The following is a 56570-nucleotide window of genomic DNA, read 5'->3' on the forward strand; positions in this document are numbered from 1 at the left end:
GGTTGATAGCGCAGGCGTCGACGTCGACGACCGCCTCGCCGGGGCCGGGTTCAGGGTCGGGTCGGTCGATCACGCTCACGCCGTCTGGACCGATCAACTCGGTGAAAGCTGCGGCACGCATCGGCGGGGGTTCGGGGACGAACGGGAAATCGGTGGTGGTCCTTCGCGGTGACAGGGTCGATACCGCCGCGTGTTCGGGGACGAAAGTCGCGAGGAGGGTCGCTCGTCGGTGACGTCGTCGTCGCCGTCGAGTGCGACTCCCCCCGTCCGTCCTCCAATCCCTCTGTCCGTTCTCGGGGGCTGAGAGCACACACCACACTAAACACACACCGCACCGTACGTGAACGTATGACGACAGATCCGTACGGTCCGTGGACGGGCACGCCGATGGACGATCCGGACGTCGACGCGCTGCTCCGATCGAGCGGGTGGGGCGTCCTCTCGCTCGCGGACGACGACGAGCCGTACAGCGTCCCCATCTCGTTCGGCTACGACGGGGAGGACGTCTACTTCGCGTTCCTGCGGACGGGCGAGACGAGCCGGAAGTCCGCGTTCGTCGCCGACGGGAAGACGGCGCGGCTCCTCGTGACGGGCGTCAGGGCCCGCTTCGACTGGCAGTCGGTGGCCGTGACCGGCCCCGTCCAGGCGGTCGATTCGGACGACGACAGGTGGGAGGTGCTGGTCGACGTCCTCGACGAGAACCCGTGGTTCTCCTCGGCGTTCGTGGACGCCGAGAGCGTCGCGGGCGTCCGGGGATGGCGGCTCGAACCCGACTCGGTTCACGGACTGGAGGTCCGCCCCGGACGGGAGTGACACGCCTCAGGATTCGACCGCGCTCGCCGCACGGATCATCGTCGCCTCGTCGAACTTCGGCGCGATCAGCTGGAGCCCGACGGGGAGCCCCTCGGCCGTCCCCGCGGGCACCGAGATGGCGGGGAGGTTCGCGAGGTTCACCGGCACCGTGTTGGCGTCCATCAGGTACAGCTGCAGGGGGTCGTCGAGGCTCTCGCCGAGTTTCGGAGGCAGCACGGGCATCGTTGGCGACGCCACGAGGTCGACGTCCTCGAAGACGCTCTCGAAGTCCCGTCTGACCCACGCACGGGCGTCCTGGGCCTTCTTGTAGTACTTGTCGTGGTAGCCGGCCGACAGCGCGTACGTCCCGAGGAGGATCCGTCGTTTGACCTCGGCGCCGAACCCCTCCTCCCTGGTCTCGGCGAACGCCTCGTTCCAGTTGCCGTCGCCGCTCGCGTGTCCGTAGCGGACGCCGTCGAAACGCGCGAGGTTCGACGACGCCTCCGACATGGCGATAACGTAGTACGCCGCCAGCGCGTGCTCGATCGACTCGAGCGACACTTCCTCGTACGTTGCTCCGCGCGACTCGAGCGCCGACACGGCATCCCAGAACGTCTCGACGACGGCCTCGTCGGCGCCGTCGACCAGTTCGGTCGGCACGCCCAGTGTGAGGCCGTCGACGTCGCCGTCGGCAGCGGCGGCGTAGTCGGAGCCGTCGCCGGCGTCGACCGTCGTCGAGTCGCGCGGGTCGGAGCCGGCGAGGACGTCGAGGAGCGCCGCGGCCTCCGCGACGGTTGGCGCGATGGGACCGATCTGTTCGAGGGAGTTGGCGTAGGCGACGAGGCCGTATCTGGACACCAGCCCGTACGTCGGCTTGATGCCGACGACGCCGCAGAAGGCGGCAGGACAGCGAATGCTCCCGCCCGTGTCCGAGCCGAGCGCGAGGTCGGCCTCGCCCGCGGCGACCGCCGCGGCCGACCCACCCGACGAGCCGCCGGGGACGCGGTCGGTGTCGACGGGGTTCTTCGCCGGGCCGAACGCCGACGTCTCGGTCGTCGTCCCCATGCCGAACTCGTCCATGTTCGACTTGCCGACGACGGTCGCGCCGGCCTCCTTCAGGCGGCTGACGACCGTCGCGTCGTACGGCGGGACGTAGTCGGCGAGCATCTTCGAACCACACGTGGTCCGGACTCCCTCGGTCGAGATGTTGTCCTTGACCGCGACCCGGGTGTCCGAGAGCGGCCCCTCGTCGGTGCCGGCGACCTCGGTCTCCGTGATGAACGCGTTCAGGTCGCTCATCTCACGACACCCGCGGTCCCTTGAACTGACCCGCTTCGGTCTCGGCGGCGTTCCGAAGCGCCTCCTCCTGGGTGAGTCCCTCGCGGACCTCGTCGGGGCGCATCACGTTCACGAGCTCCTCCTCGCTCTCGACTTCGGGGACCTCGTCCAGCGTGTCGAAGTACGACAGGATGTCGGCGAACTGGGCGGTGAACTCCTCGACTTCCTCGTCGGCGAGGTCGACGCGCGCCAGTTCGGCCACGTGACGCACCTCCTCGCTGTCGACGGGCGAATCGCTCATGTCTCAGCGAAACCGGAGCGCGGGAGTAAGGGTTTCGGTGAGCCGTCCGTCCGCACCGCGAACGTCTCGCGCCGACGCAACGTTCATATACCGACGACCGTTCACCACGCGTAATCGCACCGCATCCGAATCGTGTCGTTCTTTCGGCGACCTAACGGCACCGTGTGGTATTTTTCACGATCGTAACCGAGAGACGAATCCCCTGGTTTTAAGTACGTAGATTCGCTAACTATGGTACGGTAAAGAGCTGCCCCGCAGCCACTTCTTCCCCCAACCAATGACCGAAACCGTGAGAAGCTACGACCGAGACCGAAGTCGCGCACGCGCGCGCACAAAAGAGGACGAATCCACCGACTCCCCGGACGAGTCCCTCCACTGCCCCGAGTGCAACGGCCCGCTCGCGACCGACACCGAACACGGCGAGACCGTCTGTGACCACTGTGGGCTCGTCGTCGAGGAGGACGAGATCGACCACGGTCCCGAGTGGCGCGCGTTCGACTCGAAAGAGAAGGACCAGAAGTCCCGCGTCGGCGCGCCCACGACGAACATGATGCACGACAAGGGGCTGTCGACGAACATCGGCTGGCAGAACAAGGACGCCTACGGCAACTCGCTGTCGTCGCGCCAGCGCGAGAAGATGCAGCGCCTCCGCACCTGGAACGAGCGCTTTCGGACCAGGGACTCGAAGGAGCGCAACCTCAAGCAGGCGCTCGGCGAGATCGACCGCATGGCCTCGGCGCTGGGCCTGCCCGACAGCGTCCGCGAGACCGCCTCCGTCATCTACCGCCGCGCGCTTCAGGACGACCTGCTGCCCGGCCGTTCGATCGAGGGCGTCGCCACCGCGGCGCTGTACGCCGCCGCCCGCCAGGCTGGTACCCCCCGTTCGCTCGACGAGATCGCCGCCGTCTCCCGCGTCGAGAAGGACGAGATCGCCCGTACCTACCGCTACGTCGTCCGCGAGCTCAAGCTCGAGATCAAGCCCGCCGACCCCGAGCAGTACGTCCCGCGCTTCGCCAGCGACCTCGACCTCTCCGACGAGTCCGAGCGCCGTGCCCGCCAGCTGCTCCAGAACGCCAAGGAACAGGGCGTCCACTCGGGCAAGTCCCCGGTCGGCCTCGCCGCGGCCGCGGTGTACGCCGCCTCCCTGCTCACCAACGAGAAGGTGACTCAGTCGGAGGTCTCCGAGGTGGCGAACATCTCCGAAGTGACGATCCGCAACCGGTACCACGAACTGCTCGAGGCCGAAGAGCAGATCCAGCTCACGTAGACGGTTTCGTTTTACCTCCACTCACGTCGAACGCCCCTGGTGGTGCGTACGACATGGCTATCTGCCATCCCGTCTCGGGATCGCTCTGGATCTCTCCGTCGGTCGACGACGGCAGTGTGGCGACGTCGCTGCGGGCCGTGAGTGCGAGCACGAACGCGTCGAGCACGTCGTCGAACGTGACTTCTCGTTCGCTCGCCTCGCCGAGTACCTTCCACAAGTTGGTCGCCGTGTCGCCCTCGAACGACCCGTCGAGCAGGCGGTACCGTTCGAACAGACCAGCGTCCGAGTGAGGAGTCGATTTCGGGTTCGAGAGGGGCCCTCCCCTGTTCAGCGCGGTGAAGCAGAGTTCCGGATGGGTCTCGAAGAGCCGGTTCGACAGGTCGGCCACGGTTCGATCACACGATCGGACGAACTCGTCGACCTCAGCGATCTTCGGGAGCAACGAGAGCGTCTGGCTCGTGAGCCCTTTGCCGGTCGCCGCTTGCTGTGCCCGCCGTGCCGCTTCGCGTTTGTCATCTGTCGCGCCGATCCAGGCCTCCACGGCCTCGCGAACGGGCACCTGGAACACGCTCGATGGCGACGCGATGCGCTGTCGGGCGAGCGTATCACATCGACGTTTGTAGCCGTCCGTTTCACGATCCGTTGCGGAGACAAGACCGATTGGAACGTCCACGAGCACACGGTCACAAGCCTGACAGGCGTTCCACACGTCCTCGAACGTCTTCTTTGTCACCGTGGTGACGTCTGTTCCGTCCAGTTGTACGGCGATCCATCCCTCGTAACACCCATCGACACCGGCGACGATCATGTGACTTCTTCGTAAATAGTGAGCATGAACCTACGCACCGGGCCCCACACGATTTGCCCGACCCGTCCGACCTCGCAGTGTGGCCGCCGAGGCCGGTTCCCCGCCGAAGACGCCGTCTGGGTGCTCGTGCTGGTCGGTCTCTGGACGCTCGCATCGCCGTTCGTCTACAGCGTGAGCGGTCCAGCGTTCGACGACATCCTCGGGATCGGCGTCGTGACGACGGCGCTCGCGCCGTTCGTCGCGGTGGGAATCCGTCGAGACCGCGAGCAGGGGCGTTACTGCGAACGGAACGCCCAAGCGCGTTCGGCCGCACTCCCGTCCATGGAGACGACCCGCCACTTCACCGCCACGCTCTACATCGTCAACGACGGGGCGACGGCGCTCCACGCCCACCCGGGACTGGGCATCCGTCTCCCGCCCGGCGGCCACGTCGACCGCGACGAACTCCCTCACGAGACCGCCCTCCGCGAGGCACGCGAGGAGACCGGACTCGACCCGACGCTCCTCACCGACCACCGCGAGATCGGATCGGAGACGGCGCGGTCGCTCCCCCGACCGCGACACCTGATGCTCGCCGACGTCAACCGGTTCGGCGACCACGTCGGCCACCAGCACATCGACCACGTCTACTTCGCCACGGTCGAGACGCGCCGACTGGAGCCGGCCGACGGCGAGGAGCCGGCCGACGCGTGGGGATGGTACTCGAGAGACGGACTCCGCGCGGCCGACGTCGACGCCGACGTGTGCGAACTGGGGCTCGAGGCGATCGAGGCGGCCGCCGTCGCCGACTGATCGCTCGCCCCGCTCGCCGTCTCTCGACCTCGCACGACGCCGGCCCCGTCTCGCACGTCGCCGTCCCTCCGCCCCGCACGCCGGCGACCGGGTCGACTAAGTACCGGCCGGATGAGCCACGACTCATGTCACTCGTCACCGCCCTGGTCGCCGGTGGGCTGCTCGGGATCCGTCACGCGGTCGAGACCGACCACGTCGCCGCCGTCGCGGCGCTCGTCGACCGCGAGGACGACCGACCCGGGCTCGTCGGTGCCTCGTGGGGCGTCGGCCACTCGCTCCCCGTCGCGGCGGTGGGACTCGCCTTCCTCCTGCTCGGGATCCGCTTCCCGGAGGTGGTGTTCACCGCCGTCGAGGCGGTCGTCGGCGTCGTCCTCGTCGCGCTCGGGGTTCGGCTGCTCGCCGGCGAAGTCGTCCGACTCCGGCACGCGCACGGGGGCACCGACGACCACGGTCACTTCGGCGTCGGTTCGTTCCTGGTCGGCCTCACCCACTCGCACCGTTCGACGGTCGAGCACGAACACACCCACGCTCACACGGAGGATCACGGCGACGGACACACGCACGCACACGGTCACGACCACGGCGACGGACACACGCACCCGGGGCTGCCCGGTCGCGGGCCCGCCGTGCACGCACACGACGACCCGACGCCGGCGGCACGGCCGTTCGACCGGGGCGGCTTCGCCGTCGGGGCTATCCACGGCCTCGCGGGAAGCGGCGCGCTCGTCGTCGCGCTGGTCGCGACGGCCTCCTCCGTCGACAACGCGCTCGCCTTCCTCGGCGGCTTCTCGGTCTGTTCCGTGGCGACGATGGCCGCCGTCTCGGCGGTCTGGGGTCGGGCGCTCGACACGCGCGGGAGACGGCTCCTCGTCACGGTCGCCGGCGTCGTCGGCGCCGTCGTGGGTGCCGGTCTACTGGCCGAGGTCGCCGGAGTCGCGTCGCTGCTGGCGTTCTGATGTCGCCGCTGGCGTTCACGTACCGAGGTGACGCTGGTGCGGCATCGCCCGTCTCCCTGCTCCTCCGCCTTCTCAGCCGTCGTCGTGGCGGGTCTCGGCCGCATCGATCCCGTCGCCGTCAACCAGCGACCGTACGTACTGGCCGACGTGGTCGTCCATCCGCCGCTTGTACCCCGCCCGTCGTGCCAGCCGGTCGAGTTCGCGCGAGACGAGGCTGCCGTACTGGACGGCCTTCTTTTCGGCCGAGACGACCGACTCGGGGAGGACGCCGGCGGCGGCGCGTCTGAGCGCGACCTTCCGCTCGTCGTCTGTCGCGACGAGCGCGCCCGGGAGCGGTAGTGCCGCCCGGACGACGCGGTCGTGCAGGAACGGCGCGACGGGTTCGACGCCGGCCGCACGGAGGGCGAGGACGTCCCGTTCGAGCTGGCGAGGGAGCGTCTCGATCGTCTCGCGCCGCGCCCCCCGGACGGTGTCGGCGTCGACGCGGTCGTCGGCGGCGGGCGAGACCACCTTCGCGTAGCCGCCAAACAGTTCGTCTGCCCCCTGTCCCACGGCCACGCTCGAAAAGCCGTCCGCACGCGCCCGCTCGCCGACGAGGAACAGCGGGAGCGCGATCCCGACGTCCATCGGGTTGGTCCGTCCCGTCGCCGCGACGATCCGTGGGACCGCCCGGACGAGGTCGTCGTGGGTGAGTTCGACGACGCGGAGGTCGCCCTCGCGGTCCATCGCCGCGGCGGCCTCGCGGGCGGCGGCGACGTCGTGCGAGTCGGGGAAGCCGACGACGTAACAGGGCGCGCCGACACCGCTGGCGACGAGCGCCGAGTCGATCCCGCCGGAGAAGGCGACCGCGAGCCCGTCGGTGTCGACGCTCCGAACGGTGCCGAGCACGGCGTCGCGGACGGCCGCGACTGCGGCCTCGTGGTCCGTCTCCGGCGCGGGATCGGGGAGCGACCAGACGCGCTCGCCGGTGCCCGACGCCAGGTCACACACGCATCCCGCCTCGACGGACCGTGGGTCGTCGAGACGCGCGGGATCGACGCTCCAGCGGTCGCCGTCGACGAACACCGGCTGTCTCCCGAGCACGTCGCGGACGACCGTGCCGCCCCGCCCTGCGACGACGACGCCGTCCTCGTCGCGCCGGACGACGTCGGTCGTTCCGAGTGCGCCCGCGAACCCCCCCGTCCCGGGAAGCGGGTCGGCCGCGTCGAGCGCCGCCCGGACCAGCTCCGGCGTGGCGCCGCGGAGCGCGTCGCGTGGCATCAGAAGACGTCGAGAACCGTGTGTTTCACGCGGCGTGGCACGCCAGAGAGCGCCTGTCGGACGGAGACGCGCCACGGCGTCCGGCAGCCGACGACGCTCGTCCGGCCCTCGCTGACGGCGTCGAGGATCGCCGACGACGAGCGGTCGTCGGTGCCGACCTCGGTGACGGCGCGGGCGACCATCTCGGCGATGTGGGCGTCGCTCCCGGCGGTCATCGGGAGGCCGCGCTCCGTGGCGAACGACTCGGCCTTGCGGTTGGCGAGCCCGGTCAGGAGCCGCGAGTTGTACACCTCGATGGCGTCGGCGCTGGCGAGCTGGTCGCGCGAGACGTGGCGGGCGACGCCGTGACGCGACGTCTGGAACGGGTGGGGGACGACGGCGATGCCGCCGGCCTCGCGGATGCGGTCGAGCGTCTCGTCGAACGACAGCCCGGCGGGAACGAGTTCTTCGACCCCGAGCGCGAGCACGTGCCCCGCGGCCGACGAGATCTCCATCCCGGGGATGCCGACGAGATCGTACTCCGGCGCGACCGACGCGGCCTGCAGGCTGGCGTCGATCTCGTCGTGGTCGGTGACTGCGAGGGCGTCGAGTCCGGCCGCCCGGGCCCGTTCGAGGAGGTCCTCGACGGGGTCACGGCCGTCGTACGAGAGCGCGGAGTGTGCGTGCAGCTCGACCGATAACACGGGTACTGGTTGTGGGGGTCGGTAAAAAAGCGCCCCGGTCCGCTCCTGTCCACTCTCGGGTCACTCGCCGGCGACGATGCTCGGGCCGACGACGGCGACCGTCACGACGGCCACGGCGGCGACGCCGAGGGCGTAGAAGACGATCGGTTCTCCGATGTGTCCCTCGCCCAGTGCCGTGAGGAACTTGTGGTCGAGCGCGATCACGACCAGCCCCGCGAGCGCGAGCAGGATACCGAGGATGCCCCAGAGGCGTGACTCTTCCATCAGTCGGTGGTGAGTCGTGCAGCCGATTTATGCGTGTCGAAACCGCGTCGTCCGTCGACGTCCGCGCGCGGTGATCGTCGCCTGTCGGTCGGATACATGGGGTTCGCCGCCGCCGTCGCTGATAAACGCCCTACGCTCGGAGGGGCAAACCGTTTCACCCGGATGGCCGTAGGTGTGACCATGTGTGTCCGTACCACTGTCGTTCCGGGAGGACGATGACCGTCGCCGCCGAGCGGCCCGGTCCGCTCGACGGTCTCCGCGTCGTCGACTTCTCCGGGATGATCAGCGGCGGCTTCGCGACGCTCATGCTCGCGGACTGTGGGGCAGACGTCGTCTTCGCCGAACATCCGGAGCACCCCGACCCCCTGCGGGAGTGGCCGCCGTTCGAGGAGGGCGTCTCGCTGTGGTGGAAAGCCATCGCCCGGAACAAACGGTGTGTGACGCTGAACCTCTCGACCGACCGCGGGCGCGATCTCGCGCTCGACCTCGTGCGCGACGCCGACGTCGTCTTCGAGAACTTCCGCCCCGGCACGATGGAGCGCTGGGGGCTCGGGTACGACGACCTCCGGGAGGTGAACGAGTCGGTGATCATGGTCCGGATCTCGGGCTACGGGCAGACCGGCCCGCGCTCGGAGAAACCCGGCTTCGGCACCGTCGCCGAGGGTATCTCGGGATGGGCGCACGCCAACGGCTTCCCCGACCGCGAGCCGCTGCTCCCGCCGATCTCGCTGGCCGACCTCACCGCGGCACAGTTCGCCGTCATGTCGACGCTCATGGCCGTCTTCGAGCGCGACGTCGGCCGCGGCGGGAGCGGCGAGGGGCAGGTAATCGACGTCTCGCTGTACGAACCCCTCTTCCGACTGTTCGTCGGCGACGTCGAGGCGTTCGACGTACAGGGTGCCGTCCGCGACCGACGGGGGAACCAGCATCCGAACGCGGCCCCGCGGAACGTCTACGAGACCGCCGACGGCTACATCACCCTCTCGGCGTCGAACCAGCGCATCTGGGAGCGGGTGGCGCGCGCCATCGACCGCGAGGACCTGATCGACCAGGACCGGTTCGCCACCAACGAGAAGCGCGTCGAGAACGCCGACGCGCTCGACGCGGAGATCGAGGCGTGGACGCGCGAGCACTCGACCGATGAGGTGATCGAGACCATCGAGGCCGAGGGCGGCATCCTCGGGCCCGTCTACGACATGCGCGACGTCTTCGCCGACGAGCAGTACGCCGCCCGCGACGACGTCGTGACGGTCGACGACGAGGAGGTCGGCACGTTCCGAACCCACGGCGTGATTCCGAAGTTCTCCCGCACGCCGGGCGCGGTGACGCACGCCGGCCCGCCCCACGGCGCGCACAACGTCGAGGTCTACTCGGACCTCGGGCGCTCCGCCGAGGAGATCGCCGACCTCGAGCGCGAGGGGATCATCTGAATGCGACTCCAGGACGTCACGATCCGCGAGGGCGGGCAGATGCCCGGGCGGTCGTACGACGTCGACGACCGTGTGGCCGCGGCGCGCGCGCTCGACCGGCTCGGCCTCGACTTCGTGCAGGTCGGCTTCGCCGTCACGGGCGACCCCGACGCCGCCGCCATCGACCGCGCGGCGAGCGAGTGCGACGCCGACGTGGTCTCCATCGCCCGGGCGGTTCCCCGTGACGTCGAGGCCGCCCTCGACGCCGGCGCGGACGTCGTCGAGGTGTTCGGCCCGCTCTCCGATCTCCACCTCGACCACGCCGTCGGGAAGACGCGCGAGGAGATGCTGGCGGCGATGCGTACGGCCGTCGACCGGGTGCACGACGGTGGTGCCACGCCTACGCTGACGCTCGTCGACGCGTTCCGCACGCCGCCCGGCGTCGTCGCCGATGCGGTCTCGCGGTTCGACGACTGTGCGTTCGTGAGCTTCGCCGACACCGTCGGCAACTCGACGCCCCGGTCGGTTGGGGCGTTCCTCGACGCGGTCGGCGACAGGGTGGACCTCGGTCGCACGGGCGTCCACCTCCACGACGACCTCGGCTGTGCGACGGCGAACGCGCTCGCCGCGTACGAACGCGGCGTCGGGAAGGCCGACGTCTCGGTCGCCTCGCTCGGCGAGCGGGCGGGCAACACCGCGCTCGAGGAGCTGGTCGTCGCGGGCGTCCTCGACTACGACGAGCCGTTCGGCCTCTCGGTCGCGGCGCTCGTGCCGGCCTGCCGCGACGTCCTCGACGCGCTCGGGGAGGACGTCGACCCGCGCAAGGCCGTTCTCGGGGAGGCCGTCCACGAACACGAGTCGGGCATCCACGTCGCTGCCATGCTCGAGGAACCGGGCGCGATGGAGCCGTACGACCCCGCGCGGTTCGGCGGCTCCCGCGTCCTCGTGTTCGGCCCGAAGACCGGCCGCGGCGGGGCTCGTCGGCTGCTCGAACGGGCGGGGCGCGAGGTCACGGACGAACGCGTCGACCGCCTCGTGGCCCGGCTCGAACGGGAGGGACCGATGGAGCTGGCGGACGCGCTGGTAGTCGCGGGGGAGATCTGAGACAGGGTAGGCTGGGACGAACTGACGTGCGTGGATCGGCTCGGTCCGGAATCACTCCTCCACCGAGTCCGTCACGTTACTTGGACGGGTGTAGATGATGATCCCCTCGACGTCGCTATCCTCCATGAGATTGTACGCCCGGGCTTCCAGCTCGACGACCGAGCCGTCGGCGTGCATCGCTCGGTGTCTGATCCCCGTCGGTCGGTCGGGATCCGCCATTCGTTCTTCGAACCGGCGCTCGACCGTCTCGCGGTCGTCGGGGTGGATCAGCTCGAACGGTCCCAGCTCCCGGAGTTCGTCGGGCGTGTAGCCGAGGATCTCCTCGACCGATCCCGAGATGAAGACGATCTGGCCGCTCGCGTCGACCGTGGCGATGATGTCGGTCGCGTGTTCGACCACCTTCTCCAGGAAGCGGCGACTGCGTTCGGCGTCTGCTCGGGCGCGGCGCTGTTCGACGGCGTTCTCGATTCGTTTCACCAGCAGGTCGTACGTCTCCGACCCGCCGCCCTTCTGGAGGTAGTCCGTCACGCCCTTCGAGATGGCCTCGCTGGCGACCTCCTCGCTCCCCTTCCCCGTGAAGAGGATAAACGGCATCTCCGGATGTGCTTCCCGGACACGGTCGAGGAGGGCGAGACCGTTCTCGCCGGGCATGTCGTAGTCGCTGACGACACAGTCGAACGGTTCGGACGAGAGGCGGTCGAGCGCCGACTCGACGGTGGTCACGAACTCGGTCTCGACGCCCGCACGTTCGAGGTACGCGACGGTCAACTCGGTGAACTTCCGGTCGTCGTCGACGTGGAGGACGCGGACCTCTCCGTTCACCCTCTTCCCCGTCCGGCCGTTCCATTCATGTTACTTCTATACAGTAATCAGTTGATATATACCTGCTGGCAGGCCGATATCGCCGTCTGTTCCCGCACTGCGTCGGGCGAACAGTGGACGGATGTACTGACTGGCCGACGACCGGTGAAGGGCCACGGATCGTTCGCCGAGACTCCGTGAGTCGATCACCGAACTCCCGTGAGCCACCCACGGCGACGACCCTCTCCGTGCGGCCTCCCAAGACCGCCCAACATGAGTAGGGGCAACAGTTAGGCTTCCTCCCTCTGTTCGTCCGAGTGGAGTGTTTACAGTTGACACATAACCTCGGTGTGGACGTCGGCGGGACGTTCACCGACGTCATCGTGTTCGACGAGGAGTCCGGTGACCTCACCATCACGAAGGTGCTGTCCACGCCGGAGAACCAGTCCGACGGGGTCGTGACGGGCGTGACGCGGGCGACGGCGAAGGCGGGTACTGCCGTCGGCGACCTCGACCTGGTCTTCCACGGGACGACCGTCGTCACCAACATGCTCTTGGAGGAGACGGGCGCGGACGTCGGCCTCCTCGTGACGGGCGGGCACGAGCACGTCCTCCACCTCGCCCGGGCGTGGACGCCCGGCCCCCTCTACGGGTGGATGGCGATGGAGAAACCCGAACCGCTCGCGGACCTGGTCGACACCCGTGGGATCTCGGGGCGGGTGGCGTCGCCGTCGGGCGAGGTCACGGAGGGGATCGACGAGGAGGAGGTGCGTGCGGCCGTCGACGACCTCGTCGACAACGGCGTCGAGGCGATCACGGTCGCCCTGCTGAACTCGTACCTCAACCCCGATCTCGAACGCCAGGTCAGAGACGTCGTTTCGGCGGCCCATCCCGACGTCCCGGTCTCCATCTCCGCGGAGATCGTCCCCGAGTACGGCGAGTACGAGCGGACCCTCACGACCGTCATCAACGACTACGCCCGCCCGACCGTCATCCGCTACCTCGACACGCTCGACGACGCCCTCGCCGCCGAAGCGTTCGACGGGAAGATGAACCTCGTCCGCTCGGACGGCGGGCTGATGTCGTCGGCGTCGGCCAAGCAGCGCCCCGTCGAACTCGCGCTCTCCGGCCCCTCCGGCGGGGTCGTCGGCGCGGCCACCCTCGCCGGGAAGAAGGGGGTTCCGGACGTCCTCACGCTCGACATGGGTGGCACCTCGACCGACGTCTCGCTGGTCGAGGGCGGATCGCCGTCGACGTCGCGCGAGACGAAGGTGGGCTACCGCGAGTTCAAGTCGCGGTCGGTCGACATCAACACCGTCGGCGCGGGTGGAGGATCGATCGCCCGCGTCCAGATCAACGGTTCGCTCGTCGTCGGCCCCAACTCCGCCGGTGCCGACCCCGGCCCGGCCTGTTACGGACAGGGTGGCGAGGACCCCACGGTGACGGACGCGAACGTCGTCCTCGGGCGCATCCCCGCGGCCGTGAAACTCGGGGGCGACCTCGCACTCGACCGCGACGCCGCGCGGCGGGTGATGGAGCCGATCGCCGACGAGCGCGGGTCGAGCGTCGAGGCGGCCGCCCAGGCCGTCGTCGACCTCGTCAACGAGAACATGTACGGCGCGCTGCGCGTGGTGAGCGTCGAGCGCGGCTACGACCCCCGCGAGTTCGGTCTCGTCGCCTTCGGCGGCGCGGGGCCGATGCACGCCAACGCGCTGGCGGACCTCATCGGATCGTACCCCCTGATAATCCCGCCCGGACCGGGCGTGATGTCGGCGTTCGGCTTCCTCACCAGCGACGTCCAGAACGAGTTCACGGAGACCTACCTGGAGATCGAGACCGACGTCTCCGGCGACGACGTCGCCGCCGCCTACGACGACCTCCGCGAGGAGGCGAGCGAGTGGCTCCGGTCGGAGGGCGTCCCGGCCGAGAAACACGCGTTCGACTACTACGCCGACTGCCGCTACTACCGCCAGGACATCCAGATGTCCATTCCCGTGGCACTCGACGCCCTCACCGGCGAGCGTGGTCTCGCCGAGATCAAGACGGACTTCGAGACCCGCCACGACCGGCAGTTCGGCTTCTCGCTCGACGCCCCGCTCGAGATCGCCAACCTGCGCGTCATCGGGCGGGGCGAGGTGGCGGGCGTCGAACTCACCCCGGAGGCGCTCGGCGACGCGGACCCCGCGGCGGCACGGATCGCCACCGAGTCCGTCTACTTCGCGGGGACGCACCACGACACGCCCGTCTACGACCGCGACGGACTGCGACCCGGCCACCGCCTCGCGGGGCCGGCGGTCGTCATCGAGGACGACGCCACCGTGGTCGTCCAGCCGGACCACGTGGCCGAGATCGATCGGTTCGGCTGCATCGAGATCACCCGAGGTGAAACCCAATGAGCGACCCAGACCCCGAGACAGGGGGCGAACCCGACTTCGTCGGTGCCCACGAACGGATCGACCAGACCACGCTCGACATCGTCGAGTCGACGCTCGCGAACACCCGCTACGAGATGGACCGCGTCGTCGAGACCACGGCCATCTCGCCCGTCATCCGCGAGCAGTCCGACCAGTTCCCGATGATGGCCGACCGCCACGGGCGAATGGTGATGGGTCAGTTCGGCTCCGCCATCGACGAGGTCATCGACCACTCGCCGTTCGGCTGGGACGACCTCGAGGACGGCGACGTCATCGCGACGAACGACCCGTACATGTGCGAGGGGGCGGTCTCACACCTCCCCGACATGATGCTCATCCGGCCGATCTTCTTCGAGGGCGACCTCGTGGGCTTTTCGAGCCAGTGGGGGAACCTGATGGACGTCGGCGGCAAGACGCCCGGTTCTATCCCCATCAACGCCAACACGGTGTTCGAGGAGGGCGTGCGGCTGCCGCCCACGAAGCTGTACAAGCGCGGCGAGTTCGACGAGGAACTGCTGCAGACGTTCAAGCACAACACCCGGCTGCCGGAGCACGCCGAGGCGGACATCAAGGCGCTCGCGGCGGGGACGAAAGCCGCCGAAAAGCGCATCCAGGGCCTCTGCGAGCGGTTTGGGAAGGACACCTACCTTCTCGCCTGCGACGCCATCCTCGATCGGACCCGCGACGGCGTCACCCAGCTCATCCGCGACCTCCTGCCCGAGGGCGAGACGTTCGTCTTCGAGGACTACGCCGACGACGACGGCCAGGGGAACGGCCCCATCAAGCTCCACATGGAGATGCGCCGCGAGGGCGACGACGTCTACGTCGACTGGACCGGCACCGACGAGCAGGTGCCGGGAACGGTGAACTTCCTGCTCAACGAGAACATGTTCAAGATGTTCACCGGGGTGTTCCTCATCATGGCGTTCGACCCGCAGTTGACGTTCAACGACGGGTTCTACGACAGGATCCACGTCACCATCCCCTCGGGGACGGTACTCAAACCGGAGTTCCCCGCCGCCCTCGGGAACAGACTGACGCTCATGGCCCGGCAGTTCGACCTCCTGCAGGAGGTGTTCTCGAAGGCGCTGGGCGAACAGTTCTCGGTCGCGGGCTCGTACGGCACCTCGCCCAACCTCGTCTACGCGGGCACCGACGCCGAGGGGAACGACTTCCAGCTGCTGGAGATCCTCTACGGCGGCATCCCCGCGCGACCGGGCGGTGACGGTCTCGACGGCCACTCGTGGTGGCCGCTGTTCAAGACGGTCCCGACGGAGTACCTGGAGGCGTACTACCCGCTGACGGTCGAGGAGTACACCACCCGCGTCGACACCGGCGGTGCCGGGCAGTTCCGCGGTGGCCACGGGGTGAAGAAGGTGTACACGTTCGAGGCCGAGGGTGCGGTCACGTTCCAGGACGACCGCGCCCACACCTACCCGTACGGCGTCGACGGTGGGAGACACGCCCAGCCGTCGCGGAAGAAGCTCGTGCGGGCCGACGGCACGAGCGAAGACCTCCCCTCGAAGGTCGAGAACGTCCCCGTCTCGCCGGGCGACAGACTCGTCTTCGAGACCGCGGGCGGCGGCGGCCTCGGCGATCCGCTCGATCGCGCCCCCGAGACGGTCGCGCTGGAGGTGCGCCGCGGTCTCGTCTCCGCCGAGAGCGCGTACGAGGAGTACGGCGTCGTCCTCGACGACGGCACCCTCGACGCCGACGCCACGGCCGACAGACGCGACGAACTCCGCGCCGAGCGCGACGACCTCGCGGAGTTCGACTTCGGCCCCGTCCCCGACGAGGAGACGCTCGCGGCCCGCATCGAGGAGGAACGCCGGGCGTTCAACGCACGCTACACCAGCTGAGCCGGCTCGCGATCGCCCGCGTCCGGCTCCTGCGCCCCGTCCCGTTCGCGCAGTCGTCCACTTCGGCCGTTCGATCCACGCTCACCGACACCACTCACCCCATGACAGACGACCCCGACACGGACGCCGCCCACGGCGAGGCGGTCGCCCGCTACTACGCCGACCACGAGTTCGGTGGCGACGTCGGCTTCGGCGACCGGCCCGCACTGCTCGTCATCGACCTCATCAACGCCTTCACCGATCCGGAGACGAACCTCGGCTCGGACGTCTCGGACGTGCTCGACGCCACGGCCGACCTGCTGGCGGCGTTCCGCGAACGCGACCTTCCCCGGTACTTCACCACTGTCGCATACGAGGAGTCGTACGGCGACGCGGGCGTCTTCATCGAGAAGGTGCCCGCGCTGCGCGAACTCCGTCTCGACACCCCTGAGGTAGCAATCGACGACCGCGTCGCGCCCGTCGGCGACGAGCGCGTCCTGTTGAAGAAGTACGCCAGCGCCTTCTTCGGCACCGACCTCTCGACGGAACTCGTCACCGACGGCGTCGACACGCTCGTCCTCGCCGGCGTGACGACGAGCGGCTGTATCCGGGCGACCGCCGTCGACGGGATGCAACACGGCTACCGCGTCGTGGTCCCCGAGGAAGCGGTCGGTGACCGCGCCGCGGGACCGCACCGTGCGAACCTCTTCGACATCGACGCCAAGTACGGCGACGTCCGCTCCCTCGACGCGGTGCTCGGGGCGCTCGAACGGTTCGACTGAGCCGACGGAGCCGACGGAGCCGGACGGATCCGGCGGGATCGAGTCTGACGGACGAGCCGGAAACACCGCCGCCCGATCCCGACGTTGTCAGGCCGTGTTCCGCCAGCCGCGCGCGGAGAGGTCGAACGCGGCCAGTCCCACGAACACGAGGAAGTAGACGACGACGAACGGGTCCCCCACGGAGACGTCGAGCGGGGTCGACAGAGCGAAGGCGAGCCCGAAACAGGCGAGGTAGACGCCGCCGCGGGCCCCCCGGCGGCGGTTCCCCGGAGCGGTCAGATGCGGGAACAGCGCGACGAGGGCGACGGCGGTCACGGCGGCGACGGGAATCGCGGCGAGAACCGAGTCGACGACCAGCGCGACGAGGGCCCCGCCGTACGTCGCGCCGAGGAGCGTCGCGGAGACGTAGACGGCTCGCGTGACGTACGCCTGGTAGCCCTCGCCGGTCCCGAGCCGCGAGCCGTCGAGTCGGGGCCAGGGGCGACCGACCGACACCAGGCCGGACCGGAGCGTCCCGATGGCGATCATGGTCACGGGAGCCGCGACCACGACGCCCGTCTTGACCGCCAGATCGACGTAGGGCGTCTGGAGGACCGTCCAGAGCGCCAGCAGCCCGAGGACGACGACCTGGGTGAAGCCGTAGTAGCACACGTCGTCGATCCACCGGGCGACCGTCGGCTGCGTCTCCCGCGGACGCAGCTGCCGTTCGTCGTGCGAGCCGGGGCCGGAGTCACGCATCGACATCCCGCCCACGTCGATGCTCGTCCGACATATGTCTTGTTTCTATTCGTACACTCTCGGAAATTTTCTCCTCACCGCGTCGACGTCGGCAGGCGCGGCGAGGACGTAAGTAGCTCGCTCGCGGAGAGAACACATGTCCGACACGGACGCGGGGCCGACACCGGCCGAGGCGTTCGCCGCACTCGCCAGCCCGGTCAGAGTCCGTCTCGTCCGGACGCTGGGCGAGACGGCGGCCGACGACCCGGCCGCGATCACGTTCCTCCCGTTCGACCACCCCGACCGCGGGCTCGCGTACAGCGCGCTCCGCGAGCGGGTCGACGTCGCCGACAGCGGTCGGTTCAACTACCACCTCGGCGAGCTCGTCGGGAGTTTCGTCGAGAAGGAGGGCGACCGCTACCGACTCACCTGGCTGGGCGCGCTCGCGTACCGGTTCCTCGTCGCCGGACGGTTCTCGGCCGACCCCGTCCCCCGCCGGTTCGACCTCGACGACCCCTGTCACCGCTGCGGGGGCCGCGTCGAGGCACGATACACCGCCGACCAGCTCCTCTACGTCGACTGCACGGACTGCGGGCTGCGCACCATGATGATCCACGTCCCACAACACGGCGTGGCTGGGCGCTCGCACGAGGCGCTGCTGTCGGCGGGCGCGATGCGCTACCGGACCCACGTGCGGAGCCTCACTGCGGGCATCTGTCCGTGGTGTTCGGGTCGGGTCGAGACGGCCGTCGCCGAGGCCGACGACGAGACGCGCGGCCAGCCGGTCGCGACACATCTCTGTCGGGACTGCGGTGGCGTCTACTTCCCGTCGATCGGGGCGGCGCTCCTCTCACATCCGGCGGTCGTCGCGTTCTGTCACGCCCGCGGCGTCGACCTCCGCGACTACTACCCGTGGACGGTTCCGTTCGCTTTCGCGCCCGACCACGCGGCCGTCACCTCGCGCGACCCACTGCGGGTGCGCGTCGACGTGCGCCTGGCGGGTGACCGCTGTCGGGTGGTCGTCGACGACCGGCTGACCGTCCGCTCCGTCGCCGTCGCCACGGACGTGGCGGACGGGGACGAGAACGGGGGCGAGCAGGGGGACGAGAGCCAGTGTGAATCGAACGCACACGGACCGGGTGGAGACGAGCCGAACGAGGATGGGACGGGAGCCGGGGACGAGAGCGTCGTGTGGGACGGCTGAGCGCGCTCGCGTCGCCCCTCTCACTCGTCTCGTGTCAGGCGTCCCCCCTCGTTTCCACGTGTACTGAGCCCTGTACATGTGAAACGCTTATCATAGTGGCCCGCCACTCTCGGGGGGAGAGACAAAGGGAGAGGGAGATGTTCCAGGCGACACTGTACTTCAAGCAGCGACGTGATTGTATCCTGAACGAGCTGCTCGACGGTACCGACGAGTCGGTCGTCATCGAGATCGAGGAGGTCCAGAACGACACGGTCACGTTCGTCCTCAGGGCAGGTTCCCACGCCGACGAGTTCTACGAGCGACTGGCGGCGGCCGACCACGTCACGGAGGTCGTCCGCCTCAACGACGACAACCTCCTCGTGCGCAAACCGTCCTGCGGGGCGTACTCGGCGATCTACAAGAACCACGGGATGCTCCGCCGGCAGAACACGGTCGCCGGAAGCCAGCGGGTGTACCACGTTCTCTTCTTCCGGCGCGAGGACCTCAAGCGCATCGTGAACGACATGCGCGAGCTGGGGACGGTCTCGCTGGGGCGACTCGAAGAGGTTGGCGACCGACAGGCGGAGCTCACAGAACGACAGCGGACTGTCGTCCTCCACGCACTCCGGGCTGGCTACTACGAGTGGCCCCGCGAGGTGAAGAGCGAAGAACTGGCCGCCGAACTGGGCATCTCCCGGGCGACGCTCCACGAACACCTCCGCAAGGCCGAACAGCGGCTCCTCTCCGAGGCGCTCGGTCTCGCCGACGACCCCGCGGAGGCGTTCGCGGACGCCCGGTCGTAGGTCGTCGGGGCGCGGGCACAGCCAGCGAGACCGCCCGTCGCCGTCAGACCGATCGCACGGAGGAGGCTCCGACGGTGCATCTGGGTAGCGCTGTCGATCGGCTCGCGTATGAGTCTACTGGGACTCCGTGTGAGTCCACTGGCACTCCGTTCGGACGCGCGGGCGCTCGCCGCGCTCGCCACAGGGGGAGGCAGATGTGGAACCCCCGGTCGGACCGTGGGGCCGGCACACGAGGTGTGCGCCCCCCGTCGCGAGGACGGAAGACAGCGGACGCTGTCCGGTCGAGAGTATCCACGGTCGTGCATACAGAAACGCATTAATGGGGTGCGAATCGACAGGGGAGTGAATGAGCCTCCGCGATTCGGACCGCGAGATCGTCGAGCGGGAACTCGGCCGCGAGATCACGAGGGCCGAGGCAGCCCTCTTCGAGAACCTCTGGAGCGAACACTGCGCCTACCGCTCCTCCCGGCCCCTGCTCTCGGCGTTCGAGAGCGTGGGCGAGCAGGTCGTCGTCGGGCCGGGCGACGACGCCGCGGTCGTCGCGCTCTCCCGTGGAGACGACGACGGCGACACGGACGAGCCGATGTACATCACGCTGGGGATCGAGAGCCACAACCACCCGTCGTACGTCGATCCCTTCGACGGCGCCGCGACGGGCGTCGGCGGCATCGTCCGCGACACGCTGTCGATGGGCGCGTACCCGATCGCGCTGACCGACTCGCTGTACTTCGGCGACTTCGACCGCGAACACTCCCGGTACCTCTTCGAGGGCGTCGTCGACGGCATCAGCCACTACGGCAACTGCATCGGGGTCCCCACGGTCGGTGGGAGCGTCTGTTTCCACCCCGACTACGAGGGGAACCCGCTGGTGAACGTCGCCTGCGTCGGCCTGCTCTCGGCCGACCGTCTCCTCACCGCCGAGGCACAGTCGGCGGGTAACGAACTCGTCCTCGTCGGCAACGCGACGGGGAGAGACGGTCTCGGCGGTGCCTCCTTCGCCAGCGAGGACCTCAGCGAGGACGCCGAGACGGAGGACCGCCCGGCGGTGCAGGTGGGCGACCCCTACGCCGAGAAGCTCCTCATCGAGTGCAACGAGGCGCTCGTCGACGAGGGTCTCGTGGTGGCCGCCCGGGACCTCGGTGCTGCCGGCCTCGGCGGTGCCTCCTCGGAGATGGTCGCCAAGGGAGGGCTCGGTGCCCACATCGAACTCGACCGGGTCCACCAGCGCGAGCCGAACATGAACGCGCTGGAGATCCTCCTCGCCGAATCGCAGGAACGGATGTGTTACGAGGTCGCCCCCGGCGACGTCGAGCGCGTCCGCGAACTGGCTGATAGATACGACCTCGGCTGCTCGGTCATCGGCGAGGTCACGGCGGGCAACTACGTCTGTACGTTCCCGGCGAGCGAGGGCGACGGCCGCGAGACGGTCGTCGACGTCCCCGCCGAGTTCCTGGCCGACGGCGCGCCGATGAACGACCTCGCGAGCGAGGCTCCGCCCGAGCCAGCGGTCGACCGTCCGGACGTCGACCTCGTTGCGGCGTTCGAGGCCGTCGTCGGCAGTCCGAACACGGCGTCGAAGCGGTGGGTCTACCGCCAGTACGACCACGAAGTCGGCAACCGCACTGCCGTTCGACCGGGTGACGACGCGGCACTACTGGCGATCAGGGAGGCCGAGACGGGACTCGCCATCTCGGCCGGTGCCGACCCGAACTGGACGAGCGTCGCGCCGTACGAGGGCGCACGCGCCGTCGCGCTGGAGAACGCGACGAACCTCGCGGCGAAGGGGGCGCGGCCCCTGGCCGCGGTCGACTGTCTCAACGGCGGTAACCCCGAGAAACCGGACGTGTACGGCGGATTCAGACGTGTCGTCGACGGCCTCGCCGACATGTGCGACGCGCTCTCGGTCCCCGTCGTCGGCGGCAACGTCTCGCTGTACAACGACTCGGTCTCGGGGCCGATCCCGCCGACGCCGACGCTCGCCATGGTCGGCGTCTCGGAGTCGTACGACGCCCCGCCGGCCGCGGTCACTGGTGAGGGGACGCTCCTCCTGGTCGGCGACACCTCGACGAGGCTCGGCGGCTCGGAGCTCCTGGCGCAGGTCGGCGGAAGCGACCGCTTCCCGACACTGCCCGACGACCCCGCCACGATCGTCGACGCGCTGGCCGACGTCGCCGCACAGCCGTCGACCCTGGCGGTCCACGACGTGAGCCACGGGGGGCTCGCGGTGACGCTCGCCGAGATGGTGCGTTCGGGAGCCGGCGTCGCCGCGAGCGTCGACTCCGCTCCGGCGCTGTTCGCCGAGACGCCGGGCCGTGCGGTCGTCGAGACGACCGCACCCGACCGGGTGCGAGCACGGTTCGACGGCGTCGCGTCGGTCGCCGAGCTCGGCGCAGCCACCGAAAAAGGGGCGCTCGAGCTGACGGTCGGCGACGAGTCGGTGACGTACGACCACGAGGTCATCCGAGAGCTCCGGGGCGTGCTCGCCCGGGAACTGGACTGACCGTCGCGACACACGCGTGAGCGTCCGACAGCGTGTGGCGTCCCCCTCAGGCCGCGAGCAGCGGCAGTCCGAACGTGACGACGAGACCGACGGCGAGGACGGCGAGGCCGATGCCGACCTGCGACGTCGAAAACTCCTGCATCGGCGAGGTGACGCGCTCGTCGCCCGAACTCTCGTGGTCGCCGTGGTCGTGGTCACCGGGATGGTGGTCGTCTCCGTGTGTGTCTTCCATGGCCACGGGTTCGCGCCGGAATACAAAAACGACGGGGGATTCGCCCGCGTGGCCTGGCCATCTAAGTGCGTCCGTGCTGTCGCGTGAGGCATGTCTTCTCGATCACTCGACCGGACCTGGTGGCGCGAGGCGGTCGTCTACCAGATCTACCCCCGGAGTTTCAACGACACCGACGGCGACGGCGTCGGCGACATCCCCGGTATCGTCGAGAAAGTAGACTACCTCGACGATCTCGGCGTCGACGTCGTCTGGCTCAACCCCGTCTACGAGTCGCCGAACGTCGACGGCGGCTACGACATCGCCGACTACCGGTCGATCATGGACGAGTTCGGGACGATGGCCGACTGGGAGCAACTGCTCGACGGGCTGCACGACCGCGGGATGAAGCTGATCATGGACCTCGTGGTGAACCACACGTCGGACGAACACGAGTGGTTCGTGAAGTCGCGCGCCGAGGCGGAGCCCCACGGCGACTACTACCTGTGGGAAGAGGGGGGCCCCGAGGAACCGCCGAACAACTGGGAGTCGGGGTTCGGCGGGTCGGCGTGGGCGTGGGACGACGAGCGCGAGGAGTGGTACCTCCACCTGTTCGACGAGCGCCAGCCGGATCTCGACTGGGACAACCCCGAGGTGCGAGACGAGGTGTTCGAGATGATGCAGTGGTGGCTCGACAAGGGAATCGACGGCTTCCGGATGGACGTCATCAACCTCGTCTCCAAACCCGACGGGCTTCCCGACGGCGACCCCGACGGTGGATGGACGGGCGCAGAACACTTCTGTGACGGGCCGCACGCTCACGACTACGTCTCCGAGATGTACGACCGCGTCCTCGCCGACGCGGACGTGATGACGGTCGGCGAGTGCATCGGCGTCGACGTCGACGAGGCCTCGCGGTACGTCCTGCCCGACGGAGACGGGCTCTCGATGGTCTTCCACTTCGACCACGTCACGCTCGACTTCGACGACGAGGAGGGGTGGTACGAGGTCGCCCCCATCGACCTCCGCGAGCTGAAGGCGGTGTTCTCGCGGTGGCAGGAGGGGCTCGAGGAGCGGGGGTGGAACTCGCTGTACCTGGGCAACCACGACTGGCCACGAGTGGTGTCGCGGTTCGGCGACGACAGCGAGTACAGGCGAGAGTCGGCGAAGCTCCTGGGCACGCTGCTGCACACGCTCCAGGGCACGCCGTACGTCTACCAGGGCGAGGAGCTGGGGATGACGAACTTCCCCTGGGAGTCGCTCGACCAGCTCCGCGACGCCGACGCCCGCAACCGGATCGAACTCATGTACGAGGAGGGAGACGCGGAGGAGTTCGCGGACGTGAAGGAGCTCGTCCGGTACCGCTGTCGGGACAACGCACGGACGCCGATGCAGTGGGATTCGTCGCCGCACGCGGGGTTCACCGAGGGTGATCCGTGGTTGCCAGTGAACCCAAACCACGAGACGGTGAACGTCGCGGCCGAGCGTGCGGACGACGAGTCGGTGTGGCACTACTACCGCGACCTCATCTCCCTCCGTGACGAGCGCGAGGTCGTCGTCTACGGCTCGTACGACCTCCTGCTCCCCGACCACGAGGACCTGTGGGTGTACACCCGGACGCTCGCGACGGCCGATCGGGCCGGCGACGACCACGACCGCGCGGCCCAGCTCCTCGTCGTTCTCAACCTCTCCGACACGCCGACGGCGTATCGACTCCCTACTGGAGCCGACCTCGCCGACGGCGCGACGCCCGGAGACGCGGATCTCCTGCTCGGGAACTACGACGACGCCGTGGGCGCGGAGGCGGACGCGAACACCGAGACGGACGTGGATGCTGGGACTGACACGGAGACGAAGTCGGGCGTGGACGCCCGGTCGTTCACCGCTCGTCCGTGGGAGGCGCGGGTGTTCGACCTCTGTTCGCCGGGTCACGACGAACCGATGGAACCAAACGGAACCCCCTCGCGGTAGCGAACAATGGCCGACAGTGACATCGAACGACGCTGGTGGAAGGAGGCGGTCGTCTACCAGATCTACCCTCGCTCGTTCAACGACACCGACGGCGACGGCGTCGGTGACATCCCCGGTATCGTCGAGAAAGTAGACTACCTCGACGATCTCGGCGTCGACGTCGTCTGGCTCTGTCCGGTCTACGAGTCGCCGAACGCCGACAACGGCTACGACATCGCCGACTATCGGTCGATCATGGACGAGTTCGGGACGATGGCCGACTGGGAGCGATTGCTCGCGGCACTCCACGACCGCGACATCAGGCTCATCATGGATCTCGTGGTGAACCACACGTCGGACGAACACGAGTGGTTCCTGAAGTCGCGCGCGGGCGACGACGAGTACGAGGACTTCTACTGGTGGCGCGAAGGCCGCGATGCCGAGGCGGTCGACTGGCGCGCGACGGAGGGTCCCGACGGGGAGGCCCCACCGAACGCGTGGCGCTCGTACTTCGGCGGGCCGGCGTGGGCGTACGACGACGAGCGCGAGGAGTGGTATCTCCACCTGTTCGACCGGAAACAGCCGGATCTCAACTGGGAACACGAGCGAGTTCGCGAGGAGGTGTTCGAGCTGATGGAGTGGTGGTTCGAGAAGGGGATCGACGGCTTCCGGATGGACGTCATCAACCTCATCTCCAAACCCGACGGGCTGCCGAACGATCCCGACGATCCCTTCGGTGGAGCGATGACGGGGCCGACGAACGGCCCGCGCGTCCACGAGTTCCTCTCGGAGATGAACGACCGCGTCCTCGACCGCGACTACCTCACGGTCGGGGAGATGCTCGGACCGGAGATACCGATGGAACACGCCCGCCGCTACCTGAATCCCGACGAGGACGGCCTCTCGATGTTGTTTCACTTCGAGCACATGCTGCTCGACCGTGGCGACGACATCTGGGAGCGCAGCGAGTGGTCGCTGTCGGAACTCAAGGCGGTGTTCAACCGCTGGGACGAGGGACTGGCCGAGGAGGGATGGAACTCGCTGTATCTGAACAACCACGACCAGCCACGGATGGTGTCGCGGTTCGGCGACGACGGCGAGTACAGACGCGAATCGGCCAAAGTCCTGGCGACGCTCCTGCACACCCTCCGCGGCACGCCGTACGTCTACCAGGGCGAGGAGCTGGGGATGACCAACTACCCGTTCGAGTCGCTGGACGAGTTCCGCGACGTCGACACGCTCAATCCGCTCCGAAACGCCATCGAAGACGGTGAAGTCGAGTCGTTCGATGCCGTGAAAGAGGCCATCCGGGCGAACAGCCGCGACAACGCGCGGACGCCGATGCAGTGGTCCGCCGAGGAGAACGCGGGATTCACCGAGGGTGAGCCGTGGATCGGCGTCAACCCCAACCACGAGGAAATCAACGTCGCCGCCGAGCGAGCAGACCCCGACTCGGTGTGGCACTACTACCGCGACCTGATCGCCCTGCGTGAGGAGTACGACGTCGTCGTCTACGGCGACTACGAGCCGCTCTTTCCGGAGGACGACGCGGTGTGGGCGTACACCCGGACGCTCGCGACGGCCGACGGCGAGGAACGGCTCGTGGTCGTGTTGAACTTCACCGACGCCGAGGTCGCCGTCGGCCTTCCGGACGACGTCCCTCGGGAGGGGACGCTCGTTCTCGGCAACTACGCGGACGACGAGATGGACGACGATGCGGAACTCGCGACGGGCGACCTCCTCCTCCAGCCGTGGGAGGCACGCGTCTACCACCAGTCGGCCTGACGGCCACCGGCCTCGCTCGTCCACAGTCGGCGGTGGCTCCGGACCGCGGCGACGACCGTGCGCTCGCGTCTCGTCCGCGGTCCGGACCGATGGAAAAAAGAGAACCCGTTATCGAGTTCACCCAATGAGCGTCCCCGAACACGAACGCGAGTGGTGGAAGGAGGCAGTCGTCTACCAGATCTACCCTCGCTCGTTCAACGACACCGACGGTGACGGCGTCGGCGACCTCTCCGGCGTCGTCGAGAAACTCGACTACCTCGACGACCTCGGCGTCGACGTCGTCTGGCTCTGTCCGGTCTACGAGTCGCCGAACGTCGACAACGGCTACGACGTCGCCGACTACCACGCGATCCTCGACACGTTCGGGACGATGAGCGACTGGGAGCAGTTGCTCGACGGACTACACGATCGCGGGATGAAGCTGATCATGGACCTCGTGGTGAACCACACGTCGGACGAACACGAGTGGTTCGTGAAGTCGCGCGCCGGCGATCCCGACTACGACGACTACTACTGGTGGCGCGAGGGCGAACCCGTCACCGAGACGGCGTACGACGAGGGGCTGTACGACCCCGCCGACTACGGCCTCCCGAGAGAGGCCCGCGAACGGCCGCCGAACGACTGGGAGTCGTTCTTCGGGGGGCCGGCGTGGACGTACGACGACGAGCGCGGGGAGTGGTATCTCCACCTGTTCGACCGGAAACAGCCGGATCTCAACTGGGAACACGAGCGAGTTCGCGAGGAGGTGTTCGAGCTGATGGAGTGGTGGTTCGAGAAGGGGATCGACGGCTTCCGGATGGACGTCATCAACCTCATCTCCAAACCCGACGACCTCCCCGACGGCGCGGACGACGACGCGATCGTCCGCGGTGCCGACCAGTTCGTCAACGGACCCCGCGTCCACGAGTACGTCCGGGCGATCCACGACGAGGCCGTCCCCGACGGCGCGATGACCGTCGGCGAGATGGTCGAACTGAGCGTCGACGAGGCCGCGACGTTCCTCGGCGACGACGGGGACGGGATGAGCATGGCGTTCAATTTCGACCACATGCGCCTGGACTTCGGACCCGAGGGCGGCCGCTGGTCGCGGGGCGACTGGTCCGTTCGGGAGTTGAAGGGGACGATCTCCCGGTGGCAGACGGGGCTCGACGGTCGGGGGTGGAACTCGCTGTATCTGAACAACCACGACGAGCCGCGGATGGTGTCGCGGTTCGGCGACGACGGCGTCTTCAGGAGAGAGTCGGCGACACTGCTCGCGACGCTCCTGTACACCCTGCAGGGGACGCCGTACCTCTACCAGGGCGAGGAGATCGGCATGACCAACTACCCGTTCACCTCCTTCGAAGAGATCCGGGACGTGGACACGCTGAAGAACGTCGAGGCGCTCGAACGCGAGGGACGGTTCACGAGCGACGACGACCTCCTCGAACTCGTTCGCTATCGCTCTCGGGACAACGCGCGGACGCCGATGCAGTGGTCCGCAGAGGAGCACGCGGGTTTCACCGAGGGAGAGCCGTGGATCGGCGTCAACCCCAACTACGAGGAGATCAACGTCGAGGCCGCGCGCGCGGACAGCGAGTCGGTGTGGCACTACTACCGCGACCTGATCGACCTCCGCCACGAGGAGGACGTCCTCGTCTACGGCTCGTACGATCTCCTCCTCCCCGAACATCGGTGTCTCTGGGCGTTCACACGCACCCTGACGGACGACGCGGGCGAGGTCGGAGAACGGACGCTGACGGTGCTCAACGTCGGGAGCGACGAGACCGTCTTCGAGCCACCCGCCGACGTCGCCGGCGACGCGGCGGAGTTGCTCATCGCGAACTACGCGGTCGACTCGACGACCGTCGAGCGGGAGACGCTTCGGCCGTGGGAGGCACGAGTGTACCGGTTGCAGTAGGCTCGTCGAGACGCCGGGAGGAGTGATGGCGAACTGGCGGCACTCGTGTCCCGCTCACGACGCGATGTGCCGCGCTCGCGTGTCGCGCCGTCGTGGGTCGTCAGGTCATCCCGTGCCGCGGTGAACCAGGGTTGAGTCGGGTTCGTATTTAAGCCCTCGTGCCGGGCGACTCGCAAGTGCGCTCTCACGGGTGTCCCACCGCTGGCGGTCGCGGACGCGCGACCGGCAGGCGACTGTCGGACACTCGGCCGTCCTTCGGCGGGTCTGTCTCGTCGGAACCGGTCATACTGCCCCCGGCGTGAGGTGCCCGTCGACGCCGTCTCCGTGCGCACACTCGACGGAGCCCGGACGCAACCGGTGGCGCAGCCACTGCCGCAGGATCGCAATCACCGTCTGAGTGGGACGAACCCCGTCACCAAGACGATAGCGTAGCCGAACAGGAGGATCGCACCGAAGTTTACAACCGCTTCCGTCGACATCGCTGGGAAGACAGTCCCTGCAAACAGGACCAAGAGGACGTCCAGGAACATCCCCGGGATGGACATGAGTGCAGCGGCGCTCCGCCGTGCGTCGGTCGAGAGTCCGAGCCACCAGTACACTGGGTACGTCACTGCGGCCATGAGCGGGAGTACCGAGAGGAAGAACCCGGTGAGTAGCAGTGGGTTCGTCGGGGAGAGGAGCACGTGACCAGCGAGACGGAGTAGGACGGCAATAGAGAGCCAGACACTCAGTCCCCAGAGGATCAACCACCGGCTGGTGGTTCCGTCGAGTGACACGCTCGCTGAACTGGTCGTCGTCCCACTATCAGTAGAGTGCATTGACACCTCTGTTACTGCGGGTTTCGTCCGTGTCTGTTCGCGTCTCGTCGGCCATCCGTGAGCGTATTTCGTCCTCCCAGCGGTCGAATATCGTCTCGATGATTCCGGGAGCGATGTACTCGAAGTACTTCGAGATGAGTACACCGAGCGGCCCGTACCGCGGGTCGAAGTCGAACGTGATGGTCATACGGACACCGTCATCGTCTTCTGAGAGTCGCCACTCTCCGTCCATACGAGTGAAAAACCGCCGGTGGAACACGCTACTCTCGACGTGGACCGAGACGGCGAACGCTTGCCCATCTTCCCAGTGGGTACACGTTTCCGTCCACTCGTTCCCGTTCGCATCGACACAGCGACGAATCATTCCTTCGCCCTCCCCCTCGACGACCGCGACCGTCGAGAGGTTCGGCGCGACTTCTCCGTACAGCTCCTGGTCGGTGATGACGTCCCAGACGATCGCTCGCGGGGCGTCTACCGTTCTGTGCATACTGATCGTGGTCATTGGATGGTGCAACTGAACACAGGCCGCTCGTGGAAATAAATGATCGCAGAATGATAGTTCTGTAATCCCCGTTACCGAAGATCCGTTTTGTCGTCACTCCGACCGTTCGACGCCGACGACGTCCATACGCTCGTCGAGAGTCAGTTCGAGCGCGTGCCCGTCGGACCGAATCGTGATCCTTGCCGTCCACGGGTCTTTGGAGATCACTTCTTCGGAGAACTCCCGCGCGAGCGCCCGCATCCGCCAGTACGGCAGCTCCGTCACGTCGACACCCCCGTCGTAGAAGAACGAGATCGTCGCAGGGTGGGACACGACGTGGCCGAACAGCGGAACACGTGCCTCGTACTTGCAGTTCTCACAGCGATGTATCGTCGCGACGTCGTCCGCTCCCTCGGTACCCTGGTTGAGAACGTCCATCGTCATCTCGCAGGCGCAGTTCGGACAGATTCCATCCATCGCGAGGCCAAACCGTGATCGGGTCCAGCGATCGAACACGCTCGCAAACCCCTCCGGTGATCGACCGTCGAGGCCCGCCGGCGGGAACTCGTTCCACATCACCACTGCCCCGCACTCCTCGCATTCGATGACGCCGTACTCGTCGTACCGGACGACGAGTGTGCCACCACAATCCGTACACTGGGCATCGATCGGAGCCGGCCCGATTTCTGCGTGCTGCGTGATCGATCCCGCCATCACCGCCCGCACGACTTCGCGGCCAGCCTGGGTTAGTCTGTAGCCCTCTTCACTCTTCGAGAGGAAGTGACCGACGAGTTTGTTCAGATGGTAGTTGAATTTGCCACTGTCAGGACTCCCGACCCGTTCTCTGATCTCGGAGAACGTGTTCGTCTCTTCGGCGGACTCCCAGACTGCTCGAAGAATCGCCGTTCGCATCTGATCGCCCAGGAGCCAGAAGGCTTCGTCCGGAGAGAGCCCCTCCTCGTCGGATTCCATACCGGGGTATCGATGACGAACGGCATAATGCCACACGAAGCTGTGGGAGAACCCGCTCGGCGATCTGAACCCGAGCGGTTCGGTGAGACACCTGGGAGGCAGGACGACTGCCGCTGGTGACAGCCGAGACCACCAGTGGTCGGAATCGTCGCGAGCCAGCGCGAGTCACGTGTGAATCCGATCTGCCCGCCGACCTCCTCGGGGTGTCCGACGACCTCGGCTCCGACGTCTTCGTAGGTGAGTTCGACCAGTGCGCACACGACGAGTGAGACGATGGCTGTCGAACTGTTGCCGTGTGGGAGGGGCGACTAGAGGTCCACCCACGGTTCTTCGTTCGCCCGCTCAGTTCGCTCGCCAGCGGGTCGTGATCGCTGTCACTCGTGTTCGGAAGACGTGGTTGTCGAGGGGGTGTGTCCGACAGCCCCGCGCCTCTCCCGGGAGCGACAGACCCGACGGCGAATCGCATGTCAGCTAACGAGTGGTTCCCGATACGTCGGCGATAGACGCTGCTGTCGTACGTGACGAGGCGATCGAACAGGCTCCTTTTGAACTCCGGTTGCGTACACACCCTCAACAGATGACGTTAACGAAGCGAATCATCCCCTGTATCGACGTCGACCTCGACGACGAGGGGAACGCGGCCGTCTACACGGGAGTCAACTTCGAGGACCTCAAGTACACCGGCGATCCCGTCGAGATGGCAAAACGGTACAACGAGGCCGGCGCCGACGAGTTCGTCTTCCTCGACATCACCGCCTCGGCCGAGGGGAGAGAGACGATGCTGGACACCGTCTCTCGCGTCGCCGACGAGGTGTTCATCCCGCTCACCGTCGGGGGCGGTATCCGCACGAAGGACGACATCAAAGAGACGCTCCGGGCGGGCGCGGACAAGGTGTCGATCAACACCGCCGCACTCGACCGCCCCGAGATCATCGACGAGGGCGCGCGCGCGTTCGGCTCGCAGTGTATCGTCATCTCGGTCGACGCGCGCCGCCGCTACGACGAGGCCGGCGAGTACTACGAGCAGGTCGACGGTGAGTCCTGCTGGTTCGAGTGCACGGTCAAAGGTGGCCGCGAAGGGACCGACATCGACGTGGTCGAGTGGTCCGAAGCGGCCGAGTCCCGCGGGGCGGGCGAGCTCTTCGTCAACAGCATCGACACGGACGGCACGAAGGACGGCTACGACATCCCGCTCACGAAGGCGGTCTGTGACGCGGTCTCGACGCCGGTCATCGCCTCGTCGGGCTGTGGCGGCCCGGAACACGCCTACGAGGTGTTCACGGAGGCGAACGCCGACGCCGCGCTCGCGGCGTCGATCTTCCACTTCGACGAGTACACCGTCCGCGACGTCAAGGAGTACCTCGACGAACACGGGGTGCCGGTCCGACTCGAGGACTGAGCATGCGGCGTGGTAGCGTATGAACTAAGCCGCTCCGCTCACGTCTCGTCGTCCGTGCGCCTCATCTACCCCGCCTTCACCGCCGCGATGGCGCTCGCGTCGCTGGTCTGTCTCCTCGACGCCCGCGAGTCGCGCGACCGGACCATCCTGTACGCGACCGCCGTCGTCTACGGACTCGTGCTCGAGAAGGCCACCATCGTCTTCTTCGACGCGTACACCTACCCGGCCGCGTCGTACGTGTTCGACGCGTTCGGCATCCCGCTGGCCATCGGGCTCGGCTGGTCGGCGGTCATCTACGCGGGGATCGCCACCGCCGAGAGAGTCGGACTGACCACGTCGCTCCCCGCCTTCACCGCGCTGTACGCTCTGCACGTCGATCTCGCGATGGACGCCGTCGCCATCCGCGTCCCGTTCTGGGAGTGGACGCCGCCGGGGCCGTGGTTCGGCGTCCCCCTCGGCAACTTCTTCGGCTGGTTCTGCGTCGCCCTGCTGTTCCCCCTCTGGTTCCGGACGCTCCGTCGGCGAACCGCGAATCCGCTGGTTCTCGGCGGCGGCACGCTCGTCGGATCGCTCGTCACCCTGCAACTCCTCTTGGAGGTGTGGGTGCGGACGGTCGATTCGGTCACGCTGGGTGCCAGCATCCTCCTCGTGCTGGGTGCCGGAGCGACCGCTCTCGTCGTCCGCGACAGCCCGCGGTTCGACGTGACCCCGCCCCGGACGGCGTTCGTCGTCGCGCTCGTCTACCACGGCTTCTTCCTCGCCGTCCTCTTCGCCACCGGCATCCACCGGACGACGCCGCCGCTCGTGATCGTCTCGGGCGGGATGCTCCTCCTCGGACTCGCCGTCCACGTTCGGCCGGGCGACCTCGGACGATCGGTGCGGCCGTGACTTCTGAGGTACCCCGTCGGGGGAAGACGCGCCGCGCGGCGAACTCGGCAGGTGACGTCGAACGAGAGAACCGAGAACCGATTACAGCGCCGCCTCGAACGCGTCGCGGAACTCCCGTGTGGTCTCCTGCACGCGGCCCGCAGCGTCGGCGAGCGCGTCGAGCGGGTCGACGCCGGACTCGGTCTTCAGCGTCAGGATCGGTTCGGTCTGCCCACCGGACTGTTCGGGGTTGACGTCGTACGTCGCCGCCGCGACGCCGGGTGTCTCCAGCAGACTCCCCTTGAGGACGTTCATGAACGTGTGGTCCTCTCCAGCGACCTCGATGCGGAGTTGTTCGTCAGTCTTGTCGATGACCCGCAGTTCCATACACTCACTTCCCCGGTGACGCGTTTCAACGTTTCGTGTCCCGCGCGCTCTCCCCCGCCTCCCGTTCCGTCGCGACCGTCCGTTCGGCTCGTCGCACCGGTCGTCGACGGACGGGATAAGTCGTCAGTGGGCGTGAGAGCGGTCCTCAGCGAGCAGGAAAGAGGCTGTCGACCCGAACGTCCGTGTCGACCAGCGCGTACGCGTCCCCGTCGCGTTCGACGACGCCCGCGTGGGCGAGGTGGTCGAGGTGGGCCCAGGCTTCACCCGGACCGTGCAGGATGTGGATCCCCTCGAGGCCGCCGAACAGGTGGGCGGAGACCGTCCAGACGTCGCAGGGGCCGTGTGTCGACAGGACGTCGACGACACGTCGCGTCCGCTCCCTGTGGTGGTCGAGGATCGTCCGTGCCCGTTCGGCGGGCGCGTCGATCGCGTCGCGATGTCCGGGCCACACGCGCCGCCACCCGGCGTCGGCGACGCGTTCGAGGCTCTCGACGTACCGCTGCAGCGGCGCGTCGACGCGGAGATCCGCCCCGCCGACGTTCGGCGTATACTTCGGGAGGACGACGTCGCCGACGAACGCCTCGCGACCCTCGGCGGCGTCGAACGCGAACCCGCAGAGGCCGGCGGCGTGGCCCGGCAGGTGGACGACGTCGAGGACGGAGCCGCCGATCCACAGACGGTCGCCGTCGGTGAACGGGGTCACGTCGACCGGCTCACCCTGCGCCCCGGCGTGCGAGTCGAGGAACGAACGGAGCTCCCCGCGTGGTCCGTCGGGGATCCGCCACTCCTCGAATCGGCGCTCCTCGAGGGCGTGATACCGGTCCCACGCCGTCTCCTCGCCCGCGACGAGCGACGCGTCGGCCGCGTGGACGTGGACGGTCGCGTCGCTGGCGGCCTGGATCTCTCCCGCCAGTCCCGCGTGGTCGGCGTGCCAGTGCGTGAGCACGACGTCGTCGACGTCCGCGATGGCGTAGCCGTATTCGGCCAGCCCCGCCTCGAGTTCGGCGCGCGTCTCCTGGGTCGAGACCCCGGCGTCGACGAGTCCCAGCCGCTCGTCCGCGCCCGTCCCGCCGAGGACGTAGACGTCGTTCAGCCCCTCGAAGACGGTGTTGCCGAGCTGGATCCGGCGGACGGTCGCGACCTCGTGACCGTCGTCGGGACTGCCGGGTCGGTCTCCGGTCATGTACTTCGTCCCCGTGGCGTGGTAATGAGCGTTTTCACCGCCACCGATCCCCGCCTCTCCCGTCCACGCTCGGCGTGCGACCAGCGGACGGACGAGGGCAGCCATCGCTCGGGAGGACGGAGGCAAACGGGGACCGCGTCGGACGCGGGCCCCGGACTGACCAAGCCACTGCGAGGAGCACCAGTCCTGCAGGTGCCTGACGCGCCCGGCGGAGTCGGTACCACGCGCGCCATGAAGTCGTTAGACGGATGTATTGAAAAAGGTGGTGTTAGTGCCAATTACGACCATATATCCGTTTCAAGACGAAAGAATCGTGTGTTACTATGCCATCTTGTTGAATACGAACGACTCAGTTCCACACAGACGTCGACGTGCGGTCCGTCCGACGTTCGGAGACACTCCTCTCCGAACGCGCCCCGTCGACACTGGCGACGACCGTGGTCACCGAACGTGGTACGGCTGATCGCCGGCGATGAACCGTCCGAGATCGACCTCGCGGCGGTAGTCGGTCCGCTGGAGCTCTCGGAGCCCGGCCACGAGGCGGTCGTGGTGCGTGTCGTCCCACTCGGCGGGGTCGACAACCGGGACGACGAGAAAGCCCGATCCACGGAGTTCGGTGCCGTGCAGCGCGTCCATGTCCAGCGGCGGGTCGACCGCCCGGGCGGTGTAGTTTTTCAGGACGTGCGCGGTCGCCCGGGGACCGACGGGGACGAGCACGTGCGCGGCGATCGCGCGGAGTTCGGCGTCGAAGTACCGCTCCATCTCGGTGTACGACGCCTCGTCGGGCGTCCCGTCGGTCGGCACACACATGTGGAGGTACGAGAGGAAGGTCCGCTCGACGTCCGGTTCGTCGCCCGCCGTCTCGAGGAGTCCCGCGGCGACCAGCGCGTCCTGCAACCGGTAGCCGGCGTCGTTCGTGAACGGGACCCCGGTCTCGGCCCCACCGTGGACGCCCGGATGGTCGCCGACGACGTGGAAGTGGGCGTTGGCGTCGCCGTAGCCGGGGACGTACCGTGGACACGGCGGCTCCATACCGAAGGGGTTCCTGATTCGATCCGTGACGTTCCTCACGGCACGGCGTACGGCGGGGATGACTAAATCGGTCCGGTTTCGGGACGGTCGGTCACGTGGAACGCATCCGACCGGGTTCGCGACGGGCGCGACACCGACGGAGGGGCGGACGAGCGCGAGACGTGGGCACGGACTCGACGAGAGAGCAGCGATACGAGACGAGAAGCGTCCGGGTGGCCGAGGCGACGACGTACTCCGGTCTCACGCGTTCGTTCCCGGTGTCACAGCTCGACGCCGGAGGGAATGAGGCTCTCCGACCGGAGGAGGTTCCCCTCGGCGTCGTACACCAGGAACGTCCCTTTCTCGTAGACGACGAGGTCGTCGTCTTCGAGGGTGATCTCGACCCGGTACTGGCCGTCGTCGGCGTCGGCGGTCCGGCCGAACTCGCGTGCGGCACGGATGAACCGAAGGACGTCCTCGGCCGACTCGTTGAGCTCGAGGATGAAGTCGCCCGTCATCCGGTTCGTGACGCCGACGACACCGCTCGCGTCCTCCGTGTCCAGCGCGTCGACGAGACGGAACGCGACGTCGATCTCGGACGCGGCGAGGAGTTCGCCGTCCCCTCCCGTCAGCCGCTCTGTGAGCAGTTCTCTGGGGCCGTGGAAGTCGATACGCACCAGTGGCTTGTGGGGTTGTTCCCCCGCGTCGACCCAGTCGACGTCGCGGACGTCCAACGTGAAGTAGTCGCGCCTCATTCGACAGGCCAGCCTAAGGTGTGCCTCCGTATGAACGTAACGCCCGGCGGCGACAGCTTTTTTCACTCGGGCCGTCCCCACGCGGTATGGTTTGGGTCCGCTCGGAGTACGCCGGGGAACTCGCCGTGCTGTCGGCGTGGCTGACGGCCTTCATCCCCTGGAACGTGACGTTCTCCTCCGTCGCGGGCGGCAGCGTTCTGTTCGTTCGCTTCCCCTTCGTCCAGGTTCGGTACACCTACGGCGTCCCGTTCGCACAGGGTGTCGCCGTCGCGGACCCGCTCTCGGCCATCGCGTTTCAGGCCGGCAACTCCATCGCGGTCGCCTACCAGGTGTGGGCGGTCGGCGCCGGCGTGTTCGCCCTCGCCTTCGTCTTCTCGATCGTCTACTACGTCGCCGAGGAACGGGTCGAGGCGTTCCCCGTCGACCCCGTCCGACTGATGGGCGTCCTGCTCGGCCTCTCGGGGCTGATCCTCGCCGCGTCGACGTACCTCCTCGCGACCCGTGGCTTTCCGGGGGTGCCGATCCCAGTCGGCGTGGCGTTCCTCCTGCTGTTCGCCGGCGTCCTCCTCACCATCGAACGAACCGACTGACCGGTGGAAACCCCACACCGTCCACCGGTGGTTCGCTCGTCGAGTCCGAATCTCACGGCTGAGAAGCCCGGACGAACGTTTTTATCCCCCGGAGTGGGATCTGTGATAAGTCATACAATCTGATATATGTCGGGACACACACTCGACGGCGAACCCGACGCGGCCGCGACACCCGTCGGAGACCACGCCGAACGCGACCTCCTGAGCGAACTCAAGCGGACGCTCTCGGTGCTCCGTGGTGGACAGTTCGAGGTTCCCCCGCTTCGACCAGGTACCGACGGCCCGCTGAGCCGCTTTTCCGTCCCCGCGAACAACGAGGAGGTCGAACGCTACTGGGTGAACGCGCCGTTCGCGTACGTGGTCGTGACGTACGACACGGAGGCGAGCGAACACCTGTATCACGTGGTCGAACCCGACCTCGATGCCTCCGAGTCGGCCCTCCTCGCGCGCATCCGGCGCGACATCCGCGAGCCGCTCCTCTACCACGACGGCGCCGACCCCACCGGCGAGCAGACGCTCCGGACGGAGCTCGCGTCGGTGCTCGGCGAGTACGGGATCGACGTCGCGCCCGCCACGTTCCACACCTTCCTCTACTACCTCCTCCGCGACTTCCGGGGGTACGGGCGGACGGATCCGCTCATGCGCGACCCACACATCGAGGACATCTCCTGCGACGGCTACGACCTCCCCATCTTCGTCTACCACGACACCTACACGGACATCGAGACGAACGTCGCCTTCGACCGCGAGGCGCTGGACCACTACGTCGTCAGGATGGCCCAGCGATCCGGCAGACACATCAGCATCGGTGACCCCGTCATCGGCACGACGCTCCCGAACGGGTCACGCGCCGAACTCGCGCTCGGCGAGGAGGTCACGCCGCGGGGCTCCGCGTTCACCGTCCGGATGTACGCCGACGAACCGTTCACGCCGATCGACCTCGTGCAGTTCGGGACGTTCTCGATCGAGCAGATGGCGTACCTGTGGCTCTGTATCGAACACAACCGGTCGCTCATCTTCGCCGGCGGGACGGCCTCGGGGAAGACCACGTCGATGAACGCCGTCTCGATGTTCATTCCGCCACGTGCGAAGGTGCTCAGCATCGAGGACACCCGCGAACTGTCGCTTCACCACGACAACTGGCTCTCCTCCGTGACGCGACAGCGGCTCAACGAGGGGACCGACATCGACATGTACGACCTCCTCCGTTCGGCTCTCAGACACAGGCCGGAGTACATCATCGTCGGCGAGGTCCGCGGCGAGGAGGCCGTGACGCTGTTCCAGGCGATGAACACGGGACACACGACGTTCTCGACGATGCACGCCGACAGCGTCGAGACGGTCATCAACCGGCTCGAGAACGAGCCGATCAACGTCCCCCGACCGATGGTGCAGTCGCTCGATCTCCTCTTGGTGCAGACGCTCACCAGACTGGACGACGAACGGGTGCGACGGTCGAAGACCATCGGCGAGGTCGGGAAGATCGACCAGCGGACCGGCGAACTCGACTACGCGAGCGCGTACTCGTGGAACGTCGAAACGGACAGCTTCGACCGCCACGACAGCACGCTGCTCGACGAGATCCGTCGCGACCGCGGGTGGACGCAGACGGAACTGCGCCGCGAACTGCGAAACCGCGAACGGTTCCTCCGCGTCCTCGCAGATCGGGGTGTGAACGATTACCGGCAGTTCACCGCGCTCGTCAACGAGTACTACGCCCACCCCGACGAGGTCCTCGAGTGGCTCGACGCCGCCCAGGAGCCGTGAAGCCGGCATGGTCCTCCACTACCTCCCGCTGGTCGCCGTCTGTGGGCTCTGTCTCGTCGTCGTGCTCACCCCCGTGAGCACGACCGCCGATCGGCTGGTCTCGCTCGTCGCGTTGCGGCTCTTCGGCGACTACGTCTCCCGCGAGACCGACCGCCGAGACCGCGAGCTCGAGCGGATGCGGGCCGCGCACGTCGGCGGTACCCACCGCCGGTTCGCCGCTCGGACGATGCTCGTCTCGCTCGTGTTCGGGATCACGGGCGCCGTCGTCGGCGTCTACGCGGCTGCCGGTGTTCTCTCCGTGCTCTCGGCCGAGCCGACGGCCGTCCGCGAGTCGGCGCCCCCGATGCTGGGCGTGCTCGGCGATCTCGCCCGACTGTCGGCGATCGACCTCGGGCGACTGTTCGTTGTCACCGCCGGGGTGAGCCTCACCGTCGGTCTCCTGCTCGCGGTGATCGGCTACTGGTCGCGGTGGGTCTACCTCGGTCAGGTGGCACACGCCCGGCGGAACGCGATCGACGCGTCGCTCCCCCGGACCGTCGCGTTCGTCTACGCGCTGTCGCGGTCGGGGATGCCGTTCCCGTCGGTGCTCACGACGCTGGCGAAGAACGAGCACGTGTACGGCGAGGCCGCCCGCGAACTGGCCGTCGCCGTCCGCGAGATGAACGCGTTCGGGACCGACGTCGTCTCCGCGCTGGCCACCACCGGCGAGCGGACGCCGAGCGACGATCTCGAGGAGTTCGTCGAGAACCTCGGGAACGTCCTCTCGAGCGGCCGGAGCCTCTCGTCGTTCCTCCGGCTGCAGTACGAACGCTACCAGGAGGCGGTTGAGGCCCAGCAGGACAAGTATCTCGACCTGCTGGCGGCGTTCGCCGAGATCTACGTCACCGTCCTCGTCGCGGGGCCGCTGTTCGGTATCACGGTGCTCGTCGTCATCGGTCTCGTCATCAGCGACACGACGCTGCTGATCCAGCTCATCACGTACCTCGGCATCCCGCTCGCGAGCGCTACCTTCATCGTCTACATCGACAGCATCACAGAGGCGCTGCGCGGGCCGGGGTGGCAGAGCGCGCTCGACGTCGCGAACGACGAGGTTCCGGACCGTCGCCTCGTCGCGGCCGACGCGTCGCTCGCCGCCGACGGCGGCCACGCGGCCGCCGACCGGACGACGCTCGCCCGTCTCGACGCGTACGACCGGCTCGAACCGCTCCGTCGCTGGCTCTCCGACCCGTACGAACAGCTTCTGCGGCGACCCACCGCGACGATCTACTTCACGCTGCCACTGATGCTGCTCTGGTTCCTCTTCCGGATCGGCTTCGAGCGGGCGTCGCCGTCGCACGTGGCCGCCGTGCTCGGATCGCTCTCGGCGCTCGACCTGACCACGGTCGTCACCCGGTTCGACGGGCCGCTCATCGAGGCGTCGATCGTCATCCTCGGTGGGATCTCGCTGGTCTACGAGGCGCGGAAGCGTCGGTACCGGAGTCTCGAAGACGCGACGCCCGACTTCCTCGACCGGATGGCGAGCGTCAACGAGGCGGGACTGACCGCGATCGAGAGCATCCACAAGATCGCACGGACGGATCTCGGCTATCTCGGCGAGGAACTGCAGCGTGCCTCGCATGACATCTCGTGGGGTGCCGACGCGTCGACGGCACTGCGGCGGATGGCCAACCGGAGCCACGCACCGTCGCTCCGACAGTCGATGACGCTCATCACCAACGCGATGACCGTCAGCGGCGACATCTCTCCCGTGTTGCGGATCGCCGCCAACGAGGCACAGAGCGCGCGGCAACTGCGTCGCGAGCGCCGGCAGGAGATGGTCATCTACCTGCTCGTCATCTACCTCTCCTTCTTCGTCTTCCTCGGCATCATCGCGGCACTGACCGTCTCGTTCATTCCCGCGATCGAGGAGGCGGGTCGCTCTCCGGTGCTCAACAACGGTGCCGTCTCCGTCGGGATCTTCGCCGGACTGCGCGACGTCCAGACCGACGGCTACCGACTCCTGTTCTTCCACGTCTCGGTCGTTCAGGCGGCGTGTTCCGGGCTCATCGCGGGACAGCTCGGGGAAGGGAGCGTCTACGACGGGCTGAAACACGCGACGATCCTGCTGATCCTCGCGTACGGCCTCTTCGCCGTCCTGTGACGGTGCGCTCTCCCACGAGGAGGCTGACTGCCGAGCGGCGGCTGCGGTGACGGCGCTGACCCTGCACCACGGCCGGCGACCGTCGACGGGTCACCGCTCCCCGTCCGCCCCGTTGCGGTGTCAGGAGGGCAGGCCTGCGACGTCGAGAGGGCAGCCCTACGGCATCGAGAGAGTCGGTTTTAGTACGCGTGTGTCGACGTCCGTGTATGGCCGACGACCTCCGGCGGACCTACGACCGCATCGCCGAACACTTCGCCGCCACCCGGGAACACGCGTGGCCGGAGGTCGAGTCGTTCCTCGACGGCCGAACCGGGCGGTGGGCGGTCGACGTGGGCTGTGGGAACGGTCGCCACACCGAACTGCTCGCGGCTCACGCTGACGTCGCCGTCGGATTCGACGTGAGTCGCGGGCTGTTGGCCGAGGCCGAGGCTCGCGCGGCCGACCGCGGGTTCGAGACGGCGCTCGTCCAGGGCGACGCCGCCGCGCTCCCCTTTCACGACGGGCGGTTCGACCTCGCGGTGTACGTCGCGACGCTGCACCACCTCCGACCCAGAGCCCGCCGCGTCGCCAGCCTCGACGAACTCGCCCGCGTCCTCGCTCCGGGGGGACGGGCGGTCGTGAGCGCGTGGGCGACCGTCCACGACCGGTTCGCCGACGAACACGCCGACGCCGACGCCGGCTTCGACACGCACGTCGACTGGACGCTCCCCGGTGGCGAGACGGTCCCCCGGTTCTACCACATCTACGCGCCGGCGGAGTTCCGCGCCGACCTCGACGCCTCGAGGCTCGTCCCTACCGAGGTGTTCGTCTCCAGCGGCAACTGCTACGCCGTGGTCGGCCCGGCGTCGGCGTGACTCCGTCCGTGTGCGGGACCGGGCTGGACGGCAGACGACCGACGCGACGGCCGGGACGCGGCAGTCGTCGATCGGTCAACCCCCCCGCCGTTCGTGTGGTATGTCGACACACGTCGGGTGGATGTGCGCGGCGCACGAACGTCCGACGTTTATGCTTCCGCAGCCCAATCTGTGAGTGATGGCTGATTCGTCTACTGTCAGGGAGTTCGAGGTCGTCGTCGTCGGTGGCGGACCGGCCGGGCTGACGTCGGCGCTGTACACCACGCGACTGGGACACGACACCGCGCTCGTCGACCGCGGCGGCGGCCGCGCGGCGATGATGCTCGACACGCACAACGTGATCGGCGTGCCCGAGTCGGTGTCCGGCAACGAGTTCCTCCAGACGGCCCGCGACCAGCTCACGGCGTACGGCACGGAGCTCGTCCGCGACTTCGTCACCGACGTCTCTCGCGACGAGGACGGCCGGTTCCGACTCGGCGGCAACGAGGGCGAGTACGTCGCCGACCGCGTCGTGCTCGCCGTCGGCTTCAACGACGAGCGTCCGAAGCCACCGCTGCCGCGGACGGGCCGTGGCCTCCACTACTGTCTGCACTGCGACGCGTACATGTTCGTCGACGAGTCGGTGTACGTGATGGGGCACTCCGACTCCGCGGCGTACGTGGCGATGATCATGCTCAACTTCACCGACGAGGTGGACATCCTGCTGCGGGGCGAGGAGCCCACGTGGAGCGACGACACCGACCGGCTCGTTCGCGCCCACCCGGTCGACATCGTCGAGGAGGACGTCGTCGGGCTCACGAAGGACGACGACGGCTGGCTGGAGAGCTTCGAGTTCGCGGACGGCCAGGTCAGAGGGTACAAAGGTGGGTTCGCCATGTACGGCTCGAACTACAACACGGGACTCGCGGAGCAACTGGGCGTCGCGCTGACCGACGACGGGACCATCGACGTCGACGACCACGGCCGGACCTCGGTGGACGGGGTGTACGCCGTGGGCGACATCGTCCCCGGCCACAACCAGATCCCCGTGGCGATGGGGATGGGCGCGAAGGCCGGGATCGCGATCCACATGGAACTCCGGGAGTTCCCGAAGTCGCTCGAGGAGATCGAACGCGAGGGCCCGGTCGACGGCGAATCCGTCCCGGGGATGTCCGAGGAACTGCGCGAGACGGCGCGGGCGCACGGCGACGACTGACAGCAGCGGATCGGGCCGTTCGCTCGGGTCCCGGGCGACCGAGTGACGTGTCCGTCCTGTCGTGAACGAGCGAGTAACGTAACACCCTTATCCCGTCGTTGGATACGGTGGAGTGAACGCTTCGCTTCGACGCCGGTGGTGAGCGATTCCGTCGGAATCGCGAGCCTCGGAGCGAACGAAGTGAGCGCCGGTGGTCTAGTGGTAGGACCTGAGCCTTCCAAGCTCATGGCCCGGGTTCGAATCCCGGCCGGCGCATTCTGCGAGGAACGGACGTGACGAGCGAATGCGCCCCGAAGGGATTCGAATCCTGCCAGTCGCGCGCAGCGAGGCACGAGCGAGCACGTCTGGCTCCGGTTCGAATCCCGGCCGGCGCATTCTGCGAGGAACGGACGTGACGAGCGAATGCGCACCGAAGGGATTCGAATCCTGCCAGTCGCGCGCAGCGAGGCACGAGCGAGCACGTCTGGCTCCGGTTCGAATCCCGGCCGGCGCACTATAGCGGCCTTCTCTCCCGTGTTTTCGGCAGAATCCGGTGATCCACCAGTGACATGGAAAAAGCTCAGGACCCACCCCTCGAAAACAAAGGTCAACGCCGTACAGCGGCTTTAAAAACTATCCGGACTATCTCACTAGAAAACAGAACATCCAAAGGTGGTATCGAATGATAATTCGACAAGAAGAGACGGTGTGCGGTGTGAAGCCGGTTTCGAAACATGCCCAGAAGCAGTTGAATCTGCGACAAGTTGAGGACTACCGCAGTCACCGGAAGCAATTGATCCAGTGGATGGCTCAATTGGGTAAAGACCCTGAGAAAGCGGAGGGGTACGCCAGTGAGACGGTAAAACAGCGTGCGTACCGTTTGGACAGGTTTTACCGCCGGGTGTGGAACGAACAGGAGGAAGGATACACCACGCGGATGAGTATATGCGGTATCTCGCGGTTCAGGACCACTCGTTGAGTTACAAGACTTCGATGCAGAAGGCGGTGAATACTCTGTTCAAGTTCCAGGACTTCAAGAACAAGGAGGACGCCGGTTGGGAGCCGGAGATCAAGTTCAACAATGACTCCACAAGCCATAACCCGCGTGGCTTCTTGACTGACGTGGAGCGCCGGAAGCTCCGTGAGGCCAGTCTTGAACATGGTTCTGTCCCACACTACAGTTTGGTCACTTCTGAATAGCGTGATTGCTGGAAAGCATACTCGCACAGCGGTTCGGGAAGCCGAAAGATGAGATCGGGTTGAGTGACTGGGAACGTGCGAACAGCTTCAAAATCCCTTCCTTGGTGAATACGAGTTTGGATGCAGGTCTTCGGCCTGTGGAGGTGGCTTGTGCAAAGGTTTCGTGGGCGTGAGCTTGAGCACGTGGAGAAGCATCTCTCGAAGGACTTCGAGGTCTGGATTGTCTGTCAGAATCATGCTGTTCTAGAGGATATCTTGTCAAACCTTGTCGAGAGGATGAAAATGAAAATCGGTTAGTGGTTAGGCTAGTCTCTGAGATTGATAAAATGATCTGACATTTCTGTTTCAGAGATGAGAACAATACGTAGCAATTCGGCGTTTAGATGGCTATGTCCTGGAAGAAGCTAGGATCGCTGTCAATCCTATAGCTGTAGTTTGGATGGAAATAACAGACAAGAATTTCATAGCAGAATACGATTTATCAATGCATAATATAATACCAAGAGTTAAGTTGGAGGCAGACCCCTGTCAGGACATGATTGAGGAGTTGGAAAAGCAAGCACGTCGATATCAGGAAATTCAAGACGAACTCGGCTCAATTCAATCTCAGTTGCAGGAAGCAAGGAGTGAAAAGTTCGGAACAGACTCCTCGGAGACAGAAGAGCGTGCCCGTGCGTTTTTCGCGGATGTAACTGATAACGGTGGTGAGATTGAGGATATTGACGAGTTAAAAGAGAAATTACGGCAGACACAAGCTGAACGTGAAACAACGAGAGACAAGCTTTGGGATCTGTTGAAGAACTTCCAGCTTCCGCTTGATCATTCTATCAAGCAGACCGATGATGGACTCGTAATGTTCCCTTACGACCGGGAACTCACTCCTGAGGTCACCCAAAGCATCGAAGACGTCCTTACCGATGTAGATCTCACAAAAAATGGGGTTCAGATGGGCCAGAACGCGGTCATTGCCGACACGGACGATGTAGAAGAGGCGATGGACATGGTTCAGAACAGAATCGATAAAATCCGTGCCAGCGCCAACATCCGTGGCGAAATCGATCAAGAAGTAGAGAACCTCCGCAGTCGAGATGAGAAACTCGTGAAGGCACTATATGTATTACACAAAGAGGAACACCCTCTGTCGAAAGCTGAACTCGAGGATCGTATCGAAGTGGAGGACGGCGCACTACGAGGTGTGCTCTACTATTCGTTCAAAAACGACGAGTATCTGACAAAGAACGGAAAGGAATTCTCGCTCTCCGAACTTGGTGAGATGGTAATGGAGCAGTACGCTCAGCATTACAACCCCTTCTCCGACAGCACTGACGCGGGACCAGACACAGATACCACCCAGGAGGAACTTGCATGACAGAACCTGTAGACAACGAAGAGAAGAACGACATACCAAAAGATGAACTCCCAATTCGAGACCTAGTAGATCAATATTTTGAGGCCCTGGATAGCGATATCGATAAAGAGAGACGCTCAGAGATTACTGAAACCATCGAGGCTCTAGAGGTCCGTCACGAGAAGTTCGTTAGAGAGTACGGTGACGACGACCCCGAGACAGTTGATCTAAGAAAACGTATAGACGAACTCACTGAAGAGCAAGAACAGATTGATATCTCTGAACGACGGGCAGAGGTACTCGCCGATGAAATAGCCGAGAGAGTAGTTGGCTTTCGACTGACCGAGGAATGGCTGGACGGCCGAGTGCTTGAAGGAGTTAACCATGTGCTTGTGGGAGAACGTGAACCGCAACTCCTTGTGGAGGGTGTGCGGGTTGACGAAGAACTCGATGCGTCCTCATTAGATGAAATCCGCCGTCTCGATCTAATCGACACGGTTCGACAGCTGGCAAAAGACCGGCTTGGCACGAGTACCGAGGCAGGCGATGTCTGGAACTCGATTCAAGGAAGTTCCTACGAGGTGCCCTTCTTGACGGTGGCTACTGAGGGTGAAGCCACTGCAAAAGATGTTCTGAGCCATGTCGATGAGGATATTTCTCGAGATACTGCTGGAGCCAGACTCCGAAATGCATCCAACAAGCTCAGCATGAATCCATACTTCCGGACTGATGGAGTGTATTCGCTTTCAACTGTAGGAAAGTATCTTCTCCGGGAGTATGCTGAATACACAGACGACGATCTGACTGAGAAGAGTGAGAATGTCGAGAGAGGTGAAGACGAAAAAGGTGAGAGAGACGGATCACTCTCGTCATTCACAGATAAAATCGATCAGGTTACCGCTGACGGAGGTGACGAAGATGAGTGAAGAAAGCGAGGAGAAACTAACCGGCCCTCGAATAGGAGATCTTGCAAGAGAATATCTTGAAGCTGAGACCGAGGGTCCTGATCACAGCGAACGCCTCGCTAAGCTTCGAGAACTCCGATCAGAGCTGAAGATCCGGCGAGAGGATTACAGCGAGCGTTTCAGCCCGAGCCATCCGATCGTGAAACGGATAGATAAGAAGATTGAGTCAATAGATGCCGATATCGAGGATTTAGAGCAGGAACAGGAAGTTCAAGAGTCCCTGAGAGATGACTTTCTCAAGATTTCTGAGCAGTTTGAGCTAACTGAGGAATGGCTTCAACCGATAGCGCTTCGGGCGCTAAACCATGCACTGTATGGTTCTGAGAGGGAGGACCTGATTATCGACAAGACCCGTATCGAAACCGTAGAGGACGTGACTGAACTCTCGTATCTTGAACGGCTGGACTTCGAGGAAAAGATGCTCCGAGTGATCGAAGATGCACGAGGGAACTCATCACATACAGACGAGATCTGGGAGTGGGTCCAGCAGGAAGATCGACTTGAGCTGTTCGCCGTTATGTCCAGCGAAGCCTCGGCCGACAAGAACCGGCTTAGCGATGTCTTAGGAATTGAATCAAAGACCGCGAAGAACAGGGTTGAGTACCCTATCTATCAGCACGGGCCAGAGCTTACACCCTACCACAGTGAGGGCGGCACCTACAGGCTCACTACACCAGCACGGTATGTGGCAGCGAAGCACGGTCCATTCGAATATAATGAAATGGAGAAAGAGGTGGAAGAAACTGCGACCGGGGAAGACGAAGGAACGCTCTCGTCTTTCGCTCAGGTTGATGATCAGGGAGACGAGGTTGCGGTAGATGGAGGTGATGTGGATGAGTAGCGCTGAGCGACCCGATGACGACTCGGTTGAGCGTTCGGTTGAGACGGTTGCGACGGAATACCTTGAAGAAGTTCGTCGGGACCAAGATTCGGACAAGCGACTTCCAGAGCTCAGGTCAAGGTTGGAGGAGAGAAAGGCGATGCGAGAAGAATTCGCCGACCGTCACGCTGAAGATAGCCCTTTTCTCCGCCGGTATGATCAGAGTATTGAGGAACTGGAAGCTGAGATCGAGGAAAAAGAAGCAAAACTACATCAACATGGACGGCTGAAGGAGGAACTGCTGGAACTGTTCAAGGAGTTTGAACTCGCGGAACCCTGGCTGAACTTAAAAGTGCTCCAAGCGTTCAATCACGCAGTAACTGGTAAGGAGCAAGATTCCATCGTTGTTAGTCAAATCTCAATTTGCAGTCCAGAAGATCTGACCGAAGTTGATGAGGAGACCAGGTGGCGAATTGAAGACGAAATCGTGTGCTTGGCGACCGAGGAACAAGGCGAGGCAAATCATACCAATAAGATCTGGGAGTGGATGCAGGAGCATGATTATGACGAGGGGTTCGCAGTCGTGGCTTCAAAAAATGGGGCGAACGCTGCCCAGGTTGCAGAGGTATTAGGGCAGGAGCAGAAAGAGACGAGGAACCGTCTTGATAGGCCAATCTATCGGCGGGATCGTTTTGTACCGTATTACAGAGTGGATGGGGAATTCAAGCTCTCGACGGCGGGCCAATATCTTGCCTCGAAATATGGTCCGTTTGAGTCAGGAAAGAACGGCAATAAGGACTCCGATAACTCTGATGACTCTGGTGATGACGGCGATGGTCAGATGAGTTTTGAGGACATGGAGTAAACTCTATGATCGGTTGTGGAACTTCCTGTCAGCCGTGGATCACGGGTTCGCTTTCCTCGGCGAACGGTTCAGCGAGACCGATTTCTCGTGTTTTGCCCTGCTTACCTCCATAGTGGTATTCGGCGTCCAGTATCCCTAAGCGTTCGAAGTCAGTGATTACGTCGCTGATGCTGCGCTGGCTTACGCTGTCTTCTGAGTATACACTACAGAGAGTCTCGTAACGTGAATAAACTTCCCCGGTTGTCACAGGTCTCTGTGATTCCTTCTATAGAGGACCTAGCTGTCGCTGATCCAGAAAAGGTAGCTAGTATTTTTGATTTAACAGAGTCACAGATTGAGAGCTGGGGGGAAGAGGCTAGATACTCACTAACTCCTGATGAATGATGTTTGTTCGGCGCTATTTGTGTTGTATTTCTAGAAGTCTCGGTTTGCAGCTTCCATACAGATATGAATTAAACTCGGACGGGTTTAGCGTCGCTGAGTTCAAGACTCAGCTCCCGGGTTTTTAATAATCGGTGTGTTGTAGAGTGTCAATGGAAAGACCCGGACGCTGAAAACATAGAATAACCGGAAGAGCCTCAGTCACCGATCAGCGTGAAATTACGTCACAGACAACGTTGATCAAAACTCTGGTTTGGGCGTGATTTCATGTTTGACAGACGTTTGAGCCTTCCAAGCTCATGGCCCGAGTTCGAATCCCGGCCGGCGCACTCCCTGCGGTCGTCCGCCGCCCGACGTTCACCTCGCTCCGCTCGGTGAACTCCCGGCCGGCGCATCTCCTCGAAGAACTACAGCGCGGAGTTTCGTCTCCACGCACCTCGGTTCGAGAGCGATGCGTTACGTAGGATTCGAACCCCGTCAGCCACTGTTCCGAGCGTCGACACGTGACGCGGTCCCGAAATCCCCTCTTACAACCGCTCCCCGAGGTGATTTCTCGAAATAAAGACAATCATATTACACGTAGTAGGCGTATATCTGCGTTCGAGTTGTACACTGACCGTCATATCACGTCGAACGGTGTGACGATCAACAGATAGGAGAAAATACACGATGCCAGCTTCGTTCGAGATATACAACGACGGGAGCGGGGAGACGCGGTGGCTACTCCGGGCGGCGAACGGTCGGGTCATCGCCGACTCCGGGGAAGGGTACGCCGACAAGGCGGATGCCGTGCACGGAGTCGACCTCGTCCGTGGGCTAACCCCCTTCGCGACGGTCGAAGACCTGACCGGCGAGGGCGAGGACCCGGCACCGGAACCGACACCGACACCGACACCGGGTCCGGAACGGTACGATCTGGGTGAACTCCCGGCCGAGCTGGAAATCAGATGGCCGGACCTGCCCACGATCGAACGGGAAGAGACGATCACGGTAACGGACGGCGATGCCGTGCGCTGTGACCAGCCCCACACTCGGTATCTGATCCAGACCGACGTGGACCGCGTGACCGTCGCCGCTTCGGACGTGGCGCTGGCGGTAGCCGACGACGTGCGCGTCGGCAGCGCGTACGTGGAGAGAGAAGTGGCGCGGGTGCACTTCGACGGCGGACGGTACGGGGGGATCGAACTGGCGGTCCCGGCCGATTTCACCACCGACCCACCGACGTGGCACGAGCCGTGGCTCGTCGAAGACGTGCTGATCGAAGGTGTGGATATCGATGCGGCCGACCGTGGACTGACCCTTCGCGGCAAGCGGATCGCCGTTCTCGGCAGCCGGATACACGCCCGTCACTATCCGCTGTGGGTCGGAGACACCAACGAATTCTGCAGTGAAGACCTCGTCGTCGTCGACAACGAGCTGGTCGCCGAGGGGCCGGAGGCGACGCTCCGCATGGTCTCCGTCCAGCGGTCGGCCGTGGTAGACAACGTGCTGTCCAATCCCCAGAAGCACAACTACCGTGTCGAAGGGCGTAGCGACCTCGCGTTCGCGGCGCGTAACACGCTGGTCGACGCTGGGCTGATGCTCGCCTCACAATCGGGGGACGACGTGGGCACTGTCTGGTTCCAGGACAACGTTCTACACGCCCAGACGGAGAGCCTGTTGAAGGTGGACGAACCGCCAGGCACCAAGCTGCGACGGTTCGTCGCCAGTGGCAACACCATCTACAGCGACAGGCACGGTTGTTTCCTGTGCATCGACGCCCCGGCAGGATGGGACGTCTCCGAACCGCGGATTCAGCCGTACCAACCGTATCGGTCGTAGTGGCCGACAGAACGGGGGTGTGGGAGCGAACGAGGGTGTGGGAGCGAACGGGAACCCCGGCACGCTCCCTCCGGTCGTCCCCCGGCCGACGTCCACCTCGCAGTGCTCGGTGCACTCCCGGCCGGCGCACGTCTGTCGAGCAAGCCCGCGAGCGACAGCGTCGCGTGTCGCTCGCCTTCCTTGCGTGTCGCTTCGCCTTCCGGGTGAGACGAACGCTGGCCGTCGGCGACCGACGACCACGACCTCCGGCCGACGGCGCGTTCGTCCCGTCCCTCGCGACACTGGGTCAGTGAGACGGTTCCGTCGCGTGTCGGCCGGAGAGAACCACCACACCCCCTTTTCACGGTCGTACGCGAACACGAACCATGGCGAAGAGAACACTCGCACTGCTCGGACTACTCGAAGCGCTGTTCCCGCGGGGGATCGTCACGCTGGCCGAACGGGTCACGTTCCGGGACCGCGGAGAGGCGGAGCTCCGGTCGTGGATCGTGCCCGTCGCTCGCGCAGAGGGACTGCTCTGGCTGCTGCTCGTCCGACGAGGATCGATGCCGGCGCTCGGTACGCTGCTCGGGGTCGCCGGTCTTCCAGCCCTCCTCGCTCCCAGACGCACCCTCGACGTGGCGCTGCGACTCGCCTACGAGAAGAGCGAGACGATCGAACTGGCGTCGTGGGTCGTCCCGGTGACACGGGTGATCGGCGTCGTCTACGTGCTCGCGGGGCTCCGGTCGCTGCGGAGACGGCGTTCCTCGACCGGAGACGCGGAACCGGCCGACGAGGACGACTCGGCGTAAGATCGGTCGAATCCCAAGCTAATTTGCACACCCCCCACGTCGTTCGAAGCATGAGTCTCAACGGAACCGTCTCGCTGGAAGCCGTCCTCGGGGAACTCCTCGCCGGCAACGCCCGCCACGTCTCGCGGGTCGGCGAGACGACCTTCGACGGGATTCGCGACGCCCAGCACCCGCCCGTGGTGTCGGTCTGCTGTTCGGACTCGCGCGTCTCGCAGGAAGGGATGTGGGACATCGACGAGCCAGGCACGCTGTTCACCGTAGCGAACATCGGTAACCGCGCGACCACGAGCGCCGACGGCGAACGCGTCGTCGACGGCGGCGTCGCCTACCCGGTGACGTTCACCGACACGGGCGTCGTCGCGATCGTCGGTCACACCGGCTGTGGGGCCGTCACGGGCGCTTACGAGGTCGCAACCGGGGAGACCGCGCTCGACGACTTCCCGCGGGGGGTCCAGCAGGACCTCGACTCGCTCGTCACCCTGGTCGAGGAGGCACCGGTCGACCTCGACGGACCGAAAGACGCCGTCGTCGACCGGCTCGTCGAACACAACGTCCGCGAGCAGGTCGCGTTCGTCTCGGACGCGACCGACGCGACCGTCTACGGCTTCGTCTACGACTTCCACCACCGCTACGGCGACCGAGACGGGCGGACCTACCTCGTCGCCACTGGCGACGGCGACCCAGCCGACGCCGTCTCGAACGAGTACCGCGACCTCGTCCGGTCACTGCTATAACGCCGTTCGGTCACTGCCGCGAAGTGGTCCGGTCACTGCCGTCACGTCGGGTTCCGAGTGCCGACAGGGCACACCACGGTCGGCCCGTTCGACCTACACCGACCGTGCCTCGTCGACGGCCTCGGTGAACGCCCGAGCGTTCTCGGTGATGGTCTCGAAATCGTCCGACTCGACCGCCGCGCCCGGGACGAGCGCGCTGCCGGCCCCGACCACTTCGGCACCGGCGCGGATGAAGTCGCCCGCGTTGTCCGCGTCGACGCCGCCCGTCGGCATGAGCGGGATCTGTGGGAGCGGGCCCTTGATCCCCCCGAGGTGGCTGGGGCCGCCGGACGAAGCCGGGAATATCTTCACGAAGTCCGCACCCGCCTCGTACGCCGACAGCGCCTCTGTGGGCGTGAACGCCCCCGGTGCTACCAGCACCCCGTAGCGGTTGCAGGCGTCGACGACGCTCGGCTCGACGGTGGGGCCGACGACGAACTCCGCGCCCGCACGGATCGTGTCCAGTGCGGTCGCCTCGTCGAGGACCGTCCCCGCACCGACGACGACCTCGTCGTCGAAGCTCCCGGCGACCGCCTCGATCATCGCCGTCGCGTCGGGGTTGTCGGCCGTGATCTCGATCGCCGTGACGCCGCCCTCGCGGAGCGCCTCGACGGTCTTCACTAGCGCGTCGGCGTCGGCCCCGCGCATCACCGCGACCGTCCCGCTCTCTATGAGTCGCTGCATCGTGTCGTGTTTTGGGAGGCTCATACGCGGGGCTGCGCCCGACACGATATTAAACCCCGGCGGGGCCGGATCGCGTCGATCCGCGGTGGTGTCGAGTGACGTGGTACCGTACGACAGCGGTATATATGACCGACGCTTACCTGAGGTGAGCGTCACCGCCGGTCGGCGAGCCGAGGTTCGGCCGCCGGTCGGCGACACCGGACGCTTCTCCCACATGCACGCCGACATCGACTACGAACGGTTGTACCGCGACGCCATCCCCTCCGTGGTGTCCATCTACGTCGGACGCCGCGGGCCCGCGATGGGGGCGGGCTCGGGGTTCGTCTACGACGTGACCGCCACCGACGCGATCACGGGCGCGGACGTCGACGAAGACGCTCACGAGGGCGCGGAGGGGTACGTCGTGACGAACGACCACGTCGTCACGGACGTGACGGACGTCGAGATGCGCTTCTCCGACGGGCAGTGGCGGACGGGACGGGTCGTCGGTCGCGACGGCTACACCGACCTCGCCGTCGTGGCCGTCTCGACGCTCCCCGACGACGTGCGGCCCCTCCCCGTCGCCACGGAGAACCCGACGCCGGGCCGACCCGTGGCGGCGCTGGGGAACCCGCTGGGCCTCGACGGCTCGATCACCGCGGGCATCGTGAGCGGAGCCTCGCGGTCGATGCCAACGTCGAGCGGCTTCGCCATCCCCGACGTCGTCCAGACGGACGCGCCGATCAACCCGGGCAACTCCGGCGGGCCGCTCGTCGCGCTCGCGCCGGCCGCGGACGACGCCGACGCCTCGTACGAGGTGGTCGGTGTCAACCGGGCCCGTCAGGGCGACAACATCGGCTTCGCCATCTCGCCGACGATCGTCTCGCGGGTCGTCCCCTCGCTCGTCGAGGAGGGTCGGTACCGTCACTCGTACCTCCGCACCCGGACGCTCGACGTCACACCCACCATCGCGGAGGCGAACGGCCTCGACGAACCGCGCGGCGTCCTCGTCGTCGACGTCGCGGCGGGGCCCGCGGCTGGCGACCGGCTCCGTCGGTCGACCGGGACGCGGACGGTCCGCGGCCAGCGCGTCCCGACGGGCGGCGACGTCATCGTCGGCATCAACGGCCAGGAGCTCCGCTCGCACGAGGAACTCATGCGGTATCTCATCACCGAGACGCGTCCGCGCGAACCCGTCGACGTCGAGGTCGTCCGCGACGGCACCCCCCGGACCCTCTCGGTCGTCCTCGACGAACGACCCGACCCCGACGGTCGCATCCCCGTGAACTGAGCGGAATTCGCGGAAGAAGCCACACGTTCTGGCACATACTCTCCGGTAACTGTTAGAACGGCTGTGCAAGACACACAGCGCGAGTCGGTCATCGACTCTGCACGCATCGTAACGGAACCGAAGTGCTCGGGACAGATTTCCTACCGAGCACTCAGCTTACGACGTTTGCCGACATACTTCTCCTTCGAATGCCAACGACTGCCGCCGAACGAACGCCTACGACCGACACGAGAATGAAAGCCGTCGCGGCCACAGAGTACGGCGGCCCCGAGGTCCTCGGGCTCTACGCGACGCCGAAACCCACCCCGAAGCCCGACGAGGTCCTGGTCCGCGTCCGCGCATCCACCGTCGGCCCGGCCAACTCGGCCATGCGTGAGGGACGACCGTTCCCCGTCCGCTTCTTCAGCGGCATCCGACGACCCACGTCCATCCCAGGCGACGCTTTCGCCGGGGAAATCGCGGCCAGCGGCAGGGAGGTCACGCGCTTCGCCGTCGGCGATCGGGTGTTCGGGACGACCGCGCCCGACTCGGGCGCGCACGCCGAGTACGTCTGCGTCCCCGAGGACGGCACGCTCGAACTGACGCCCGCGGACGTGAGCGACGCCGAGGCCGCCGCCGTCGCCGACAACGGCCTCACGGCGATACTGTTCCTCCATGACGTGGCCGACCTCCAGCCCGGCCAGTCCGTCCTCGTCAACGGCGCCTCGGGCGGCATCGGGACGTTCGCCGTCCAGCTCGCCACCCACGTCGGCGCCGAGGTCACCGGTGTCTGCAGTACCAGGAACGTCGACCTCGTGCGATCGCTCGGCGCCCACGCGGTCGTCGACTACACGACCACCGACGTCGCCGAGATCGGCGAGACGTACGACGTGATCTTCGACGCCGTGGGCAGGGGGTCGTTCGCGGGGTTCGAGGACGCACTGAACCCGGGCGGGCTGTATATGACGACCGTCCCTTCGGTAGGAATCTTCCTCGACATGGCCCGGACGAGGCTGGTCGGCGACAGGCGGGCCGTCTTTGCGGCCACGGGGATGAAGCCAGCGAGTGTGCGGAAACAGTACCTCGGGGAGCTACGAGAACTCCTCGATGACGGAGTGATCCGCTCGGTGATCGGGCGGCGGTACCCGGTAGCTGAGATCGTTGAGGCGCACCGCTACGTCGACACTGGGCACAAGCGCGGGACGGCCGTGGTTACGATCGGTTGACTGGCCAACCCGCAGACGAGTCGAGACTACCGAACGCGGCGTGGGAGACGGCGAGGGCTCCACCAGAACATGTCGAGACGACCGTCTGCTCGGTTGTACCCCGTCGGGGGGAAGAGAAGTTCGTACAGCTACCTACCGGCTGTTTCACCGCTCGAGCCGTGGAACGAACGATACCCGCTTGTTGAACGTATCCTCTGTATCTCGCACGCTGACTCTAATACCTGCGAAATCTGTTACGATGGGGACGTGTGAGGACTTGCGCGAATTCCTGTGAGTCCCGACACCCGTTGGTCTGCTTCTCATTGAAAATCAGTACTGATATTCTGGCACGAACGCTCAAGGAGCCGGACCACCCGCCTCCTCTATGGACTCCTCTCGACGACGACTACTCGCGGTGACGTCGTCGCTCGCGTTCCCGCTACTCGCGGGGTGTACCGGCCTCGTCGGCGGCGGATCGAACGACGACGGCTCGAGCGACGGTGGCGATGACAGTGGCGGCGGTGGTGGCGACGGCGACTCGAACGAACAGACAGAGACGACGACCGAGACCCCGACCGAGACGGCGACTGCGACGCCGGAACCGCCGGACGAGTTCCTCCTGCGGACGCGGCAGGTGATGGACGAGATCAGGTGGTTCGGCACCGAGTATCCCCGGGCGAAGCGGAACTTCGTGCTCAGGGTCAAGCCCGTCCGGGAGACGATCGAGTCGCTGCGCGAGCGAAACACGCTCGCAGAGGGCGACGTCGTCGAACTCCGTGAAAAGACGACGGCGCTGGCGACGTTCGTCAGCGAGGAACTGGCACCGCACTTCGAGCTCGACGGTCGCCTGCGCAACGGGGAGAACGGCCTCGTCAGGAACTTCGCGGCCGCCGTCGAACAGGACGACTCGCAGGCCAGCCAGGACGCCCTCGGGCGGCTCGCCGTCTTCTACGAACGGGTCACGAGCGAGTCGTACATCGAGCACAACCTCTCGGCACATCCGATCGAAGAACCGCTCCACGGCATGCTGAGCGCCGGCGGCGAGGGTCAGACGATCTTCGGCGTGAGCTACCCGCCGGGGGACAACTTCACGACACAGACGTTCTCCGACGAGTACAGCGGTCGCGGCCCCGACGAGGTCCGCCCCCACTCCCACACGTTCCCGACCGGACAGACCGTCTACGACCACGCCCACGAGTACGATGCCGGCCACGATATCTTCGATCACGCGAACGAACGACCCGACGGGCTGGCGTACACGTTCTCGCAAGGGTCGGTCGACATCCTGAAGGACACGAAGGCGTGGCGCGAGCGACTCGCCGACTACCAGCCGAAGTACACCGACGTCTTCGACGGCGTCGCCGTCCGCGACGGACGCGTCGACTACGCGTACGTCATGGCGAACACGCTCGTGACGGACCGGACGAGCGAGGCGCAGTTCGCGGGGAGACCGATCTTCGTCCAGCGGTTCGAGGACGAGTCGGGTGCGGCAGCCGCGATGAACACGCTCCTCGAGACCACGCTCAGCGAGGACGGGACGACCTCGCTGGCCGGTCGCGAGTGGACGAAGGTGTTCTACGACTACGACGGACCGAACCTCTACGGGAACCTCTACCAGGTGGGCGAGTTCCTCCTCGCGGCGAGCGTCTCGCCGACACCGCACCGCGAGCGTCGGGCGGAGGACCAGTGGCCCACGCCGCTCAAGCAGTCGTGGCTGGGCATGGAAGTCTCCGAGGAGACGACCGAGACCGCGGACGGGTAACACCGTTGCTCGCGCCGCCCGACGACCCCGCTCGCGCCGTCTGACGTTCGCTCCGTCGAACCACTCTTCGTCCGCTCCGTCCACACCACATCGTTCACTCGGTCCACGGGACGGCGACCGCCCCGGCACCGAACACGACGGCCGCCAGCACCGCGAGCACCGCGAGCGGGACCGTCCAGTCGCCGCCCGAGAAGGTGAGCGCGCGGACGCCACGGGCGAAGTACGTCAGCGGCGAGAGCGCGGTCACCGGCTGGAACCACGCGGGCAGCAGCGCGGGGGCGACGAACGTCTCCGAGAGGAACAACAACGGGAGCGCGACGGCGTTGCTCGCGGCGATGACGCCGTCTTGCGAGCCGGCGAGGCGACCGATGAGCGCCCCCAGCCCACAGAAGAGCGCCACGCCGAGCGCGACGAACGGAACGAGTGCCAGCGTCGCGGGCACGAGCGGCACGCTGGCGCCCGTCACGACGACGACGAGCACCAGCAACAACAGCGCCGCGAGGCCGATGACGA

General features: G+C 66.2%; 53 protein-coding genes, 1 tRNA gene and 1 pseudogene (2 of these 55 running past the window's edge). 35 read left to right on the plus strand and 20 right to left on the minus strand.

Annotated features, from left to right (window positions below):
• Positions 1-121: the beginning of an alcohol dehydrogenase catalytic domain-containing protein gene (locus FZP69_RS05600; protein ID WP_152040362.1), read on the minus strand. Its footprint begins 896 nt before the window's first position; only the first 121 of its 1017 coding nucleotides appear in the window; the start codon lies at positions 119-121; its stop codon lies off the left edge, out of view.
• Positions 122-348: 227 nt separating this feature from the next.
• Between FZP69_RS05600 and FZP69_RS05605 the strand changes: the two genes are divergently transcribed.
• Entirely contained in the window at positions 349-813 is a 465-nt protein-coding gene (locus FZP69_RS05605; protein ID WP_152040363.1) for a pyridoxamine 5'-phosphate oxidase family protein, read from the plus strand.
• A gap of 6 nt (positions 814-819) precedes the next feature.
• Here the strand turns inward: FZP69_RS05605 and gatA are convergent, their stop codons facing one another.
• Both gatA and gatC read right to left on the minus strand, forming a co-directional pair.
• Complete coding sequence (gene gatA, locus FZP69_RS05610) at positions 820-2091, minus strand: Asp-tRNA(Asn)/Glu-tRNA(Gln) amidotransferase subunit GatA (protein WP_152040364.1); 1272 nt, start codon at positions 2089-2091, stop codon at positions 820-822.
• Position 2092: 1 nt separating this feature from the next.
• Entirely contained in the window at positions 2093-2371 is a 279-nt protein-coding gene (gatC, locus tag FZP69_RS05615) for an Asp-tRNA(Asn)/Glu-tRNA(Gln) amidotransferase subunit GatC (RefSeq protein WP_152040365.1), read from the minus strand.
• Positions 2372-2648: 277 nt separating this feature from the next.
• Here gatC and FZP69_RS05620 point away from each other — a divergent pair, with 277 nt between their 5' ends.
• Positions 2649-3638 carry a transcription initiation factor IIB gene (locus tag FZP69_RS05620; protein ID WP_152040366.1) on the plus strand — a complete coding sequence of 330 codons (990 nt, stop codon included), beginning with the start codon at positions 2649-2651 and terminating at the stop codon, positions 3636-3638.
• Here the strand turns inward: FZP69_RS05620 and FZP69_RS05625 are convergent.
• Complete coding sequence (locus tag FZP69_RS05625) at positions 3631-4446, minus strand: DUF429 domain-containing protein (protein ID WP_152040367.1); 816 nt, start codon at positions 4444-4446, stop codon at positions 3631-3633. The two genes, FZP69_RS05620 and FZP69_RS05625, sit on opposite strands and share 8 nt — an antisense overlap.
• A gap of 321 nt (positions 4447-4767) precedes the next feature.
• Between FZP69_RS05625 and FZP69_RS05630 the strand changes: the two genes are divergently transcribed.
• Together FZP69_RS05630 and FZP69_RS05635 are read left to right on the plus strand one after the other, a co-directional pair.
• Positions 4768-5238 carry an NUDIX hydrolase gene (locus FZP69_RS05630; protein ID WP_152041524.1) on the plus strand — a complete coding sequence of 157 codons (471 nt, stop codon included), beginning with the start codon at positions 4768-4770 and terminating at the stop codon, positions 5236-5238.
• 125 nt (positions 5239-5363) lie between these two features.
• Positions 5364-6194: a high-affinity nickel-transporter protein gene (locus FZP69_RS05635; RefSeq protein ID WP_152040368.1), complete on the plus strand. Its 831-nt coding sequence runs from the start codon at positions 5364-5366 to the stop codon at positions 6192-6194.
• Positions 6195-6266: 72 nt separating this feature from the next.
• Here FZP69_RS05635 and FZP69_RS05640 read toward each other — a convergent pair whose 3' ends face one another.
• From FZP69_RS05640 to FZP69_RS05650, 3 genes are read right to left on the minus strand one after another with little or no spacing between them, the layout of a single operon-like run.
• Entirely contained in the window at positions 6267-7454 is a 1188-nt protein-coding gene (locus tag FZP69_RS05640; protein ID WP_152040369.1) for an asparagine synthase C-terminal domain-containing protein, read from the minus strand.
• A complete protein-coding gene (locus FZP69_RS05645) occupies positions 7454-8137 on the minus strand; it encodes a PHP domain-containing protein (protein ID WP_152040370.1) in 684 nt (227 codons plus the stop codon). Before FZP69_RS05645 ends, FZP69_RS05640 begins: the two co-directional genes overlap by 1 nt.
• A 60-nt stretch (positions 8138-8197) precedes the next feature.
• Positions 8198-8401 (minus strand): hypothetical protein, encoded by a 204-nt coding sequence (locus FZP69_RS05650; RefSeq protein ID WP_152040371.1) that lies wholly within the window; start codon positions 8399-8401, stop codon positions 8198-8200.
• Positions 8402-8616: 215 nt separating this feature from the next.
• On the opposite strand from FZP69_RS05650, the gene FZP69_RS05655 reads away from it, so the two are divergent.
• Both FZP69_RS05655 and FZP69_RS05660 read left to right on the plus strand, forming a co-directional pair.
• Entirely contained in the window at positions 8617-9831 is a 1215-nt protein-coding gene (locus FZP69_RS05655) for a CaiB/BaiF CoA transferase family protein (RefSeq protein WP_152040372.1), read from the plus strand.
• Positions 9832-10914 carry a LeuA family protein gene (locus tag FZP69_RS05660; protein ID WP_152040373.1) on the plus strand — a complete coding sequence of 361 codons (1083 nt, stop codon included), beginning with the start codon at positions 9832-9834 and terminating at the stop codon, positions 10912-10914.
• A 51-nt stretch (positions 10915-10965) separates the two neighbouring features.
• Here the strand turns inward: FZP69_RS05660 and FZP69_RS05665 are convergent, their stop codons facing one another.
• Complete coding sequence (locus FZP69_RS05665) at positions 10966-11736, minus strand: PAS domain-containing response regulator (protein WP_152040374.1); 771 nt, start codon at positions 11734-11736, stop codon at positions 10966-10968.
• A 311-nt stretch (positions 11737-12047) separates the two neighbouring features.
• Here FZP69_RS05665 and FZP69_RS05670 point away from each other — a divergent pair, with 311 nt between their 5' ends.
• The 3 genes from FZP69_RS05670 to FZP69_RS05680 all read left to right on the plus strand — a co-directional run bounded on the left by FZP69_RS05670 (position 12048) and on the right by FZP69_RS05680 (position 16749).
• The gene (locus tag FZP69_RS05670; protein WP_152040375.1) at positions 12048-14111 is read left to right on the plus strand and encodes a hydantoinase/oxoprolinase family protein; all 2064 of its coding nucleotides are present in this window, start codon (positions 12048-12050) and stop codon (positions 14109-14111) included.
• Complete coding sequence (locus FZP69_RS05675; protein ID WP_152040376.1) at positions 14108-15988, plus strand: hydantoinase B/oxoprolinase family protein; 1881 nt, start codon at positions 14108-14110, stop codon at positions 15986-15988. The genes FZP69_RS05670 and FZP69_RS05675 overlap by 4 nt, the downstream gene beginning before the upstream one ends.
• Positions 15989-16089: 101 nt before the next feature.
• Positions 16090-16749, plus strand: coding sequence for an isochorismatase family protein (locus tag FZP69_RS05680; protein ID WP_152040377.1), 660 nt, complete (start codon positions 16090-16092; stop codon positions 16747-16749).
• 87 nt (positions 16750-16836) lie between these two features.
• On the opposite strand, the gene FZP69_RS05685 is transcribed toward FZP69_RS05680, so the two are convergent.
• Positions 16837-17493, minus strand: a complete 657-nt coding sequence (locus FZP69_RS05685) for a hypothetical protein (RefSeq protein ID WP_152040378.1) — start codon at positions 17491-17493, stop codon at positions 16837-16839.
• A 130-nt stretch (positions 17494-17623) separates the two neighbouring features.
• On the opposite strand from FZP69_RS05685, the gene FZP69_RS05690 reads away from it, so the two are divergent.
• The 3 genes from FZP69_RS05690 to purL all read left to right on the plus strand — a co-directional run bounded on the left by FZP69_RS05690 (position 17624) and on the right by purL (position 21952).
• Entirely contained in the window at positions 17624-18670 is a 1047-nt protein-coding gene (locus tag FZP69_RS05690; RefSeq protein ID WP_152040379.1) for a DUF7351 domain-containing protein, read from the plus strand.
• A gap of 137 nt (positions 18671-18807) precedes the next feature.
• Complete coding sequence (locus FZP69_RS05695; RefSeq protein ID WP_152040380.1) at positions 18808-19452, plus strand: helix-turn-helix domain-containing protein; 645 nt, start codon at positions 18808-18810, stop codon at positions 19450-19452.
• Positions 19453-19798: 346 nt separating this feature from the next.
• Complete coding sequence (gene purL, locus FZP69_RS05700) at positions 19799-21952, plus strand: phosphoribosylformylglycinamidine synthase subunit PurL (protein WP_152040381.1); 2154 nt, start codon at positions 19799-19801, stop codon at positions 21950-21952.
• 46 nt (positions 21953-21998) lie between these two features.
• Here purL and FZP69_RS05705 read toward each other — a convergent pair whose 3' ends face one another.
• Positions 21999-22184: a DUF7550 family protein gene (locus FZP69_RS05705; protein WP_152040382.1), complete on the minus strand. Its 186-nt coding sequence runs from the start codon at positions 22182-22184 to the stop codon at positions 21999-22001.
• A gap of 90 nt (positions 22185-22274) precedes the next feature.
• Between FZP69_RS05705 and FZP69_RS05710 the strand changes: the two genes are divergently transcribed.
• The 3 genes from FZP69_RS05710 to FZP69_RS05720 all read left to right on the plus strand — a co-directional run bounded on the left by FZP69_RS05710 (position 22275) and on the right by FZP69_RS05720 (position 27795).
• Entirely contained in the window at positions 22275-24131 is a 1857-nt protein-coding gene (locus tag FZP69_RS05710; RefSeq protein ID WP_152040383.1) for an alpha-glucosidase, read from the plus strand.
• A 6-nt stretch (positions 24132-24137) separates the two neighbouring features.
• Positions 24138-25895, plus strand: a complete 1758-nt coding sequence (locus tag FZP69_RS05715) for a glycoside hydrolase family 13 protein (protein ID WP_152040384.1) — start codon at positions 24138-24140, stop codon at positions 25893-25895.
• A gap of 124 nt (positions 25896-26019) precedes the next feature.
• Positions 26020-27795, plus strand: coding sequence for an alpha-glucosidase (locus tag FZP69_RS05720; RefSeq protein ID WP_152040385.1), 1776 nt, complete (start codon positions 26020-26022; stop codon positions 27793-27795).
• A 386-nt stretch (positions 27796-28181) separates the two neighbouring features.
• Here FZP69_RS05720 and FZP69_RS05725 read toward each other — a convergent pair whose 3' ends face one another.
• From FZP69_RS05725 to FZP69_RS05735, 3 genes are all read right to left on the minus strand, one after another.
• The gene (locus FZP69_RS05725; RefSeq protein WP_152040386.1) at positions 28182-28571 is read right to left on the minus strand and encodes a DUF5367 family protein; all 390 of its coding nucleotides are present in this window, start codon (positions 28569-28571) and stop codon (positions 28182-28184) included.
• 28 nt (positions 28572-28599) lie between these two features.
• Complete coding sequence (locus FZP69_RS05730) at positions 28600-29115, minus strand: type II toxin-antitoxin system RatA family toxin (RefSeq protein WP_152040387.1); 516 nt, start codon at positions 29113-29115, stop codon at positions 28600-28602.
• A gap of 93 nt (positions 29116-29208) precedes the next feature.
• Entirely contained in the window at positions 29209-30066 is an 858-nt protein-coding gene (locus tag FZP69_RS05735; protein ID WP_152040388.1) for a DUF7351 domain-containing protein, read from the minus strand.
• 577 nt (positions 30067-30643) lie between these two features.
• Here FZP69_RS05735 and hisF point away from each other — a divergent pair.
• Together hisF and FZP69_RS05750 are read left to right on the plus strand one after the other, a co-directional pair.
• Complete coding sequence (gene hisF, locus FZP69_RS05745; protein ID WP_152040389.1) at positions 30644-31465, plus strand: imidazole glycerol phosphate synthase subunit HisF; 822 nt, start codon at positions 30644-30646, stop codon at positions 31463-31465.
• 54 nt (positions 31466-31519) lie between these two features.
• Positions 31520-32353 carry a carotenoid biosynthesis protein gene (locus FZP69_RS05750; RefSeq protein ID WP_152040390.1) on the plus strand — a complete coding sequence of 278 codons (834 nt, stop codon included), beginning with the start codon at positions 31520-31522 and terminating at the stop codon, positions 32351-32353.
• 81 nt (positions 32354-32434) lie between these two features.
• On the opposite strand, the gene FZP69_RS05755 is transcribed toward FZP69_RS05750, so the two are convergent.
• The 4 genes from FZP69_RS05755 to FZP69_RS05770 all read right to left on the minus strand — a co-directional run bounded on the left by FZP69_RS05755 (position 32435) and on the right by FZP69_RS05770 (position 35668).
• Positions 32435-32719, minus strand: a complete 285-nt coding sequence (locus FZP69_RS05755) for a DNA-directed RNA polymerase subunit L (protein WP_152040391.1) — start codon at positions 32717-32719, stop codon at positions 32435-32437.
• A gap of 145 nt (positions 32720-32864) precedes the next feature.
• On the minus strand, positions 32865-33902 hold the full coding sequence (locus FZP69_RS05760; RefSeq protein WP_152040392.1) for an MBL fold metallo-hydrolase: 1038 nt from the start codon (positions 33900-33902) through the stop codon (positions 32865-32867).
• A 441-nt stretch (positions 33903-34343) separates the two neighbouring features.
• Complete coding sequence (locus FZP69_RS05765) at positions 34344-34973, minus strand: uracil-DNA glycosylase family protein (RefSeq protein ID WP_192918483.1); 630 nt, start codon at positions 34971-34973, stop codon at positions 34344-34346.
• Positions 34974-35194: 221 nt separating this feature from the next.
• A complete protein-coding gene (locus FZP69_RS05770) occupies positions 35195-35668 on the minus strand; it encodes a DUF5793 family protein (protein WP_152040393.1) in 474 nt (157 codons plus the stop codon).
• 86 nt (positions 35669-35754) lie between these two features.
• On the opposite strand from FZP69_RS05770, the gene FZP69_RS05775 reads away from it, so the two are divergent.
• The 12 genes from FZP69_RS05775 to FZP69_RS05825 all read left to right on the plus strand — a co-directional run bounded on the left by FZP69_RS05775 (position 35755) and on the right by FZP69_RS05825 (position 47391).
• Positions 35755-36258: a DUF7549 family protein gene (locus tag FZP69_RS05775; protein ID WP_152040394.1), complete on the plus strand. Its 504-nt coding sequence runs from the start codon at positions 35755-35757 to the stop codon at positions 36256-36258.
• A 126-nt stretch (positions 36259-36384) separates the two neighbouring features.
• Entirely contained in the window at positions 36385-38025 is a 1641-nt protein-coding gene (locus FZP69_RS05780; protein WP_152040395.1) for a type II/IV secretion system ATPase subunit, read from the plus strand.
• A gap of 7 nt (positions 38026-38032) precedes the next feature.
• Positions 38033-40165, plus strand: a complete 2133-nt coding sequence (locus FZP69_RS05785) for a type II secretion system F family protein (protein WP_152040396.1) — start codon at positions 38033-38035, stop codon at positions 40163-40165.
• Positions 40166-40371: 206 nt separating this feature from the next.
• Entirely contained in the window at positions 40372-41019 is a 648-nt protein-coding gene (locus FZP69_RS05790; protein ID WP_152040397.1) for a class I SAM-dependent methyltransferase, read from the plus strand.
• Between the two features lie 178 nt (positions 41020-41197).
• Positions 41198-42214, plus strand: a complete 1017-nt coding sequence (locus tag FZP69_RS05795) for an NAD(P)/FAD-dependent oxidoreductase (RefSeq protein ID WP_152040398.1) — start codon at positions 41198-41200, stop codon at positions 42212-42214.
• A gap of 184 nt (positions 42215-42398) precedes the next feature.
• A tRNA-Gly gene (locus tag FZP69_RS05800) sits at positions 42399-42469 on the plus strand.
• Positions 42470-43096: 627 nt separating this feature from the next.
• Positions 43097-43393, plus strand: a complete 297-nt coding sequence (locus FZP69_RS05805) for a hypothetical protein (RefSeq protein WP_152040399.1) — start codon at positions 43097-43099, stop codon at positions 43391-43393.
• Positions 43394-43513: 120 nt separating this feature from the next.
• Positions 43514-43690: a hypothetical protein gene (locus tag FZP69_RS22405; protein WP_192918484.1), complete on the plus strand. Its 177-nt coding sequence runs from the start codon at positions 43514-43516 to the stop codon at positions 43688-43690.
• 238 nt (positions 43691-43928) lie between these two features.
• The gene (locus FZP69_RS05810; protein WP_152040400.1) at positions 43929-44762 is read left to right on the plus strand and encodes a hypothetical protein; all 834 of its coding nucleotides are present in this window, start codon (positions 43929-43931) and stop codon (positions 44760-44762) included.
• Entirely contained in the window at positions 44759-45667 is a 909-nt protein-coding gene (locus FZP69_RS05815; RefSeq protein ID WP_152040401.1) for a hypothetical protein, read from the plus strand. Before FZP69_RS05810 ends, FZP69_RS05815 begins: the two co-directional genes overlap by 4 nt.
• Complete coding sequence (locus tag FZP69_RS05820) at positions 45660-46547, plus strand: hypothetical protein (protein WP_152040402.1); 888 nt, start codon at positions 45660-45662, stop codon at positions 46545-46547. The genes FZP69_RS05815 and FZP69_RS05820 overlap by 8 nt, the downstream gene beginning before the upstream one ends.
• Complete coding sequence (locus tag FZP69_RS05825) at positions 46540-47391, plus strand: hypothetical protein (RefSeq protein WP_152040403.1); 852 nt, start codon at positions 46540-46542, stop codon at positions 47389-47391. Before FZP69_RS05820 ends, FZP69_RS05825 begins: the two co-directional genes overlap by 8 nt.
• A 28-nt stretch (positions 47392-47419) precedes the next feature.
• On the opposite strand, the pseudogene FZP69_RS23375 reads toward FZP69_RS05825, so the two are convergent.
• Positions 47420-47641 (minus strand): annotated as a pseudogene (locus FZP69_RS23375) (cell division control protein Cdc6); the annotation flags it as partial.
• Positions 47642-48441: 800 nt separating this feature from the next.
• Here FZP69_RS23375 and FZP69_RS05835 point away from each other — a divergent pair.
• From FZP69_RS05835 to FZP69_RS05845, 3 genes are all read left to right on the plus strand, one after another.
• Positions 48442-49593, plus strand: a complete 1152-nt coding sequence (locus tag FZP69_RS05835) for a YegP family protein (RefSeq protein ID WP_152040405.1) — start codon at positions 48442-48444, stop codon at positions 49591-49593.
• A 365-nt stretch (positions 49594-49958) separates the two neighbouring features.
• The gene (locus FZP69_RS05840; protein ID WP_152040406.1) at positions 49959-50384 is read left to right on the plus strand and encodes a hypothetical protein; all 426 of its coding nucleotides are present in this window, start codon (positions 49959-49961) and stop codon (positions 50382-50384) included.
• 50 nt (positions 50385-50434) lie between these two features.
• Complete coding sequence (locus tag FZP69_RS05845; RefSeq protein ID WP_152040407.1) at positions 50435-51118, plus strand: carbonic anhydrase; 684 nt, start codon at positions 50435-50437, stop codon at positions 51116-51118.
• 93 nt (positions 51119-51211) lie between these two features.
• Here the strand turns inward: FZP69_RS05845 and FZP69_RS05850 are convergent, their stop codons facing one another.
• Positions 51212-51865, minus strand: a complete 654-nt coding sequence (locus tag FZP69_RS05850; protein ID WP_152040408.1) for a bifunctional 4-hydroxy-2-oxoglutarate aldolase/2-dehydro-3-deoxy-phosphogluconate aldolase — start codon at positions 51863-51865, stop codon at positions 51212-51214.
• Positions 51866-52055: 190 nt separating this feature from the next.
• Between FZP69_RS05850 and FZP69_RS05855 the strand changes: the two genes are divergently transcribed.
• The 3 genes from FZP69_RS05855 to FZP69_RS05865 all read left to right on the plus strand — a co-directional run bounded on the left by FZP69_RS05855 (position 52056) and on the right by FZP69_RS05865 (position 56057).
• The gene (locus FZP69_RS05855) at positions 52056-53111 is read left to right on the plus strand and encodes a S1C family serine protease (protein ID WP_152041526.1); all 1056 of its coding nucleotides are present in this window, start codon (positions 52056-52058) and stop codon (positions 53109-53111) included.
• A gap of 188 nt (positions 53112-53299) precedes the next feature.
• Positions 53300-54316 (plus strand): NAD(P)-dependent alcohol dehydrogenase, encoded by a 1017-nt coding sequence (locus tag FZP69_RS05860; RefSeq protein ID WP_204959916.1) that lies wholly within the window; start codon positions 53300-53302, stop codon positions 54314-54316.
• Between the two features lie 364 nt (positions 54317-54680).
• On the plus strand, positions 54681-56057 hold the full coding sequence (locus FZP69_RS05865; RefSeq protein ID WP_152040409.1) for a hypothetical protein: 1377 nt from the start codon (positions 54681-54683) through the stop codon (positions 56055-56057).
• 94 nt (positions 56058-56151) lie between these two features.
• Here the strand turns inward: FZP69_RS05865 and FZP69_RS05870 are convergent, their stop codons facing one another.
• Positions 56152-56570: the 3' portion of an ABC transporter permease gene (locus FZP69_RS05870; protein ID WP_152040410.1), read on the minus strand. The gene runs 337 nt beyond the window's last position; 419 of the gene's 756 nt are visible here — the last part of the coding sequence; the start codon falls outside the window, past its right edge — the gene reads right to left on this strand; it ends in the stop codon at positions 56152-56154.

The sequence above is a fragment of the Salinigranum salinum genome (assembly GCF_009176545.1).
Taxonomy (GTDB): Archaea; Halobacteriota; Halobacteria; order Halobacteriales; family Haloferacaceae; genus Salinigranum; species Salinigranum salinum.

What these genes read in the sequence shown, in the direction of transcription:
- FZP69_RS05605 (WP_152040363.1), top strand. Translation starts at nt 349, where the DNA reads ATGACGACAGATCCGTACGGTCCGTGGACGGGCACGCCGATGGACGAT.
- gatA (WP_152040364.1), bottom strand. Translation starts at nt 2,091, where the DNA reads ATGAGCGACCTGAACGCGTTCATCACGGAGACCGAGGTCGCCGGCACC.
- gatC (WP_152040365.1), bottom strand. Translation starts at nt 2,371, where the DNA reads ATGAGCGATTCGCCCGTCGACAGCGAGGAGGTGCGTCACGTGGCCGAA.
- FZP69_RS05620 (WP_152040366.1), top strand. Translation starts at nt 2,649, where the DNA reads ATGACCGAAACCGTGAGAAGCTACGACCGAGACCGAAGTCGCGCACGC.
- FZP69_RS05625 (WP_152040367.1), bottom strand. Translation starts at nt 4,446, where the DNA reads ATGATCGTCGCCGGTGTCGATGGGTGTTACGAGGGATGGATCGCCGTA.
- FZP69_RS05630 (WP_152041524.1), top strand. Translation starts at nt 4,768, where the DNA reads ATGGAGACGACCCGCCACTTCACCGCCACGCTCTACATCGTCAACGAC.
- FZP69_RS05635 (WP_152040368.1), top strand. Translation starts at nt 5,364, where the DNA reads ATGTCACTCGTCACCGCCCTGGTCGCCGGTGGGCTGCTCGGGATCCGT.
- FZP69_RS05640 (WP_152040369.1), bottom strand. Translation starts at nt 7,454, where the DNA reads ATGCCACGCGACGCGCTCCGCGGCGCCACGCCGGAGCTGGTCCGGGCG.
- FZP69_RS05650 (WP_152040371.1), bottom strand. Translation starts at nt 8,401, where the DNA reads ATGGAAGAGTCACGCCTCTGGGGCATCCTCGGTATCCTGCTCGCGCTC.
- FZP69_RS05655 (WP_152040372.1), top strand. Translation starts at nt 8,617, where the DNA reads ATGACCGTCGCCGCCGAGCGGCCCGGTCCGCTCGACGGTCTCCGCGTC.
- FZP69_RS05660 (WP_152040373.1), top strand. Translation starts at nt 9,832, where the DNA reads ATGCGACTCCAGGACGTCACGATCCGCGAGGGCGGGCAGATGCCCGGG.
- FZP69_RS05675 (WP_152040376.1), top strand. Translation starts at nt 14,108, where the DNA reads ATGAGCGACCCAGACCCCGAGACAGGGGGCGAACCCGACTTCGTCGGT.
- FZP69_RS05680 (WP_152040377.1), top strand. Translation starts at nt 16,090, where the DNA reads ATGACAGACGACCCCGACACGGACGCCGCCCACGGCGAGGCGGTCGCC.
- FZP69_RS05685 (WP_152040378.1), bottom strand. Translation starts at nt 17,493, where the DNA reads ATGTCGATGCGTGACTCCGGCCCCGGCTCGCACGACGAACGGCAGCTG.
- FZP69_RS05690 (WP_152040379.1), top strand. Translation starts at nt 17,624, where the DNA reads ATGTCCGACACGGACGCGGGGCCGACACCGGCCGAGGCGTTCGCCGCA.
- FZP69_RS05695 (WP_152040380.1), top strand. Translation starts at nt 18,808, where the DNA reads ATGTTCCAGGCGACACTGTACTTCAAGCAGCGACGTGATTGTATCCTG.
- purL (WP_152040381.1), top strand. Translation starts at nt 19,799, where the DNA reads ATGAGCCTCCGCGATTCGGACCGCGAGATCGTCGAGCGGGAACTCGGC.
- FZP69_RS05705 (WP_152040382.1), bottom strand. Translation starts at nt 22,184, where the DNA reads ATGGAAGACACACACGGAGACGACCACCATCCCGGTGACCACGACCAC.
- FZP69_RS05710 (WP_152040383.1), top strand. Translation starts at nt 22,275, where the DNA reads ATGTCTTCTCGATCACTCGACCGGACCTGGTGGCGCGAGGCGGTCGTC.
- FZP69_RS05715 (WP_152040384.1), top strand. Translation starts at nt 24,138, where the DNA reads ATGGCCGACAGTGACATCGAACGACGCTGGTGGAAGGAGGCGGTCGTC.
- FZP69_RS05720 (WP_152040385.1), top strand. Translation starts at nt 26,020, where the DNA reads ATGAGCGTCCCCGAACACGAACGCGAGTGGTGGAAGGAGGCAGTCGTC.
- FZP69_RS05730 (WP_152040387.1), bottom strand. Translation starts at nt 29,115, where the DNA reads ATGACCACGATCAGTATGCACAGAACGGTAGACGCCCCGCGAGCGATC.
- FZP69_RS05735 (WP_152040388.1), bottom strand. Translation starts at nt 30,066, where the DNA reads ATGGAATCCGACGAGGAGGGGCTCTCTCCGGACGAAGCCTTCTGGCTC.
- hisF (WP_152040389.1), top strand. Translation starts at nt 30,644, where the DNA reads ATGACGTTAACGAAGCGAATCATCCCCTGTATCGACGTCGACCTCGAC.
- FZP69_RS05755 (WP_152040391.1), bottom strand. Translation starts at nt 32,719, where the DNA reads ATGGAACTGCGGGTCATCGACAAGACTGACGAACAACTCCGCATCGAG.
- FZP69_RS05760 (WP_152040392.1), bottom strand. Translation starts at nt 33,902, where the DNA reads ATGACCGGAGACCGACCCGGCAGTCCCGACGACGGTCACGAGGTCGCG.
- FZP69_RS05770 (WP_152040393.1), bottom strand. Translation starts at nt 35,668, where the DNA reads ATGAGGCGCGACTACTTCACGTTGGACGTCCGCGACGTCGACTGGGTC.
- FZP69_RS05775 (WP_152040394.1), top strand. Translation starts at nt 35,755, where the DNA reads ATGGTTTGGGTCCGCTCGGAGTACGCCGGGGAACTCGCCGTGCTGTCG.
- FZP69_RS05780 (WP_152040395.1), top strand. Translation starts at nt 36,385, where the DNA reads ATGTCGGGACACACACTCGACGGCGAACCCGACGCGGCCGCGACACCC.
- FZP69_RS05785 (WP_152040396.1), top strand. Translation starts at nt 38,033, where the DNA reads ATGGTCCTCCACTACCTCCCGCTGGTCGCCGTCTGTGGGCTCTGTCTC.
- FZP69_RS05790 (WP_152040397.1), top strand. Translation starts at nt 40,372, where the DNA reads ATGGCCGACGACCTCCGGCGGACCTACGACCGCATCGCCGAACACTTC.
- FZP69_RS05795 (WP_152040398.1), top strand. Translation starts at nt 41,198, where the DNA reads ATGGCTGATTCGTCTACTGTCAGGGAGTTCGAGGTCGTCGTCGTCGGT.
- FZP69_RS22405 (WP_192918484.1), top strand. Translation starts at nt 43,514, where the DNA reads ATGCAGGTCTTCGGCCTGTGGAGGTGGCTTGTGCAAAGGTTTCGTGGG.
- FZP69_RS05810 (WP_152040400.1), top strand. Translation starts at nt 43,929, where the DNA reads ATGATTGAGGAGTTGGAAAAGCAAGCACGTCGATATCAGGAAATTCAA.
- FZP69_RS05815 (WP_152040401.1), top strand. Translation starts at nt 44,759, where the DNA reads ATGACAGAACCTGTAGACAACGAAGAGAAGAACGACATACCAAAAGAT.
- FZP69_RS05820 (WP_152040402.1), top strand. Translation starts at nt 45,660, where the DNA reads ATGAGTGAAGAAAGCGAGGAGAAACTAACCGGCCCTCGAATAGGAGAT.
- FZP69_RS05825 (WP_152040403.1), top strand. Translation starts at nt 46,540, where the DNA reads ATGAGTAGCGCTGAGCGACCCGATGACGACTCGGTTGAGCGTTCGGTT.
- FZP69_RS05835 (WP_152040405.1), top strand. Translation starts at nt 48,442, where the DNA reads ATGCCAGCTTCGTTCGAGATATACAACGACGGGAGCGGGGAGACGCGG.
- FZP69_RS05840 (WP_152040406.1), top strand. Translation starts at nt 49,959, where the DNA reads ATGGCGAAGAGAACACTCGCACTGCTCGGACTACTCGAAGCGCTGTTC.
- FZP69_RS05845 (WP_152040407.1), top strand. Translation starts at nt 50,435, where the DNA reads ATGAGTCTCAACGGAACCGTCTCGCTGGAAGCCGTCCTCGGGGAACTC.
- FZP69_RS05850 (WP_152040408.1), bottom strand. Translation starts at nt 51,865, where the DNA reads ATGAGCCTCCCAAAACACGACACGATGCAGCGACTCATAGAGAGCGGG.
- FZP69_RS05855 (WP_152041526.1), top strand. Translation starts at nt 52,056, where the DNA reads ATGCACGCCGACATCGACTACGAACGGTTGTACCGCGACGCCATCCCC.
- FZP69_RS05860 (WP_204959916.1), top strand. Translation starts at nt 53,300, where the DNA reads ATGCCAACGACTGCCGCCGAACGAACGCCTACGACCGACACGAGAATG.
- FZP69_RS05865 (WP_152040409.1), top strand. Translation starts at nt 54,681, where the DNA reads ATGGACTCCTCTCGACGACGACTACTCGCGGTGACGTCGTCGCTCGCG.